General features: G+C 60.9%; 47 protein-coding genes and 2 pseudogenes (1 of these 49 running past the window's edge). 19 read left to right on the forward strand and 30 right to left on the reverse strand.

The features are described 5' to 3' along the window. Window positions 1–99, forward strand: a pseudogene (locus FHT92_RS29335) (DDE-type integrase/transposase/recombinase); the annotation flags it as partial. Window positions 100–217: 118 nt separating this feature from the next. Here the strand turns inward: FHT92_RS29335 and FHT92_RS29740 are convergent. Continuing rightward, window positions 218–435, reverse strand: a pseudogene (locus FHT92_RS29740) (HipA domain-containing protein); the annotation flags it as partial. Between the two features lie 442 nt (window positions 436–877). Between FHT92_RS29740 and FHT92_RS17220 the strand changes: the two are divergent. The 6 genes from FHT92_RS17220 (at window position 878) to FHT92_RS17245 (ending at window position 7,663) form a co-directional block, all read left to right on the forward strand. Then, window positions 878–1,120, forward strand: coding sequence for a Blp family class II bacteriocin (locus tag FHT92_RS17220; protein WP_183827513.1), 243 nt, complete (start codon window positions 878–880; stop codon window positions 1,118–1,120). A 103-nt stretch (window positions 1,121–1,223) separates the two neighbouring features. After that, complete coding sequence (locus tag FHT92_RS17225; protein WP_183827516.1) at window positions 1,224–3,056, forward strand: alpha/beta hydrolase family protein; 1,833 nt, start codon at window positions 1,224–1,226, stop codon at window positions 3,054–3,056. Between the two features lie 146 nt (window positions 3,057–3,202). After that, window positions 3,203–3,823 (forward strand): hypothetical protein, encoded by a 621-nt coding sequence (locus FHT92_RS17230; RefSeq protein ID WP_183827518.1) that lies wholly within the window; start codon window positions 3,203–3,205, stop codon window positions 3,821–3,823. Between the two features lie 12 nt (window positions 3,824–3,835). After that, window positions 3,836–4,024, forward strand: coding sequence for a hypothetical protein (locus FHT92_RS17235; RefSeq protein WP_183827521.1), 189 nt, complete (start codon window positions 3,836–3,838; stop codon window positions 4,022–4,024). A 180-nt stretch (window positions 4,025–4,204) separates the two neighbouring features. After that, entirely contained in the window at window positions 4,205–5,428 is a 1,224-nt protein-coding gene (locus FHT92_RS17240) for an HlyD family efflux transporter periplasmic adaptor subunit (protein ID WP_246735502.1), read from the forward strand. A 9-nt stretch (window positions 5,429–5,437) separates the two neighbouring features. Continuing rightward, window positions 5,438–7,663: a peptidase domain-containing ABC transporter gene (locus FHT92_RS17245; protein ID WP_183827524.1), complete on the forward strand. Its 2,226-nt coding sequence runs from the start codon at window positions 5,438–5,440 to the stop codon at window positions 7,661–7,663. A gap of 864 nt (window positions 7,664–8,527) precedes the next feature. Here FHT92_RS17245 and FHT92_RS17250 read toward each other — a convergent pair. The 5 genes from FHT92_RS17250 to FHT92_RS17275 form a co-directional block, all read right to left on the reverse strand. Continuing rightward, window positions 8,528–10,126: an MFS transporter gene (locus tag FHT92_RS17250; protein WP_183827527.1), complete on the reverse strand. Its 1,599-nt coding sequence runs from the start codon at window positions 10,124–10,126 to the stop codon at window positions 8,528–8,530. Beyond that, complete coding sequence (locus tag FHT92_RS17255) at window positions 10,123–10,560, reverse strand: DoxX family protein (RefSeq protein WP_183827530.1); 438 nt, start codon at window positions 10,558–10,560, stop codon at window positions 10,123–10,125. The genes FHT92_RS17250 and FHT92_RS17255 overlap by 4 nt, the downstream gene beginning before the upstream one ends. Window positions 10,561–10,765: 205 nt before the next feature. Further along, entirely contained in the window at window positions 10,766–13,036 is a 2,271-nt protein-coding gene (locus FHT92_RS17260) for a DUF1427 family protein (RefSeq protein WP_246735503.1), read from the reverse strand. A gap of 58 nt (window positions 13,037–13,094) precedes the next feature. After that, on the reverse strand, window positions 13,095–13,784 hold the full coding sequence (locus FHT92_RS17270) for a hydrolase (protein WP_183827536.1): 690 nt from the start codon (window positions 13,782–13,784) through the stop codon (window positions 13,095–13,097). 276 nt (window positions 13,785–14,060) lie between these two features. Further along, window positions 14,061–14,996 carry a VOC family protein gene (locus tag FHT92_RS17275; RefSeq protein ID WP_183827539.1) on the reverse strand — a complete coding sequence of 312 codons (936 nt, stop codon included), beginning with the start codon at window positions 14,994–14,996 and terminating at the stop codon, window positions 14,061–14,063. 117 nt (window positions 14,997–15,113) lie between these two features. On the opposite strand from FHT92_RS17275, the gene FHT92_RS17280 reads away from it, so the two are divergent. After that, window positions 15,114–16,013, forward strand: a complete 900-nt coding sequence (locus FHT92_RS17280) for a LysR family transcriptional regulator (RefSeq protein ID WP_183827542.1) — start codon at window positions 15,114–15,116, stop codon at window positions 16,011–16,013. Here FHT92_RS17280 and FHT92_RS17285 read toward each other — a convergent pair. The 12 genes from FHT92_RS17285 to FHT92_RS17340 all read right to left on the reverse strand — a co-directional run bounded on the left by FHT92_RS17285 (window position 16,000) and on the right by FHT92_RS17340 (window position 29,148). Next, a complete protein-coding gene (locus FHT92_RS17285) occupies window positions 16,000–16,731 on the reverse strand; it encodes a gamma-glutamylcyclotransferase (protein ID WP_183828471.1) in 732 nt (243 codons plus the stop codon). The two genes, FHT92_RS17280 and FHT92_RS17285, sit on opposite strands and share 14 nt — an antisense overlap. 71 nt (window positions 16,732–16,802) lie before the next feature. Continuing rightward, window positions 16,803–17,261 (reverse strand): Rid family hydrolase, encoded by a 459-nt coding sequence (locus FHT92_RS17290; RefSeq protein WP_183742062.1) that lies wholly within the window; start codon window positions 17,259–17,261, stop codon window positions 16,803–16,805. A 97-nt stretch (window positions 17,262–17,358) separates the two neighbouring features. Further along, window positions 17,359–18,195, reverse strand: a complete 837-nt coding sequence (locus FHT92_RS17295; protein WP_246735504.1) for an alpha/beta fold hydrolase — start codon at window positions 18,193–18,195, stop codon at window positions 17,359–17,361. A 904-nt stretch (window positions 18,196–19,099) separates the two neighbouring features. After that, the gene (glpK, locus tag FHT92_RS17300; RefSeq protein WP_183827548.1) at window positions 19,100–20,596 is read right to left on the reverse strand and encodes a glycerol kinase GlpK; all 1,497 of its coding nucleotides are present in this window, start codon (window positions 20,594–20,596) and stop codon (window positions 19,100–19,102) included. A gap of 114 nt (window positions 20,597–20,710) precedes the next feature. Continuing rightward, on the reverse strand, window positions 20,711–22,441 hold the full coding sequence (locus FHT92_RS17305; protein ID WP_183742054.1) for an ABC transporter substrate-binding protein: 1,731 nt from the start codon (window positions 22,439–22,441) through the stop codon (window positions 20,711–20,713). Between the two features lie 80 nt (window positions 22,442–22,521). Next, window positions 22,522–22,803 (reverse strand): DUF2160 domain-containing protein, encoded by a 282-nt coding sequence (locus FHT92_RS17310; RefSeq protein ID WP_183742052.1) that lies wholly within the window; start codon window positions 22,801–22,803, stop codon window positions 22,522–22,524. A 12-nt stretch (window positions 22,804–22,815) separates the two neighbouring features. After that, complete coding sequence (locus FHT92_RS17315; RefSeq protein ID WP_183742050.1) at window positions 22,816–23,643, reverse strand: carbohydrate ABC transporter permease; 828 nt, start codon at window positions 23,641–23,643, stop codon at window positions 22,816–22,818. 14 nt (window positions 23,644–23,657) lie between these two features. Then, the gene (locus FHT92_RS17320; protein ID WP_183742048.1) at window positions 23,658–24,524 is read right to left on the reverse strand and encodes a carbohydrate ABC transporter permease; all 867 of its coding nucleotides are present in this window, start codon (window positions 24,522–24,524) and stop codon (window positions 23,658–23,660) included. A gap of 5 nt (window positions 24,525–24,529) precedes the next feature. Next, the gene (locus tag FHT92_RS17325; RefSeq protein WP_183827551.1) at window positions 24,530–25,600 is read right to left on the reverse strand and encodes an ABC transporter ATP-binding protein; all 1,071 of its coding nucleotides are present in this window, start codon (window positions 25,598–25,600) and stop codon (window positions 24,530–24,532) included. Window positions 25,601–25,609: 9 nt separating this feature from the next. Beyond that, window positions 25,610–26,689: an ABC transporter ATP-binding protein gene (locus FHT92_RS17330; protein WP_183827554.1), complete on the reverse strand. Its 1,080-nt coding sequence runs from the start codon at window positions 26,687–26,689 to the stop codon at window positions 25,610–25,612. A gap of 41 nt (window positions 26,690–26,730) precedes the next feature. Beyond that, on the reverse strand, window positions 26,731–28,260 hold the full coding sequence (gene glpD, locus FHT92_RS17335) for a glycerol-3-phosphate dehydrogenase (protein ID WP_183827557.1): 1,530 nt from the start codon (window positions 28,258–28,260) through the stop codon (window positions 26,731–26,733). Between the two features lie 114 nt (window positions 28,261–28,374). Beyond that, entirely contained in the window at window positions 28,375–29,148 is a 774-nt protein-coding gene (locus FHT92_RS17340) for a DeoR/GlpR family DNA-binding transcription regulator (protein WP_183827560.1), read from the reverse strand. Window positions 29,149–29,360: 212 nt separating this feature from the next. Between FHT92_RS17340 and ftsZ the strand changes: the two genes are divergently transcribed. Further along, the gene (gene ftsZ, locus FHT92_RS17345; RefSeq protein WP_183827562.1) at window positions 29,361–30,386 is read left to right on the forward strand and encodes a cell division protein FtsZ; all 1,026 of its coding nucleotides are present in this window, start codon (window positions 29,361–29,363) and stop codon (window positions 30,384–30,386) included. A gap of 51 nt (window positions 30,387–30,437) precedes the next feature. Here ftsZ and FHT92_RS17350 read toward each other — a convergent pair whose 3' ends face one another. Beyond that, entirely contained in the window at window positions 30,438–31,661 is a 1,224-nt protein-coding gene (locus FHT92_RS17350; protein WP_183828473.1) for an NAD(P)/FAD-dependent oxidoreductase, read from the reverse strand. Between the two features lie 104 nt (window positions 31,662–31,765). On the opposite strand from FHT92_RS17350, the gene FHT92_RS17355 reads away from it, so the two are divergent. Beyond that, entirely contained in the window at window positions 31,766–33,307 is a 1,542-nt protein-coding gene (locus FHT92_RS17355; protein ID WP_183828476.1) for a cation:proton antiporter, read from the forward strand. A 62-nt stretch (window positions 33,308–33,369) separates the two neighbouring features. Here FHT92_RS17355 and FHT92_RS17360 read toward each other — a convergent pair whose 3' ends face one another. The 3 genes from FHT92_RS17360 to FHT92_RS17370 all read right to left on the reverse strand — a co-directional run bounded on the left by FHT92_RS17360 (window position 33,370) and on the right by FHT92_RS17370 (window position 37,040). Then, a complete protein-coding gene (locus tag FHT92_RS17360; protein ID WP_183827564.1) occupies window positions 33,370–35,367 on the reverse strand; it encodes a primary-amine oxidase in 1,998 nt (665 codons plus the stop codon). Window positions 35,368–35,436: 69 nt separating this feature from the next. Further along, the gene (locus FHT92_RS17365) at window positions 35,437–35,604 is read right to left on the reverse strand and encodes a hypothetical protein (protein ID WP_183827566.1); all 168 of its coding nucleotides are present in this window, start codon (window positions 35,602–35,604) and stop codon (window positions 35,437–35,439) included. Beyond that, a complete protein-coding gene (locus FHT92_RS17370) occupies window positions 35,601–37,040 on the reverse strand; it encodes an APC family permease (protein WP_183827568.1) in 1,440 nt (479 codons plus the stop codon). Before FHT92_RS17370 ends, FHT92_RS17365 begins: the two co-directional genes overlap by 4 nt. 118 nt (window positions 37,041–37,158) lie before the next feature. Here FHT92_RS17370 and FHT92_RS17375 point away from each other — a divergent pair, with 118 nt between their 5' ends. Further along, on the forward strand, window positions 37,159–38,199 hold the full coding sequence (locus FHT92_RS17375) for an AraC family transcriptional regulator (protein ID WP_183827571.1): 1,041 nt from the start codon (window positions 37,159–37,161) through the stop codon (window positions 38,197–38,199). Window positions 38,200–38,238: 39 nt separating this feature from the next. On the opposite strand, the gene FHT92_RS17380 is transcribed toward FHT92_RS17375, so the two are convergent. Next, on the reverse strand, window positions 38,239–39,045 hold the full coding sequence (locus tag FHT92_RS17380) for a transporter substrate-binding domain-containing protein (RefSeq protein ID WP_183827574.1): 807 nt from the start codon (window positions 39,043–39,045) through the stop codon (window positions 38,239–38,241). Between the two features lie 249 nt (window positions 39,046–39,294). Between FHT92_RS17380 and FHT92_RS17385 the strand changes: the two genes are divergently transcribed. Further along, window positions 39,295–41,532: an EAL domain-containing protein gene (locus FHT92_RS17385; protein WP_312858772.1), complete on the forward strand. Its 2,238-nt coding sequence runs from the start codon at window positions 39,295–39,297 to the stop codon at window positions 41,530–41,532. A gap of 13 nt (window positions 41,533–41,545) precedes the next feature. On the opposite strand, the gene fhuB is transcribed toward FHT92_RS17385, so the two are convergent. From fhuB to FHT92_RS17400, 3 genes are read right to left on the reverse strand one after another with little or no spacing between them, the layout of a single operon-like run. After that, window positions 41,546–43,504 carry a Fe(3+)-hydroxamate ABC transporter permease FhuB gene (gene fhuB, locus FHT92_RS17390; RefSeq protein WP_183827581.1) on the reverse strand — a complete coding sequence of 653 codons (1,959 nt, stop codon included), beginning with the start codon at window positions 43,502–43,504 and terminating at the stop codon, window positions 41,546–41,548. Next, on the reverse strand, window positions 43,504–44,430 hold the full coding sequence (locus tag FHT92_RS17395; RefSeq protein ID WP_183827584.1) for an iron-siderophore ABC transporter substrate-binding protein: 927 nt from the start codon (window positions 44,428–44,430) through the stop codon (window positions 43,504–43,506). Before FHT92_RS17395 ends, fhuB begins: the two co-directional genes overlap by 1 nt. Further along, window positions 44,424–46,553 (reverse strand): TonB-dependent siderophore receptor, encoded by a 2,130-nt coding sequence (locus tag FHT92_RS17400; RefSeq protein WP_183827587.1) that lies wholly within the window; start codon window positions 46,551–46,553, stop codon window positions 44,424–44,426. The genes FHT92_RS17395 and FHT92_RS17400 overlap by 7 nt, the downstream gene beginning before the upstream one ends. A gap of 145 nt (window positions 46,554–46,698) precedes the next feature. On the opposite strand from FHT92_RS17400, the gene FHT92_RS17405 reads away from it, so the two are divergent. From FHT92_RS17405 to FHT92_RS17430, 6 genes are all read left to right on the forward strand, one after another. After that, window positions 46,699–47,751: a LysR family transcriptional regulator gene (locus tag FHT92_RS17405; protein WP_312858773.1), complete on the forward strand. Its 1,053-nt coding sequence runs from the start codon at window positions 46,699–46,701 to the stop codon at window positions 47,749–47,751. 238 nt (window positions 47,752–47,989) lie between these two features. Next, a complete protein-coding gene (locus tag FHT92_RS17410) occupies window positions 47,990–48,826 on the forward strand; it encodes a metallophosphoesterase (RefSeq protein WP_183827590.1) in 837 nt (278 codons plus the stop codon). Continuing rightward, complete coding sequence (locus FHT92_RS17415) at window positions 48,823–49,986, forward strand: ABC transporter ATP-binding protein (RefSeq protein ID WP_183827593.1); 1,164 nt, start codon at window positions 48,823–48,825, stop codon at window positions 49,984–49,986. The genes FHT92_RS17410 and FHT92_RS17415 overlap by 4 nt, the downstream gene beginning before the upstream one ends. Next, window positions 49,979–50,905, forward strand: coding sequence for a carbohydrate ABC transporter permease (locus FHT92_RS17420; RefSeq protein WP_183827596.1), 927 nt, complete (start codon window positions 49,979–49,981; stop codon window positions 50,903–50,905). The genes FHT92_RS17415 and FHT92_RS17420 overlap by 8 nt, the downstream gene beginning before the upstream one ends. Next, window positions 50,902–51,741 carry a carbohydrate ABC transporter permease gene (locus tag FHT92_RS17425; protein ID WP_183827599.1) on the forward strand — a complete coding sequence of 280 codons (840 nt, stop codon included), beginning with the start codon at window positions 50,902–50,904 and terminating at the stop codon, window positions 51,739–51,741. Before FHT92_RS17420 ends, FHT92_RS17425 begins: the two co-directional genes overlap by 4 nt. Window positions 51,742–51,766: 25 nt before the next feature. Further along, window positions 51,767–53,032 (forward strand): ABC transporter substrate-binding protein, encoded by a 1,266-nt coding sequence (locus tag FHT92_RS17430; protein ID WP_183827601.1) that lies wholly within the window; start codon window positions 51,767–51,769, stop codon window positions 53,030–53,032. On the opposite strand, the gene FHT92_RS17435 is transcribed toward FHT92_RS17430, so the two are convergent. Continuing rightward, a complete protein-coding gene (locus tag FHT92_RS17435) occupies window positions 53,029–54,093 on the reverse strand; it encodes a substrate-binding domain-containing protein (RefSeq protein WP_183827604.1) in 1,065 nt (354 codons plus the stop codon). The genes FHT92_RS17430 and FHT92_RS17435 overlap by 4 nt on opposite strands. A 76-nt stretch (window positions 54,094–54,169) precedes the next feature. Continuing rightward, complete coding sequence (locus FHT92_RS17440; RefSeq protein WP_183828479.1) at window positions 54,170–55,087, reverse strand: sterol desaturase family protein; 918 nt, start codon at window positions 55,085–55,087, stop codon at window positions 54,170–54,172. Between the two features lie 346 nt (window positions 55,088–55,433). Here FHT92_RS17440 and FHT92_RS17445 point away from each other — a divergent pair, with 346 nt between their 5' ends. Beyond that, window positions 55,434–55,739 (forward strand): hypothetical protein, encoded by a 306-nt coding sequence (locus FHT92_RS17445; RefSeq protein WP_183827607.1) that lies wholly within the window; start codon window positions 55,434–55,436, stop codon window positions 55,737–55,739. Window positions 55,740–55,884: 145 nt separating this feature from the next. Here FHT92_RS17445 and FHT92_RS17450 read toward each other — a convergent pair whose 3' ends face one another. Both FHT92_RS17450 and FHT92_RS17455 read right to left on the reverse strand, forming a co-directional pair. Next, the gene (locus FHT92_RS17450; RefSeq protein WP_183827610.1) at window positions 55,885–57,255 is read right to left on the reverse strand and encodes an aspartate aminotransferase family protein; all 1,371 of its coding nucleotides are present in this window, start codon (window positions 57,253–57,255) and stop codon (window positions 55,885–55,887) included. 18 nt (window positions 57,256–57,273) lie between these two features. After that, a protein-coding gene (locus FHT92_RS17455) for an NAD-dependent succinate-semialdehyde dehydrogenase (protein WP_183827613.1) crosses the window boundary here: on the reverse strand, window positions 57,274–57,671 show its 3' end. 1,087 nt of this gene lie beyond the right edge of the window; only the last 398 of its 1,485 coding nucleotides appear in the window; its start codon lies beyond the right edge, outside the window; it ends in the stop codon at window positions 57,274–57,276.

Genomic DNA, 57,671 nt, shown 5'->3' on the forward strand with positions numbered 1-57,671 from the left:
AAGCACTGGCTCCGACGCGCCGTCGATTAGGACGGTTTCGTCCTGGACGTTCTGGTGCAAAGCCGCCGCAACGCCAAAGCGGCAAAGCGTCTGATTCGACTGGCGATCTGACTCGTCCTCTTTTCACGGGCTTGTTTACGGCCGAATGATCGACGCCCTTATTGCGGCTCGACAGGCCGCAAATTCAATGCAGGCCCAGTTAGGTCAGCGGATCGCACATTAGCGTGTTGAAGACTAGACGCCGGATGAATTCTGCCACGTCGGCCGGGCTGGTTTCGATCCCTAGCACGCGGCCGATCATCCGGTATTTCCCTTATCGCATTTATGGACCGGAAAGACGCCGAAGACTTGCGCAAAATCCTTGATATGCAGCGGTCCTTCGGAAGTGCGGTCAAAACGCTTGATGGCCAGCGCCTGCCTATTCAACTCGCCCATACTGTCTACTGTCGCGTGGAGAGACTGAGCTAGATCTCAGACTTGGGCGAACGAGCTTTTCGTGCGGCAGCGCGGGATCGGTGATCAGCCCAATCGAGGGCGAGCGGTCGCGCCGCCATCTGCATTGGCTGAAAGTCGCGGCTGATGGCCGGGTATCAACCAGCACCTCGCATTTGGCGCCGACGGGTCCACGTCGGAACCTCGAAGGTCAGCCCCTGGCCGATCATCGAGATCCGCTTGCTCCGACCGGTTACGCGCCCCGAGCTTGCGTGCGAGCATGTCTGGCCTAGTCACCGCCCTCGACACGCCGCTGCTGCACAACCCAAGGAGCCGCCACAATTGCGCATTCCAGCGGTTGACGTTCCAAGTGCCCCTCTCTACCTTTGCTCGTGCACAAAAGTGCTTTCGACTACCTTGCTGAAACAAACGAATGGTGAGTTAAGTGAAGGGAATCAAAGAGCTCTCGCATAGCGAAATCGAACATGTTTCCGGTGGCGCATCGGTTACCGGATCGGTCAGAGGCTACATTGACGGGGCTGCGGCGCTGGCTGGCGGCGGAGCCATGGGCTATGCCGCGGCAATCGGTGCCGGCGTCGGTCTGTCTGCCTTTGGCGTCGGCGCACTTGCTGTCGGCGCCGTCGGCCTTGGCGCTTACGGACTTTACCGGATCGCAAGAGCGGCTTGACCTTGCGGCAGGATCTGCTCGAGTTCTTCGCCTGCGGGCGGAGAACCATCTGAGACCGCCTAAACCTGAACGCGGACATTCCAGCTCATGGGAAATCGCCCCCTTGCTTTCAGCTAGCCGGTTCTACGCTGATCCTCACGCAACCTGGGGCTATGAGCCCAGCTTTGACGGCACGCTCGTGGCGTGGTGGGGAACGAAGCGCGGACGTCCGACCGTTTTCGTTGGCCGCACTGACAATAAGGCGCCCAAACCGTTTGTCAGTTTCGCCGGCTCGGTCGTGCATTTTTCCTGGCGATGCTACGAAAACCGCCTTCTGCTGACAGAAGGGGACCGTTTGCTTGAAGTCGACCCCATCAACCCGGACAAGCGCCTCGACGTCACGCCGCAAGGTCTGCAAAGCTGGCAAATCATAGCGGAGCCAAGCCATGCCGACGGTCGGCAGGCGGTCATCTCATATGATCGCACTCCAGCCTTTGCCGATCTTTTCGAAACCCACGCCGACGGTACGGGACGACGCCTGCTCGAGGAGAATTCCGGGCGCACCGAAAGCTGGCTTGTCGACGCAGATCAGCAGCCCTGCCTGCGGGTCGAGCGAGGCGATGACGGCATTCGACGCTACGTCGTAAGGCTCGCGGGCGATCGCTGGAATGAGCTTGCCGCACTGCGTCCCGACGAGACGTTGATCGTCTGGCGCGTGGACGCCAGCGCGACAAGGTATGAGGCCCTCTCGAACCGTGGCCGCGACAAGCTTTCCCTCGTCTGCTTCGATCCCAGCGCACACACGGAAACGACGATCGTCGGAAGTGAGGAGGTCGACGTTGTCGATGCGATCCGTTTTAATCCGGCGGAACCGACCGACCTTGTCGTCCTGCGTAACGGATTTCCGCAGCTGATACCGCTGAGCGAACGGGGTGCGGCTTTGGCCGAGCTGCTGGGCAACGCTGGCCGCCACGTTGATTTCGACATCACTGGTGCGTCCCGCGATGGCAATGTCATCGCCGCCTCGGTCTCCTTTGACGCCCAGCCGCCGCGGCCGATCCTCTACGATCTGAGGAGCAAGTCCGTGGTGAGGCTCGGGAAGACGCCACAGGCGCTTCCTGCTGCGACGACGGCACCTATCGAGATCCCGGCGCGTGACGGCGAAAAGCTGCCCGGTATCCTTACCCTGCCCGCCCGATCCGCGGGTCACATGCCCGCCGTCGTTATCGCTCATGGTGGCCCGGCAAAACACGATCGCTGGGGTTTTGACCGCGACCGGGCTTTTCTGGCGAGCCGTGGCTATGCCGTGCTCTCCGTCAATTATCGCGGCTCGACCGGCTTTGGAAAACGCTTCCAGGCGCTTGGCTTCCAGCAGTTCGGCCGCACCATTCAGGATGATATTGCCGATGCCGCGCACTTTTTGATCGAAGAGGGCATTGCCGCGCCGGGCCGCCTCGCCATTCAGGGCGAGAGCTTCGGCGGCACGATCGCAGCCCTAGCCATGTGCCGTGACCCGAACCTTTTCGCTGCCGCGATCCTCGACTACCCTGTTCTCGACCTGCCCTTCCAGATGTGGAACAATCCTGCCGCCTGGGCGCTATTCACCGACCAAGTGGAGCAATATTTCGGCAATCCTGCCAATAGCTCGGATGCTGCCGCTCTTAGGGAATTCTCCCCGACAAACCAAGTCGCGCGCGCACATGGGGCGTTCCTCCTGACTGCCGGCATAGCCGATCCAATCGTCGGCGTTGAGCAGACCATCCGATACGAGGCGGCGCTGAAAAAAGCCGGCCGACCAGTGACCTCGCTTTACTTCGCCGGCGAAGGACACGGCTATACGAACTGGCGTTCAAGACTCAAGCGCGCTCGCGCGATCGAGCTCTTTCTCGCCCGCTTCATCGGCGGAGAGGCGAAAAAATTCGATTGGCGGACGGCTCTCGCAAACTATTGGAAATAGGAAAAAAATGCAGGCGCATGCGGCTCCATACACGCTCTGCGCGTCAATTTCGCACTCCTAAAGGGTTGATGCTCGCACTGATTGCCCTAAACTAAAGTGCGTTCGCTGGAACCGGCGGGCTTCTGTTCACCTCGGAGGCACCTACTATGGCTGACGTTCAGAGTGTTAGCGCAGATTCGAACGACTACTACATTCTTCCCCTCGAAGATTTCGAGATTGATGCGGTCAACGGTGCGGGCTCATGGATGGGCCACGTCGACCGCGGCATGATTGGCGGCGCCTACGCCGCAGGCGGCACCTATGCCACGACGGGAAGCATCAGCAAGGCGGGAATTGCAGGCGGCGTCGGATTCGCCGCGGTCGCCACGCAAAGCGTCTACAATGGTGGTTTATCGGGTAGCGGCAATTCAAGCGGCCGCGTCATCTGCACGCATTTTTATCGGCGGGGCAGGCTTACACGCGAACTCTGGCGCGCGGATCTGGAGTTCACCTTCGCGAATTTGTCACCGACAACCATTCGCGGCTATCACTACTGGGCAATCCCCTATGTACGGCTGATGCGACGCAGGCCGCTCGCCGAACGAATCATGTATCCGTTGGCAAAAGCACGCGCCGAGGAGATCGCTTTTCAGGCAGGGCGCCGCAACAAAGGCTCCGTTGCCGGGAAGATCGTTCGCCTAGTCGGCGAGCCGATCTGCTATGTGATCGGCACCATGGTCGGACAGAAGGATTGGGCACCCCTCTGGGCCGAATCCCGCAAGGGCTGAAGGAGAGTTGCAATGACGCCACTCCTGCGCACCATCATCGGTGAGATCGGATTGTCTGCCGTGATTGCGGCGGCCTCCGTGATTGGTCTTCCCAAGCTCGTGGATCCCACGGCCGCTGCCAACTACCCCTTGGCAATCGCCATTTTCGTCCTGTGCTCGCTGAGCTTTGCGGGCTACGAATTCTTCACGCGGCAGACCTGATAGGTTCTGCACCGTATGAGGCCGGATAGCCGGCCTCAATTTTCGCTCCCTGGTTGACGATTTTCGCCGCCTGCCTAGCTCTCTGGGTAGTCCCGGCAGGAGGAACGTCGACAGGATGGCCAGCAGAACCCGCCCTCGGATCGGCCTACACCCGATCGCCACAACCTCGTCAAGCCGCGCATGACGCTCTTTCGCAGAGAAGCGCTTGAACAGCAGTCTCAAAGGCTCGCCGGCCCAGTCTCGATGGCCGTGCCGATGGGGTGGCATCTGACCGGCTATCTGATGGCGGCGGTACTTGTTGCTGTTCTAATTTTCCTGTCTACAGCAAGCTATTCTCGCATCGTCTCGGCCAACGGCGTGATCATGCCAGACAAGGGTATCGCAGCGGTCATCCCGCCGCGCTCGGGTGTCATCATGCAGATGATGGTTGGCGACGGTGATCAGGTGAGCGCGGGAGACGAATTGATTGCAGTCCGCTCGGAAGACTATCTCGTCAGTGGAGAATCCGCCTCTCAAAAAGTCGCCGAGATGCTGGAGCGTCAGAACGCCAGCATCGACGCGCAGCTTGCTGAGGTTAAGAACGACGAGGTCGCCCAGACAGAACAATTTTCAGCCCAGATCTCGGGTTTCGAGACGCAGATCATCAAGCTCGAAGGTCAAATCGCCCTGCAGCAGGATCTGATCAAATCGATAGAGAGCGATGTCGCGCGCATTCGCGGCCTGGTCAGCAAAGGCATCGTGCCGCAGCGCGACGTGTTGCTGCGTGAAGACTCCCTCACCGAACGGCGCCAGCAGATGGCGGTGATCGAAAGTACGCTTGCCGAGCGCCGTTCGGACCTTTCCGATGCCCAGCGCATGCTTGATCAAGTCAAGGCGAGGGCCAATGAAAAGACCGCGGCCCTTGAAGCCCAGCGCGAGGATGTCAATCGTGGCATGGCGACCAATGAACAATCGCGTGCCTATATTATCCGCGCTCCTGTCTCGGGAACGATTTCGGGGCTGACGGCGAAGATCGGCGAAGCCGTCAATCCGCAGCAGCCACTGATGAGCATCGTGCCGGAGCGGGCCGTGCTACACGCACAGCTTGACGTGCCCAATGCCGCCATTGGCTTCGTCCAGATCGGCCAGGACGTTCGCCTTGCGATCGACGCCTTTCCCTATCAGAGCTTCGGCACGGTCGGCGGCCGTGTCAGTAGCCTGTCGAAGAGCCCGGTCTCGCGTGGCGCCGATCGCGCCAACCTCAACTACCTCGTCAGGGTTGATCTCGATCGGCAGGATATAGTCGCCTATGGAAAGGAGCAGGCGCTGTTCCCCGGCATGACACTATCGGCTCGCATCGCCACTGCCCGTCAGTCTTTGCTTGAATGGCTCTTCGAGCCGCTTTATGCGCTGCAACGACGCTAGAGGACGCCTGTGAATAGCACCGCTCTTCAATCCGGATTTCTCTCCAGCGCCCGCGTGCGGCTGATCCGCCAAACCGAAGTTAGCGAATGCGGACTTGCCTGCCTTGCCATGATCGCTGGTTTTTACGGTCGAAGCATCGATCTTGCGACGATGCGGCGCCGCTTCACGCCGTCACTGCGCGGCGCGCCGCTTTCGAGCCTCATCAAGATCGCTGATCAGATCGGGCTGACACCACGCGCCGTCAAGCTTCCGCTGGAGCAGATCCCGAACCTTGCTCTTCCCGCGGTGCTGCATTGGGACATGAACCACTACGTCATAGCCGAGCGGGTTACCGGTGACCGGATTTTGATCCACGATCCGGCTGGGCGAACCGAATGGCTGCGGACGTCAGAGGTATCCGGCCATTTTACCGGGGTAGCACTGGAGCTTCGCCCGAACGAGACCTTCGAAAGAATGACCGAGCGCGAGACCCTGCGCTGGTCACAGCTTTGGAGCCATATCACCGGTCTTGCCAGCTCCTTCGTGCAAGTCCTGGTTCTAAGCCTGGTGCTGCAGGTGTATATACTCGCACTGCCCTATTACCTGCAGATCTCCATAGACACTGCACTTCCGGCCCTCGACCGTGATCTTCTGAGCGTATTAGCCATGGGTTTTGGCCTGTTCACGCTCTTCAACGCGGCAGCCACCTTCCTGCGCTCTTTCGTCATCCTGGCGGCGGGCTCGTCGCTCGGCTTCGGCATCGCCGCTAATATCGCGCGCAAGCTTTTCCGCCTGCCGCTCGATTGGTTCCAGAAGCGTGAGGTCGGCGATGTTCTCTCGCGCTTCCAGTCTGTGGCACCCATCCAAAAGATGCTGAGCGAAGGCATCGCCGCCACGCTTGTCGATGGCGTGCTGGCCTTGACGACGCTGGTCATCATGTTCTTCTACAGCGTCAAGCTGGCGCTCGTCGCCGTCACGGCCTTCTTCCTGTATTTCGTCGTGCGGTTCGTTTCTTTCTCACTGGAGCGGCGGGCTCAGGAAGGCAGCATCATCGCTCACAGCAAGGAACAGACGGCGCTGATCGAAACAATCCGCGGGATTCAGACCTTCCGCCTCTATAATCGGGAAAGTATGCGCCACAGCATGTGGCAGACGCTTTTGACCGATGCAGTCAATGCCAATATCCGCGTCTCGCGCGTCGGCATCTGGCAGAGCACGGCCAATGCGCTGATTTTTGGGCTCGAGAATATTGTGACGGTCTGGCTGGCTGTCGGCTTCGTCATGCAGGGCGGCTTCAGCGTCGGTATGGTCTTCGCCTACATGGCGTACAAGAGTCAGTTCCTGGAAAAGACCGGCAACCTCGTCGATCAGGCAACCGCTTTCTTCATGCTGCGCCTGCATCTCGAACGCCTTTCGGATATTGCGCTGGAACCCGACGACCGCAGCTTCGGCACAAGCGAAAACACCGTGACGGAACTGAAAGGCGCAATCGCCCTTAAGGGCGTCTCGTACCGCTATTCACAGACGGATCCCCTCGTCCTCTCTGGGGTCAACCTGACAGTTTCAGCCGGCGAACACATTGCCATTACCGGCCCATCGGGCTCGGGCAAGACGACACTGTTGAAACTGATGATCGGGCTCCTTGAGCCGAACGCCGGCGAGTTGATGATCGACGGCCTGCCGCTCAGCCAATTCGGCCACAAATCCTTTCACAATCAGATCGCTGCCGTTCTTCAGGACGACAATCTGTTTGCCGGATCGATCGCCGACAATATCGCGCTCTTCGACGAACGCCCAGACCAGGCCGCGATCGTCGCCGCGGCACAAGCTGCGGCCATCCATGACGAGATCATGGCCACACCGATGCAATATGAAACGCTGGTCGGAGACATGGGGTCGAGCTTGTCAGGCGGACAAAAGCAGCGCGTCCTGCTTGCGCGTGCGCTTTACCGTAAACCGAAGATGCTCTTTCTTGATGAAGGCACTTCGCACATGGACGTCGCCAACGAGGCCCGCGTCAACGCCTCTGTAAAGGCACTTGGAATTACCCGCATCGTTGTCGCTCACCGGCTGGAAACGATCGTCTCGGCCGACCGGGTGTTCTATCTCGACGACAATGGTCTCGCACCGGTCGAACGGAAACACCTGTTGCAGCCTTCGATGTCAGTGGAAGGTAGGAGCGGTAACGGCGGAGGCGCGAATGCCCATACCCCGTCGCACGCAATGGGCGTTTCGGCAAAGTGGCCGGCCGACTGACGACAGCCGGCAACAAACACTGACCGCACCTGCGCGGGGTCTGCACCTCCAACGTCCTGCGTGAAGTTAAGACGTACGATGTGAACGATATAAGCATTTGCCCATGTCTCTTCGCAGATTTTTGGAACTTTGGAAGATCGTCCGGTTGGCACGCCCCTGGAATGGGTGCAATGTGCTTCGGATCTGTAGCCTGGCTCGGCGGTAAACGACCATGCCGACCTCTCGAAACCGAGGTGCCGTCGACCGACAAGGCTAATATCTTCGAACACCAATCTAGCGAATTGGGCTTTGTGCATGTCTATAACCGCAGTAATTTCTTTTCATGACGGAGTTGCAGCCGAGCAGACCATGGCCAGCAAGTTAGCTACCTGATCTGGTCGGTTTGGCGACTGATAATGGTCGTCGCCTTCGCCTTGAGATCCCACCAGGGGTGAGTAGCGGCCTGCACGGTGGCAGAGTGAGGTCGCTAAAACTCTCTGGAGGCCAACCATGCCGATGACAGCAGATCAATCTCGAGCGCAGACCACTACTCTCGTCGATCTTGGCGCAATCTTCGTCTTGTTGGAATTAAGCAAGTCAACATAGCTGGTGACCGCTCTGTTACCAGGCAGCAAGAAAATGTCCCGCTACACCATCAGCGGAGGCGATATCGCCGGTTTGTTTGCATGCTTTGCAGCACTTCGCCAGAAGGTCAAACGGCGAAAGAACACATAGCCGACGGGAATTGATCGTTCTCTTTGTTAATGCTGCTAACGCGATGTCGCCTCTGCGTAGATGGGCCTTAGATCCCGCAATGCATTATCGTTTCGAGCCCGTCGCCCAAGCAACAGGCGGCCGAAGCCGCCCTGCGCCTTTATGAATTCGTTAGGCCGCACCTGGCCGATCGATCGTCAGGAAGTGGCGGACGACAGGCTTGTCCGCTCCGGCATGATAGGCGAGAACCTTGCCTTGGAGATCGGCGTCGGCGTTCGACACCCGCTTGTGCTGGCGGAGATGCTCGGCCCAGGATTCCACCATGAACCACTCGACGATCTTCTCCGGGTCGGCCGAGTCCTCGGTGACGCCCCAGCCATAGGCGCCGTCGCGACGACGCTCCTGAGAGAGCTGGTCGAGGGCGTGCAGGAATTCGCTGCGGTGATGCTTCTCGACCTTGTATTCGATCAGGATCAGAACCGGGCCGCGGTCATGGGCGACGGGTTCGGCCACAAGAGGCTCCGGCCAGTGGTTCGAAGGCACCAGGTCGGCTTCGCCTGCCGGTAGTTTCACGCGGTACATGACGAAGCCCGCGACAAGCAGACCTGCCGCGCCAATGAGCAGTGTGGACTGGATGCCGGCAGCCTCGCCGACGGCGCCCCAGCCGAGGCTGCCGGCCGTCATGGCGCCGTTGAAGACTGTCAGGTAGACGGCGAGACCGCGACCCCGCACCCAGTTGGGCAGAACGGACTGGGCAGTGCCGTTCAGAGTAGTGAGGGCAGTGATCCACGCGGCACCGAGAAATAGGAGCACGACGACCGCGACGATCTTTGGCGGCGCAAGCGCAAGAACGCCCATGACCCAAGCGGTTACGACAGCGGCGCCGAGAAGCAGGCCGTCGGAGTTCAGGCGTTCTCGCAGCTTCGGCATCACCAAGGCCCCGCCGATCGCGCCAACGCCGACTGCGCCAAGCAGGATGCCGTAGAAGCTGGCGTCACCTCCCAGCAGTTGCCGCGCTACGAGTGGCAAGAGCGCCCAGACTGCGCTGGCAAAGGCGAAGAAGATCGTGGCGCGCAGAAGGACGACGTGTAGCGGTCTACTGGAGCGGGTGTATCGAAGTCCTGCACGGAATGCGCCGAAGAAGTTTTCCTGAAGCGCGTCACTTGCGTTCTTGGCGCGCGGCCACCAGAGAAGGGCGGCGATGACCACGATATAGCTGGCGACGTCCGCACCATAGGTTAGCCCGGCTCCGAAGGCAGCAAGAAGCAGCCCTCCGGCCGCAGGGCCGATGGAGCGGGCGATGTTGATGCCGAGCGAGTTGAGCGCGACCGCGCTTTTGACGTCCTCGCGCTTCACCAGCTCCGGCACAATAGCCTGCCAGGTCGGTCCCATCAGCGCGGCCCCGATGCCGCCGAGGAAGGTCAGGCCGACCAAGGCGCTGACCGAGAGCATACCTGTCTGGGACAGAACCATCAGCGATATGCTCACCGATGCCAGCAGAACCTGGACGGCGATCAGGAACTTACGGCGGTCAAGGATATCGGTGAGGACGCCTGCGGGAATGGCGAGCAGGAAGATCGGCAAAGTCCCTGCCGCCTGAACCAGAGCAACTGCGGCTGGCGACGCCGAGAGATCCGTCATCAGCCAGGAGCTTGCGACGTCGCGCATGAAGCTTCCGGTATTGCCCAGAACGGTTGCGGCCCATAGAACCGCGAAGACGGGCTGTGCAAGAGGTGCGAAGGTGCCCCCGGACGACTTGGCGGTGCTCATTTGCCTGCTCCCTTCGTGAGGTCGTATGCGGCGACGAAAACGAACGCGCCTGCGAGACCGAGATGTTCGAAGAAGGCGTTAGTCGTCATCATGCGCTCCATGCCAGGCGACATCTCCCAGAAGCGCAGCGCGACGAAGGTGGCGAGGACGGTAAAGCCAGCAAGCGCAAGAGCCCCCGCCCAGCGCAGGAAGCCCGAGAGGACCATCATGGAGCCCGTCAGTTCGAAGACGATGACGGCCACCGCAAAGAAGGCTGCGGGGTGCAGACCAAAATGATCCATCTCCGCGAGCGCACCGTCGAAGTCGGCGATCTTGGTGAGAGGCCCCTGAATATAGGCGGCGCAGAGCGCGAGGAGGGCCGCCCTCCGCAGGGCAGGTGCCGATGCGATGTCGGTGAGAAGCCCGCGTGTTTTCGGATGTGAGTTGATGGTCATCGTTGCTCCTGCAGTCTTAGCCGTCGGTTCGAGCGGCATTTGGTGTTCGTCTGATGGAGCGATATTGTCAGAACCACCCGCTCTAACAATTGCATCAATCGTTTCCATTTAATTGCAGCAATCGCAATTATCTGCAGATGGCGGAAACGGAAATGGGCAGCCGTTGCAGCGGCTGCCCGTTCGGTTTACTCATTATGAGATCGCGTCAGACTGCCCAGCAGGAGCATCCAAGAGCGCCGAAGAAGCCCTTGAGGTCCGCGATAGGAAGCTTCGACGTCCAGGCACCGGCATGGTCGTGACCATGCACGCCGCAGTCGCTGGCGCAGCCACATGTGGAGATCGCCGTACGTCGCAACGATCGCGCTCCGGCACCTTCCGGCTCGCCCCAGGCGGCGTATCCCCCGAACTTGCGCACCGGCGACCAGTCGGGCATCGCAGGCGGGATATCGTTTTCGTCGAGGGCCTTGAACTCGCCCGCGCCGTAGACGATCTTGCCGCCCACCATGGTCAGTTCGGAGACGAGGAAGGAGATCTCGTCCTCGGCGCAGGAGAAGAAGTCCTTGTCCGGCACGACGAGGTCGGCAAACTGGCCCTTCTCGATGCGGCCCTTCTTGCCCTCCTCGTTGGAGAACCATGTAACCTTTTCCGTCCACATGCGAAGCGCCGTCTCGCGATCAAGGCAGTTGACGCGGGGATAGAGCTGCATGCCGCCGACTGTCTTTCCGGTCACCATCCAGGAGAGCGATACCCATGGATTGTAGGAGGCGACGCGGGTGGCGTCGGTGCCCGCCGAGACATGCACGCCCTTATCAAGCATCTTTCTGATCGGTGGCGTCGCCTCTGCCACGCCATGGCCGTAGCGCTCGACGAAATATTCGCCCTGATAGGCCATGCGATGCTGGGTCGCGATCCCGCCTCCAAGGGCTGCGATCCGGTCGATGGACCGGTCGGAGATCGTCTCCGCATGGTCGAAGAACCAGTTCAAACCTTCGAGCGGGATGTCCTCGTTGACCTTCTCGAAGACGTCGAGCGAGCGTGAGATGGTTTCGTCGTACGTGGCGTGCATGCGCCAGGGCCAGCGATTTTCCGCAAGGACTCGAACAACCTCCTCAAGTTCGCCTTCCATCTCCGGCGCCATCTCCGGACGCGGCTGCCGGAAATCCTCGAAATCTGCCGCCGAGAAGACCAGCATTTCGCCAGCGCCGTTGTGGCGGAAATAGTCGTTACCCTGCTTGTATTTCACAGACTGCGTCCAGTTTAGGAAGTCCTGCTTCTCTTCTTTGGGCTTCTGGGTGAAGAGGTTGTAGGCCAGACGCACCGTCATCTGGTTCTCATCGGACAGCTTTTGGATGACCTCGTAGTCGTCCGGGTAGTTCTGGTAACCACCGCCCGCGTCGATCACGCCCGTCACGCCGAGGCGGTTGAGTTCGCGCATGAAGTGGCGTGTCGAGTTGACCTGATAGTCAAGGGGCAGCTTCGGCCCCTTTGCGAGCGTCGAGTACAAGATGCCCGCGTTCGGCTTGGCGAGCAGCAAGCCGGTTGGATTGCCGTTGGCGTCACGTGTGATCTCGCCGCCGGGAGGGTTGGGCGTATCGCGCGTGTAGCCGACCGCCCGCAGCGCCGCCCCATTGAGGAGCGCGCGGTCGTAGAGGTGAAGGAGGAAGACGGGCGTGTCGGGTGCGACCGCATTGATCTCCTCGATCGTCGGCAGGCGCTTCTCGACGAACTGGTGTTCGGTGAAGCCGCCGACGACACGGACCCATTGCGGTGCCGGGGTGATCGCCACCTGGCGCTTGAGCATGTCCATCGCGTCGGCCAGCGAGCGGACACCATCCCAGCGCAGTTCCATGTTGTAGTTCAACCCGCCGCGCACGACGTGGGTGTGGTTGTCGATCAAGCCCGGCAGAACGCGCTTGCCTTTAAGGTCGACAGTCTTCGTATTCGATCCGGCGAGCGCCATGATCTCGGCATCGGTGCCGACTTCCAGAAACAAGCCGTCCTTGATGGCGATCGCGGTAGCGTTCGGATTGGTGCGGTCGAGCGTGGTGACGCGCCCGTTGTGGAGGATCAGGTCGGGATGCATGGTGTCTACTCCGGTCTGCTTGGGATCGGCGGCTTTTGCCGGGGAGAAGAGGTTTGAGAACGCCAGACTAGACGCTCCGCCCAGAAAGGATCGGCGCGTCGTCATCAGCTCCGCTCCTCTACATTCGTCGCTGCCCGTTGGGCAACGTCGACCTGCTCGTTGCCCTTGGGGAGGTGACCGAACATATGCGGCTTGATCTGGTTGATCCACGAGACCGCCGCGGGTTTCCTGCGCCAGCAGCGTCTTGGCGAAGGGGATGAACTGCTCGCCGACCAGAATGCCGAGCAGGCCGACGAGCGCGATGACGGGTGGCGCAGGCGAGCGAACGTTCAGAAGGCTGTAGACGATTCCAACGAGCAGACCCGCGCCGAGCGACATGAGATACATTTTCATTAGACACCTTTCCGATTCGAAGCCGCTCCGGCGGGTTGCCGGAGCGGCGGGGAGAACATTACTTCGCCGGGTTCGGGCCGATGCGCTTGCCATGTTTGACGCGTTCTTCCGCGCCATGAACCATCGTATAGGCATAGTCGATGCCCATGCCGTAGGCGCCGGAATGCTCCTTCACCAGCGTGGTGACTGCGTCGTAGGTCTCCTTGCGTGCCCAGTCGCGCTGCCATTCGAGCAGGACCTGCTGCCAGGTGACCGGGATCACGCCTGCCTGCACCATGCGGTCCATGGCGCGGTTATGGGCTTCCACAGAAGTGCCGCCGGAGGCGTCGGCAACCATGTAGATCTCGTAGTCCGGGACGTCGTTGAGAGCGGAAAGCGCGAACGTGGTGTTGCAGACTTCCGTCCAGAGACCGGAGACGACGATCTTCCTGCGGCCGGCGGCGGCGTTCTTAGCCAGCGCGTCGCGGACGTTCTGATCGTCCCAAGAATTCATCGACGTCCGTTCGAGGATGTCGTTCTCAGGGTAGACCGCAAGCAGTTCGGGATAAGTGTTGCCGGAGAAGGACAGCGTCTCGACCGTGGTGATAGTGGTCGGGATATCGAAGATCTTTGCTGCCTTGGCGAGGCCGACGACGTTGTTCTTCAGCGTCTGCCGGTCGATCGACTGGACGCCGAACGCCATCTGCGGCTGCTGGTCGATGAAGATGAGCTGGCTGTTTGCCGGGGTCAGGACTTCGAGCTTGGACATGGTTCTCTTCCTCTTGGTTGCGGCCCGCGAACGGCGCCAAAATCGATAGCGGCGGTCGGGAGCTTCCGGGCCCGCTTGCCCGTTTCGCTCGCCGTCTTGGCTGCTGAAATCGAACCTATCGCCACATGCGCCGACGATGAATTGCAATAAATATGTCGAATGAATTGCGGAAAACGAAATAGTCCGGCTGCCGGGCGCGGCCTCCCCGCATGGCAAGAAGGGCCGCAACCCTTTCGGATCGCGGCCCTTCTTCTGCGGCTAGGGCTGGAGGTGCGGCTACGCAGCCAGCGGGACAAGATTGGACTCGATCTCAGCGCGGAATTCCTCATACCGGCTCGGCAGCTTGAGTGCCTCTCCGAGATGGGCGGTGTCCTCGTCGCGATCGAAGCCCGGCTCGTTGGTGGCGATCTCAAACAGCACACCGCCCGGCGTGCGGAAGTAGATGGCCCAGAAGTAGTCCCGGTCGATCACGGGCGTGACCTGGTAGCCAGTATCCATCAACGCCTTACGGACTTCGAGCTGCTTCTCGCGGTTGTCGACCGCAAAGGCAATATGGTGGACCGAACCCGCACCCTGCCGGGCGAAGGGCGTCTTCGGCAGGAGCTGCAGATCGATCGTGTCGGCGCCGTTTCCGTTCGGAATGACGAAGCGCGTCACGTCGCCCTCCTTCTCCGCGCGCTGATAGCCCATGAAGCCGAGCAGTTCCTCGGTCGCGGCCGTATCATGCAGACTGAAGCGGGCTCCTGCAAAACCGCGGATCGCCGCGTCGTCCGGGATGCCGCTGCCCAGCCAGGGAGACGAGCGGTGATCGTCGGCCGACTCGATAAGCGCGAGGCTGTCGCCGTCAGGCCCCATGAACCGAAGCCGGCCCGCCCCGAAGACTGCGCCCTTTTCAAGTCCATCGACGCCTTGCGCAGAAAGGCGGTCGTGCCAGAACTTGAGCGATCCCTTCGGCACGGAAAACTGCGTCTCGCCCACCTCGCCGACGCCTGGACGGCCGAGCATCATGTTCTGAAAGGGGAAGTACGTCATCACCGTCCCCGCTGATCCTGTCTCGTCGCCGTAGTAGAGATGATAAACGCTCGGATCGTCGAAGTTTACCGTCTGCTTGACGCGGCGCAGGCCGAGCGTCTCGGTAAAGAAGCGATTATTCTGCCGCGCGTCCGACGCCATCGACGTCACGTGGTGCAGTCCCTTGATGTCCTTGATCATGTCGATGCCTTTCAGTCAGCACGGATGTTTGTTGTGTGAATCGAATGTAGGTCCGTTGATCGCCCGGCATAATTGCAATACTTATTTCGACAGAATTGCTGAAAGTGAAACAATCACATGAACGACTACAAGGCGCTTCGAACATTCCTGCTCGCTGCCGAGAAGCGGAACTTCGCCCAGGTTGCCCGCGAACTCGACATGACGCCTGCGGCCGTCACCCGAGCCATTGCCGCTCTTGAGGCGGAGCTCGGCGTCCAGCTCTTCGTGCGCACCACGCGGCAGGTGTCCCTGACGACGGACGGTGCGATCTTCGCGGCCCAGATTCAGCCCGCGGTGAAAACACTGGAGGATGCCCGGCGCGAGGTAATGAATGCTCATAAAGCGGAAGAAGGGCGCCTCAGGATTAGCGCGCCGACCTGGTTCGGCAAAGTCGTTCTGCCGCCTATCCTCTCCGGCTTCAAGGAGAAGTATCCGAAGATGTGCTTCGAGATTTCGCTCTCGGACGGTCTGGTGAATATCGTCGACGACGACTACGACCTGGCTATCCGTATCTCGTCACAGCCTTCCGACAAGTTCACCATCTGGAGAAAAATCCGTGTCGTTCCACGCATCCTCGTCGCGGCGCCCGGCAGCCGCTTCGTCGATATGTCGCACCCTCATGAGCTGACGCCTGACGACTGCCTGGCCTATAGCGGAGAAAGCAGGCGCGAGAACTGGGTATTGTCGGACGGCGGGTCGAGCATTGCGATCTCGGCCGGACGTGCCTTCAGCGCCAACAGCGGCGAGGTTCTCGCGGACATGGCTGCCGACGGGGCCGGCGTCGCCCTCCTTCCGGGCTTCAATATCGCTGACCACATCCGTAGCGGACGCCTTGTTCACGTCTTGCGTGGATGGGCGCCGCCGGATCTATGGCTGACCCTCTACTATCCGCCTTACCAGGCTCTTCCGCCGCGTATCGCCTCCTTCTCCAAATTCTTCGAGGAACAGGTGGCGGCGCACATGGTCATGCTGGATTGATGGCTGGCGGTAGAGCTTCAAGCCTCGCCGCGACGAGCTTTTGCAACTGCCAAAGGCTGCGGTCGAAGATCTGGCGTTCCGCCAAATCAACAACCGTGCGATGCAGATATTCCGCACAGGACCCAGCCGGTCCGCATGCCTGCGCAATCAGTGCGGCGGCCTCATTGAGGGGCACCTTGTCGGTAAGTGGCGACTGCTTCGGGCTTGCCCAGAACGTCAATGCGCGACGGATTCCTGTCCGTGTCTTGACCGTGACCCAACGCACCATATCGCAGACTTCGACATACCGGATTTCGCGCGCCAGAAGCTTTCGAAGATCCTCCTTCTTCGTCGCGCACGGTAGCTTGAGAATCAAACCGGAGCAGCTTCCTCCTGGCTGAAGCGCCAGCATCAGACCCGGCGCATCCGAGGTGGCGCGGAGCCGCTCAATCCTGAGCGAGAAAGCACGATGCCATCCAAAAGCGACGGCATTTTCTATGCCCGCCACTTCAAATCCAGGGTTCCACATCAGTGAGCCATAGGCGAATACCCATATTTCCTCTTCGCCAGCTTCCTTCTCTACTCGGCCGACAAGTTGGTCGAGTTGCTCGGGCGAGATGGGCGTCCAGTTTGGCTCCGGGCCTTCTTCTTCGACAACTCGAAGGGTCCTGGAAACCAGGTCAGAAGTGAGATGCAAGTTAGCTGGCGATCTCATTGTCGTGGAGGATGTTCTCGGCATTGGGAAAACCATTCTGATAGCAACGCCGCCGAAACGTTTTCGCACCGGCGGCTTTTTGAGTGGCTTCTGTCTTATGGGGCGGCCGGCACGTCGACGACGGCGCGGAACGTGATCTCGACGATCTGTTCGGGAAAGGCTAGCGCGCTAACCCCGATCAGATTGCTTGCGACCGGCGGCGTGTCTGTGCCGTACATCTCCTTGCGAATTTTGGATCCGGCTGCGAATGCGCTCGGAACATCGAGGACGAAAAGCGTCTCTTCGACAACGTCATCGAGAGTGGCGCCGAATTCGGCGAGTAGCTTCTTGGCGTTGACGTATGTCTGACGGATCTGCCCTTCCATCTGCGTGAAGTCAACGGGCCGGCCTCCAGCATCGAGAACGGCTGGTGCGACGAGCTTGCCGTCTGCGTCGTGGCTCAACTGTCCGGATACGTAGATCGTGTCCTTGACCCGGACAGCCTGAGCGTAGCCAAAAGCCTGCTCCCAGGCGACGCCGTGGTTTGCGATTTTCTTTATAGGGGTGGTGGTCATGATCAGTCTCCAATCGTAAGGGAGCGCGATCTGCGCGCGTGAGATTAGATTTTGAAAGAGGGTGGATACGGGAGAACCGCACCCTTCGACACGCCGATTAGGACTGGACGAATGCCAGGAGATCTGCGTTCAGCACATCTGCATTGACGGTCAGCATGCCGTGCGAAAAGCCCGGATAGGTCTTCAGCGTGCCCTTCTTCAGCAACTTGATGGACTTTCGAGCCGAGTCCGCGATCGGAACGATCTGGTCGTCCTCACCGTGCAACACGAGGGTCGGCACGCCGATCGCCTTCAAGTCGTCGGTCTGGTCGGTCTCCGAGAAGGCCTTGATGCCATCGTAATGCGCCTTTGCACCGCCCATCATGCCTTGACGCCACCAGTTCTGGATCACGCCTTCATGCACAGTCGCGCCATCGCGGTTGAAGCCGTAGAAGGGTCCTGCCGGAACATCGCGGAAGAACTGCGCGCGGTTGGCCGCAAGTGAGGAGCGGAAGCCATCGAAAACTTCCATCGGCAGACCTTCCGGGTTTGCTTCGGTCTTGACCATGATCGGCGGAACGGCAGAAACGAGTACTGCCTTGGCAACGCGACCGGAAGGTTCGCCATGCTTGGCGACGTAGCGGGCAACTTCGCCGCCGCCGGTGGAGTGGCCGATATGGACGGCATTCTTCAGGTCCAGCGCTTCGACGACTGCGAAGGCGTCGGAAGCATAATGATCCATATCGTGACCTTCCGAGACCTGAGCAGAGCGACCGTGACCGCGACGGTCATGTGCTACGACGCGGTAGCCCTTGGAGAGGAAGAACAGCATCTGCGCATCCCAGTCGTCGGACGAGAGCGGCCAGCCGTGGTGGAAAACGATTGGATGGGCATCCTTCGGGCCCCAATCCTTGTAGAAGATTTCGACGTCGTCCTTGGTGGTAACGGTTGCCATTGTCTTGTTTCCTTCGATTCGGTTGTTGGCGGGCGCAGCATTGGCAGCGAAGCTGAATGCGGGTGACATAGTCATCGCGGCGGCTGCGCCTGCGGTCAGCAAAGCGTCCCGCGTGTCATGGAAAAAGTGGTTTCGGTCATTTCGCGTCCTGCGATGTTGTGAGTGACAACTTCAGGCGACGCTGTGTGCGTCTGACAGGCTGATATTGCCGTCAGATGCGGCCACTCACAATTGCGGGAATAATCTCGAATTTATTGCAACATTTGAAATAATCGGAGCAGTGAAACCCGACACTTCAAGGCGTCAGCGGAGCTGCAACCAGAATCTGCCGGAGATGTCTGAGGCCTCTCCGCCAAGTACCCGTCTTTCGCGTTGAAAGAATGCGAACCGTCGGCGTCCTCATTTCTGAATTGACGCTCGTGCCTTGGCTTTAGAACAAGCTCTGTCGGCAGATCGACGCATCGTTGAGCTCCCGCAGTCTGAACATCAGGATCACGAAATCGAATGAGGAAGGCAGGAAACCAACCGCTTCATAGAAGGCCCTGCGTCATCGAAAATCGCATGCACCCGACCGCCACGAGTTCCAAGTATCTCGGCGGCACAGATCAAGCGCAGACCAGCGTCGCGCGCTAACGCCCTGCCGATATCACGCCCCTGATAGGATTGGTCAACGGCACAACGCGTCCAAGCGCGGCGGCTGATATCGGATCAGGCACGTTGCGCCGGAACAGCTGTGTTTTCGGCAGCTATACCGCGCCAGAAGCGGGCGCGAAGGCATAGGTGCATTTCTCCGACCGGCAGACGCAGAACCGGCTCGACGCTTGGGACGGACATATCGATAGCGCCATGAGCAGGACGGCCTGACACCGCCCGGCTCTTTCTCTGCGGTGGTGGTCCGCCCCGGTCAGGTCACCGTACTGAGCGTTCGCGCAATCGCATTGCGCCAGCCGACGATCCTCGCCTGCCTGTCGATATCAGTCATATCAGGCTCAAAGCTACGGTCGCTCGCCCAGGCGCGGGCAAAATCATCCTGGCCCGGCCAGACACCGGCCTTCGATCCGGCAAGCCAGGCAGCACCCAGCGCCGTCGTCTCTAGTGTCGCTGCCCGGTCGACGGGGCTGGAGAGGATGTTGGCGAGGTGCTGCATGGTCCATTCGGAAGCCGACATGCCGCCATCGACGCGCAGCACGGTTTCGATTGGATGATCGCCCCAATCGCTGCGCATCGCCACCAGCAGATCAAGGGTCTGATAGGCGACCGATTCCAGGACGGCACGCGCCAGTTCCGCCGGGCCGCTGTTGCGTGTCAGACCGAAGATCGCGCCCCGTGCCTCCGGATCCCAATAGGGAGCGCCGAGCCCGGTAAAGGCGGGAACGACATAGACCCTTTGCTGCGGATCGGCTCTATCAGCGAGCGCGCCGGTTTCCGATGCTTTGTCGATGATGCCGAGCCCGTCGCGCAGCCACTGCACAGCAGCACCGGCAATGAAGATCGATCCTTCCAGAGCGTAGGTGGTCTTACCGTTCAAACGGTAGGCGATGGTGGAAAGCAGCCGATTCTTTGAGTGCACGCGGTCTTCACCGGTATTCAGAAGGGCAAAACAGCCTGTGCCGTAGGTCGATTTCACCATGCCCGGTTCGAAACAGGCATTGCCGATCGTCGCGGCCTGCTGGTCGCCCGCGACTCCGAGGATCGGGATATCTGCGCCGAAGATGTCAGGATCGACCGTGCCAAAATCGTCGGCACTGTCCTTGACCTCGGGCAGTAGCACCCGCGGGATGCGCAGGATCTCGAGGAGCTCGTCGTCCCATCGGTTCTCGGCGATATTATAGAGCAGAGTTCGCGAGGCATTGGTCGCATCGGTGACGTGCATGCGCCCGCCGGTCAGCTTATAGATGATCCAGCTGTCGATCGTACCGAAACAGACCTCCCCGGCTTCGGCACGGCCACGCAGTCCCTCGACATTGTCAAGCAGCCAGCGCAGCTTCGTGCCGGAAAAATAGGGATCGAGCAGCAGGCCGGTCTTGGCGGTGAAGAGCTTTTCGTAGCCATCGACTTTCAGGCGGTCGCACATCTCGGCCGTGCGCCTGTCCTGCCAGACGATCGCCTTGTGAAGCGGGCGGCCGGTGGCCCTTTCCCAGACGACCGTCGTCTCCCGCTGGTTGGTGATGCCGATGGCGGCAATCGCAGACGGTGCCAAACCGCTTTTTGACACAGCGTCCCGCGCCGTCGAAAGCACTGTGTCCCAGATTTCGTCCGCATCGTGCTCCACCCAGCCAGTCTGCGGGAAATGCTGGGTAATTTCGGTCTGGGCCGATGACGCGATCCGCATCCGAGGGTCGAAAATGATGGCTCGTGAGGATGTCGTGCCCTGGTCGATGGCAAGGATATGGCCGCTCATGACATCTGTTTCCTGCGCAGCAGCCATCGTTCCGCCGGAACGGCAGCTCTGTCCCCGTTTATCAATATGGAAATGGAAGACGGCCGGGCGGCGGGCGCCCGGCCGATTTAAGGCTTATTTCTTGGCGTCGGCCCAGCTCTTGACGAGCTCGTCATAGTTGACGGTGATGGCCTTTTCCTTCTCGTTCTCGATCTTCAGCTGCGGCGCGAGGTTACCCTTCTTCACTGCATCTGCGTTCCAATAAGCGAGGTCATGCTCTTCGGCGAGTTTCGGGCCGATATCGCCCTGAACCTTGGCGCGTTCCAGGCGCTGGAGCACCTTCTCCTGTTCGCCGCAAAGCGAATCCATGGCTTCCTGCGCGGTCTTCGCGCCGGAAGACGCATCACCGATTGCCTGCCACCAGAGCTGTGCAAGCTTCGGATAGTCCGGAACGTTCGTACCGGTTGGCGTCCATTGGACGCGAGCCGGAGAGCGGTAGAACTCAATCAGACCGCCGAGCTTGGGAGCGCGCTCCGTGAAGCTCTTGTCGCGAATGGTGGATTCGCGGATGAACGTCAAACCAACGTGGCTCTTCTTCACATCTACCGTCTTCGACGTGACGAACTGCGCATAGAGCCATGCCGCCTTGGCGCGATCGACCGGCGTCGACTTCATCAGCGTCCAGGAACCGGCGTCCTGATAGCCGAGCTTCATGCCGTCCTTCCAGTAGACGCCATGCGGGGATGGCGCAAACCGCCATTTCGGCGTGCCATCCTCGTTGACCACCGGCAGACCTTTTTTGACGAAGTCGGCGGTGAAGGCCGTGTAAGTGAAGATCTGCTGTGCGACCTCACCCTGGGATGGGACGGGGCCGGCCTCGGAGAAGGTCATGCCCTGTGCCGCCGCCGGCGCGTAAGCCTTCAGCCAATCCAGGTACTTCTGGATCGAATAAACCGCTGCCGGACCGTTGGTATCGCCGCCCCGCGCGACGCACGAGCCGACCGGCCGCGAGTTCTCGTCGACCTTGATGCCCCATTCGTCGACCGGCTTGCCGTTCGGAATGCCCTTGTCGCCATTGCCTGCCATGGAGAGCCAGGCGTCGGTGAAGCGCCATCCGAGCGATGGGTCCTTCTTGCCGTAGTCCATGTGGCCATAGACCTTCTTGCCATCGACCTCGCGGCCGGTGAAGAATTCGGCAATATCCTCATAGGCCGACCAGTTGACCGGCACGCCGAGATCGTAGCCGTATTTCGCCTTGAAGTCCGCCTTGTTCTTCTCGTCGTTGAACCAGTCGTAGCGGAACCAGTAGAGGTTCGCGAACTGCTGGTCGGGCAGCTGATAGAGCTTGCCGTCAGGCGCCGTGGTGAAGGACTTGCCGATGAAGTCGTCGACGTCGAGGCCGGGATTGGTGACATCCTTGCCTTCATTGGCCATCCAGTCGGTCAAGCTACGTGCCTGCTGGTAACGCCAATGCGTACCAATCAGATCCGAGTCGTTGATGTAAGCGTCGTAGATGTTCTCTCCCGACTGCATCTGCGTCTGCAGCTTTTCAACGACGTCGCCTTCGCCGATCAAGTCGTGGGTGACCTTGATGCCGGTGATCGCGGTGAAGGCAGGAGCCAGTACCTTCGATTCATATTCATGCGTCGTCAAGGTTTCGGAAACGACCTTGATGTCCATGCCGGCGAATGGCTTCGCGGCATCGACGAACCACTGCATTTCCTTTTCCTGGTCGGCGCGGGAAAGCGTCGAGAGATCGCCGACTTCCTTGTCGAGAAACGTCTTGGCCTCGTCCATGCCGGCATAGGCCGATGCTGTCATCGCCAGCAGCAAGCCTGCTGTCGTCGTCAATAAGTGCCGTCGCATAATATCCTCCCAGGGTTTGCGATTGCAGTTTTCACGTCTCAGGCGGCCAGTAACCCCCGGCCATCTGTATCACCTTGGCATCACACGTAGCGGAACACACCGATGGCGTAGATCACTGAGATGCCAAGAGCCCACCAGAGGCCGGGTCCCACGAGACCCAGCCATGCAAGATGAATGAATGCTGCGCCGAGCAGCGAAATGAAGAGCCGGTCGCCGCGCGTCGTCTCGAAACGCAGCAGCCCGATGCGCGGCGAACCGCCCGGCGAAAAATACTCCCAGACGCTCATGGCAATGAGCAGTGCCAGGATCGTCAGAAAGAACAGCGCCGTCGGCAGCGTCCAGGCCATCCACGAAAAGGTCATCTCCGGTCCTCCTCAGACGCGGCCCAGGGCAAAGCCCTTGGCGATGTAGTTGCGCACGAAATAGATGACGAGCGCGCCGGGAATGATGGTCAGCACCCCGGCCGCAGCCAGCACGCCCCAGTCCATGCCGGCCGCAGATACCGTGCGCGTCATGATCGCAGAGATCGGCTTTGCGGCTGTCGTCGTCAGCGTGCGGGCAAGCAGGAGCTCCACCCAGGAAAACATGAAGCAGAAGAAGGCGGCCACACCAACGCCACTGGCAATCAGCGGCATGAAGATCTTCACGAAAAAGCGCGGGAAGGAATAGCCGTCGATATAGGCCGTCTCGTCGATCTCCTTCGGCACGCCGGACATGAAGCCTTCGAGAATCCAGACGGCCAGCGGCACGTTGAACAGGCAATGCGCCAGGGCAACGGCGATATGCGTGTCGATCAGACCGAAGGCGGAATAGAGCTGGAAGAAGGGCAGCGCGAAGACGGCCGGCGGCGCCATGCGGTTGGTGAGCAGCCAGAAGAACAGGTGCTTGTCCCCAAGGAAGCGGTAGCGCGAGAAGGCGTAGGCCGCCGGCAGCGCAGCCAGCACGGAAATAACCGTGTTCATCGCCACGTAAATGATGGAATTGATATAGCCGTTATACCAGGACGGATCAGTGAAGATGATCGCATAATTCCTGAGCGTCGGGCTCTGCGGCCAGAGCGAGAAGGCGCCGGTAATCTCGGCATTCTCCTTGAAGCTCATGTTGACCAGCCAGTAAATCGGCAGCAGCAGAAAGAGAATGTAGATCGAAGTGACGACCCAGGAGAGGTTTCCGGCGGGCTTGAATTTCATTGTCGAAACCATGGATCTCTCCTTTCTCAAGCGTTGGCATCGCTGCTGGTCATGACCGTGTAGAAGATCCATGACAGCAAGAGGATGATCAGGAAGTAGATGATCGACATCGCCGCAGCAGGACCGAGATCGAACTGGCCGACGGCCATCTTGACGAGGTCGATCGACAGGAAGGTTGTCGAATTGCCAGGACCGCCGCCGGTAACGACGAAGGGCTCGGTATAGATCATGAAACTGTCCATGAAGCGCAGCAGCACGGCGATCAAAAGCACGCGCTTCATTTTCGGCAGCTGGATGTAACGGAAGACGGACCAGCGCGAGGCGCCGTCAATCTTGGCGGCCTGATAATAGGCATCGGGGATCGAGACGAGGCCGGCATAGCAGAGCAGCACGACGAGGCTCGTCCAGTGCCAGACGTCCATGACGATGATGGTGATCCAGGCGTCGAGCGGGTCGCGCACGTAGTTATAGTCGAGCCCGATCGCTTCCAGCGTATGGCCGAGCAGACCGATATCGACGCGGCCGAAGACCTGCCAGATGGTGCCGACGACATTCCACGGGATGAGCAGTGGCAGCGCCATCAGCACCAGGCAGACCGGAACGCCAATACCCTTCTTCGGCATGTTCAGCGCAATGAAGATGCCAAGCGGAATTTCGAGCGCCAGGATGATGACGGAGAAGGCCAGGTTACGCTGCAAGGCGTCCCAAAAGCGGTCGGAGGTCAGGGTCTGCACGAACCAGTCCGTACCGGCCCAAAAGAATTCGTTGTTGCCGAACGTATCCTGAACTGAATAGTTGACGACCGTCATCAGCGGGATTGCCGCGGAGAAGGCGACGAGCACCAGGACCGGCAGAACCAGAAACCAGGCCTTGTTGTTCCAGGTCTTTTCCATGGGCCTTAAGCCTCCCTGCCGACACGCCAGGAATCGGCGTAGATGCTGATGGCCGCGGGATCGAAACTGATCCGCGCGTCCTGCGGGATTTCCGCGTCCTCGGTCATGACGATCGCCAGCGGCTGGCCGGCGAAACGGGCACGGACGATCTTCTGCCGGCCGATATCCTCGACCTTGAGGATCGACACGGGCATGCCATCGCGACCCAGCCGGATGAATTCAGGGCGGATGCCGAGTTCCACCTTGGCTGCCCGTGACGTGTCGGGCGCGTAGTCGAGATCGATCGTTTCCTCGCCGATCCGGACGCTGGAGCCAGCGACCTTGGCGGGCATGACATTCATGCCGGGCGAGCCGATGAAATAGCCGACGAACGTATGGCTCGGCCGCTCGAAAAGCTCGGCAGGCGTGCCGATCTGGACGATCTCGCCATCGTACATGACAACCACCTTGTCGGCGAAGGTCAGCGCCTCGGTCTGGTCATGCGTGACATAGACCATGGTGAAGCCGAACTGCTTGTGCAATCGCTTCAATTGCGAGCGTAGCACCCATTTCATATGCGGATCGATGACCGTCAGCGGCTCATCGAACAGGATGGCGTTGACATCGTTGCGCACGAGGCCGCGGCCAAGCGAAATCTTCTGCTTCTGGTCGGCGGTCAGCCGCTGCGCCTTGCGCTTGGCCCAGCCGGTGAGGTCGATCATCTCGAGGATCTCGCGTACCCGCCGGTCGACTTCCGGCTCGGCGACGCCGCGGTTGCGCAGCGGAAAGGCGAGATTGTCGTAGACCGTCATCGTGTCGTAGATGACCGGAAACTGGAAGACCTGAGCGATGTTGCGCGCCTGCGTCGAAAGATCGGTGACATCGCGGCCATCGAAAAGGATGCGCCCGTGCGAGGGCTGCAGCAGCCCGGAAATGATGTTGAGCAACGTGGTCTTGCCGCAACCGGAGGGACCGAGCAGCGCATAGGCGCCGCCATCATTCCACTCGTGGTCGACTTCCTTCAGTGAATAATCCTTTTCAGTCCTCGGATTGGGTCCGTAGGCGTGGCGGATATGGTCGAGCGTGATACGTGCCATTGAGACCTCCTATGCCGCCTGATTGCCGGTTGCGATTGCCCGTCCCTGCGGCCCGAAGGCCATGAGATGGCGGGTGTCGAGGAAGACGGCGATCTCCGTATCCGGGTCGATATCGTGGATGCCGTGCGCCAGCATCACCCAGCGCACACCGTTGAAATCGACATGCACGAAGCTTTCGGAACCGGTGATTTCCGAAATCTGCGTGCGGGCGACAAGCTTTGGCGAAGCCGCGGTCTGGGCTTCAAGCGACAGGTGATGCGGATGAAAGGCGATCGTCACCGCACCGTCGGGTGTGCCGGCCAGATGCGGCGGCACGACGATCTCGGCGCCACCGGCATGATGGAAACTGCCGCCGACCTTCGTTACGTCGATGAAGTTCAGCGGCGGGTCGGCGAAGGTCTTGGCGGTGATGAGGTCGACAGGCCGGCGATAGACGGCGATCGTGTTGCCGAACTGCGTGACGCGGCCTTCGCTGAGCGTCGCCGTATTGCCGCCGAGCAGCAGAGCTTCTGACGGTTCCGTCGTCGCATAGACGAAGATGGCGCCGGATTGGGCGAAAATGCGCGGCAGCTCTTCGCGCAGCTCCTCTCGCAGTTTGTAGTCCAGGTTGGCGAGCGGCTCATCGAGCAGCACGAGGCTGGCATTCTTGACGAGCGCGCGGGCAAGCGCGGTGCGCTGCTGCTGACCGCCGGACAGATTGAGCGGCGTCCGGTCGAGATAGGGTGTCAACTTCAAAAGCTCGGCCGCCTTGCGCACCTCGGTGTCGATCGTCTTGGCATCGCGCCCGGCAATGCGCATCGGCGAGGCGATGTTTTCGTAGACGCTGAGGGCGGGATAATTGATGAACTGCTGGTAGACCATCGCGACATTGCGCTTCTGCACCGGCATACCAGTGACGTCGGCGCCGTCAAAATGGACGGAACCGCTGGTCGGCCGATCGAGACCGGCCATCAGCCGCATCAATGATGTCTTGCCGGAGAGCGTCGGTCCGAGCAGGACATTCAGCGATCCCCGTTCAAATGTCAGATCCGTCGGGTGAATGTGATATTCACCGCCGACCATCTTTGCGGCATTGCGCAATTCAAGCATTCCGGCTCCCGTGCCTCCTCAAGACGGGACCACATGCCATCCTACCCGGCAAGCTGAGCGGGCAAGGCGGCGATGTACTCCTCCAATATGTGCATTTGTTGCGTCGTCATGTGCAGTCCGGCCTTCGTTCTCCGCCACAGCACATCCTCCGCGGAAACGGCCCATTCATTGTCGATCAGATAGCGAACTTCAGCCTCGTAGAGATCGGATCCGAACAGTCTGCCGAGGTCTTCGATCTTCTGGGCCTTGCCGAGAAGTGTGGTTGCCTTCGTGCCATAGCGACGGACAAGCCGGCGGGCATGGGCTTCGCTCAGGAACGGATAGCGAGCCTTGAGCTTGCTGACTTCGCCCTCATAGCCCTGTACCGGAAAGTCGCCGCCCGGCAGATGGCTGCCCGCCGTCCACGGCTTTCCCTTGATGCCGATCGCCTCGCCAATCTTCTCCATCGCATGTTCCGACAGACGCCGGTAGGTGGTGAGCTTTCCGCCGAACACGTTGAGCAACGGCGCCTCGCCCTCCTTGCCCTCGACCTTCAAGACATAGTCGCGGGTGGCTTCCTGCGCTTTCGACGCTCCATCGTCGAAGAGTGGGCGAACCGCCGAATAGGTCCAGACGATATCTTCGGGTCTGACCGGCTCCTTGAAATATTCGGACGCCGCATTGCAGAGATAGAGCGTCTCCTCCTGCGAAATCTTCACGTCCTTCGGATCGGCGGTGTAGTCGCGGTCGGTGGTGCCGATCAGTGTGAAGTCATTCTCGTAGGGAATGGCGAAGATGATGCGATTGTCGGGGTTCTGGAAGAAATAGGCGCGCGGGTCCTCAAATTTCTTCTTGACGATGATGTGACTGCCCTGGACGAGGCGTACATGGCGGGCTCCGTTCTGGCCGAAGGCGGAACGGATGACATGGTCGACCCAGGGACCGGCGGCGTTGACGAGCAGGCGGGCTTGATGGCGCGTCCCTTCGCCGGTTACCGTATTGATCGTCTCGATGTTCCAGATGCCCTTGCCCTGCGCATCCTTTTCCTGCCGGGCCGAAACCACTTTGGTGCGCGGCATGATCAAAGCACCCTTGTCGGCGGCATCGCGGGCATTGAGCACCACCATGCGGGCATCATCGACCCATCCATCGGAATATTCGAAGGCCTTCGCAAAGATCGCCTTCAGCGGTTTTCCCGCGGGATCGGTGCGCATGTTCAAGACCGACGTCGGCGGCAACAGCTTGCGGCCGCCCAGATGGTCATAAAGGAACAGGCCAAGCCGGATCATCCAGGCCGGCCTTATCCCGCCCTTGTGATAAGGCAGCACGAAGCGCAGCGGCCAGATGATATGCGGGGCCATGGCCCACAGGATCTCGCGCTCCATCAGCGATTCCCGCACCAGGCGGAACTCATAATGTTCGAGATAGCGCAAGCCGCCATGGATGAGCTTGGTGGCACCCGACGAGGTGCCGGAGGCGAAATCATTCATCTCGGCAAGCGCAACCGTATAACCACGACCGACTGCATCGCGGGCGATGCCGCAGCCGTTTATCCCGCCTCCTATGACGAAAATATCGTGGACTCGGCCCATGTTCCCCCTCTGCGAGCCAGGAAAAGCACAACGGTTCTCCCGACCATTGCGAAAGTAAATACGATTAAACCGAAAATTTTGCGAATGTCAAACGAATGTTATTCGCTGCCGAAATCAGCGATTGGCTTTCGCAGTTTCGACGAGCACGACGCCGCTCTGCTGACAGATATTGCGGATGGAAGGCGAATCGCATTGGTCGGTGATGAAGGTGTGAACCTGCGAAATCTGGCCGATGCGGACGGGGGCCGTCCGTTCGAACTTGGTCGAATCCGCAACCAGAATGACGTGTCTGGCATTGGCGATGATGGCCTGCGCCACCTTCACCTCCCGGAAATCATAGTCGAGCAAAGCGCCATCCGGATCGATCGCAGAAGCCCCGATCACGGCGTAATCGACCTTGAACTGGCGGATGAAATCGACCGCAGCCTCACCGACAATACCGCCATCGGACTGGCGCACAACGCCGCCGGCAATGACGACCTCGATATTGTCGATCAACCGCAACCTGTTGGCTACATTGATGTTATTTGTGATCACCATCAATTCATGATGATCGGAAAGCGCCTCTCCGACAGCTTCCGTCGTCGTGCCGATATTGATGAAGAGCGAGCTGTTGTTGGGGATGAGATCGGCTGCCGCAACACCGATCGCCTGCTTTTCCGTCGCGGCAATCTGACGGCGTGCATCATAGCGGACATTCTCCGTCCCGCGCGGGAAGGTTGCGCCGCCGTGAATGCGTGTCAAAAGTTGCGCATCGCAAAGATCGTTGAGATCCTTGCGGATCGTCTGCGGCGTCACGGCAAACTGTGTTGCCAGATCGTCGACGAGGACCCGGCCCGACGACCTTGCAAGCGCGATGATCTTCTCCTGGCGATCCGACAGAAACATGCGCCCTCCTTCGTTTGGTTTTCATCTTTAGCGAAACTTCGGTTCGAGGCAAACCAATCGCAACGGATGCATGCGTCTCTTTGCAATATTATCGGGTGCTGAAATCCCTTTGGATATTGCAAATCTCGCCCCGTCTCTGCCTTGTTGCTTGCTTAACGTGACCTGCGATTCGCGACGGGCGGAGTACGCATGAGGGACAAAAGGAGAGTTCGATGACAGACGCCAAGAGCGGCATTACGGGACTACGGCCGCAGATTACGGTGATTGGCGTCGGCGGTGGCGGCGGAAACGCGATCAACAACATGATCGCCGAGAAACTGGCGGGGGTTGATTTCATCGCCGCAAATACCGATGCCCAGGTTCTCGCAACCTCCAAGGCATCACGCCGCATCCAGCTCGGTGCGCACGTGACGGAAGGCCTCGGCGCCGGTTCCCTGCCGGAAGTCGGCCAGGCCGCCGCCGAGGAGTCGCTCGACGAGATCATGGATCATCTGAACGGCTCGCACATGTGTTTCGTCACCGCCGGCATGGGCGGCGGCACCGGCACGGGTGCTGCACCCGTCATCGCCCAAGCGGCCCGCGCGGCCGGCATCCTGACGGTCGGAGTCGTCACCAAGCCCTTCACCTTCGAAGGCAACCGGCGCATGAAGATGGCCGAAGCCGGCATCGAGGCGCTGCGCCGGGCCGCCGATACGGTCATCGTCATCCCCAATCAGAACCTCTTCCGCATCGCCGACGCGAAAACCACCTTCGCCGATGCCTTCATGACGGCTGACCGCGTGCTTTATTCCGGTGTCGGCTGCATTACCGATCTCATCGTCAAGGAAGGCTTGATCAATCTCGATTTCGCCGATGTGAAATCCGTCATGCGCGGCATGGGCCGGGCAATGATGGGGACGGGAGAGGCCAGCGGCGAGGCGCGCGCGATGAAGGCGGCGGAAGCCGCCATCGCCAACCCACTGCTCGACGATATCTCGATGAGGGGCGCCAAGGGCGTGCTGATTTCGATTTCCGGCGGCTCGGATATGACGCTGTTTGAAGTCGACGAAGCGGCAAGCCGCATCCGTGACGAAGTGCAGGACGACGCCGAAATCGTCGTCGGCGCGATTTTCGATCGGGGCCTGGACGGCACGTTCCGGGTCTCCGTCGTCGCGACCGGCCTTGACGGCGTCGGCCAGGCCGCCTCCGCCGTCCCGGATTTCGCTCCGGGACAGGGCCAGACCCGTACGCTGCAGTAAGCCTGACGGGACTTGCGGCGCAAGGCCGATGGCCTTGCGCGCAAACGGTCCTTAGCCGGCCATCCCGATCACCTCTCCCGCCGCCCTCATTCCGCTCTCCCACGCCCCATGCGCGGTTGAGAAGTCGGATTGATGCGTCGCCTCGCCAGCAAAGAACAGCCGGTCGCCGAACGGGCGCGCCAGCACCGATCGCGCGCCGGCATGGCCCGGAAGGGCGTGGCTGTAGGAGCCGCGCACCCAATCGGCATGGCACCAGGAGGAGGCCGCCAAGGGCCGCAGGTGACGGCGGATGTCATTTCCCAGCAGCGACGACAGCTGGTCGAGCGCGAAGGTGAAGGCCTCGAGCAGACCCGCGCTTTCGATGACGAAAGCCCCCTTGCCGCCGAAGAAGCCTTCGATGACCGGGCGGCCGAGCGGGCGAATGTAATAGCTGCCGGTCTCGTCATTTCTAGGATCACCGAGCAAGTGGGTTTCGGCTTCGAGGCCATGATTGCCGTGAAGCCCGATGAACAATTTGTCGGCGAGGCCGAGCGGCAATTGGCCGGCTGCATGCAGGTGATCGTCAACCTCGGGGTCGAAGGCAATGGTGCCACGGGCAAGCACATTGGTCGAAACCGTCACGATCGCCGTACCTGCCATGACGGGGCCGCGATCGGTTTCGAGCCTGACGCCCTGACCCGTCAGCGCGACGCGACGCACCGGCGTCGACAGGCGAAGGGTTACGTCGGGAACGGCTGCACCGATCAGACTTCCGTAGCCTTCGAGAACGCGCCAGTTGGCAGCGGTTGCGGCATTGTCGTAGGCAAGGAAATCGGCGGCCGACAGCCTCTCCAGCGGGGCACCGTTCAGATAGCCGCTCAGTGATTGACAATAGGCGTTCCATTCGCCGTCGAGCTCCAGCGCGTCCGATGCCCTGTCGCTTGCCGGCGGATTGGCCCGCAGCCGTTCTTCAAGGGCCTCCCAGGCGGAGGCAGCTGCTGCACGCTCCTCGGGCGAAAAACCAAGATCGCGCCACTGGTTCTGCCATGCCGTTGGCCCGCGTTCTATCGTAAAACCGGCCTCGCGGCCGATCGCGACAAGGGGATTGCGTTCGGCCGAATGCAACCAGCCGCAGCCCATGTCGAGCGACATGCCGGAAAGGTCGACCGTCCAGGCCCGACCGCCGACGCGGTTGCTGGCTTCGAGGATGATGACCGAGCGTCCGGCATCGGTGAGGCTTCGTGCCGCAGCAATGCCTGCTGCGCCGGCACCAATAACAGCCACATCGTAGTTGATCGTCACCGCTTCGCCCCGCGCTTCGTCATCACCTTGATAGGCTTAAGCTTTACATGGGAGCCGCACCCGCTTCAATGCGCCAGAAAGCCTGCTACTATGCCGACATGACCTTCTTCGAAACCCTTGTTGCCCTTTTGGCCGTCGCCATCCTGCTCCTGCAGATCACCCGGCGCATGCACCTGCCCTATCCCGGCATCCTGGCCGCCGCCGGCGTCGGCGTGGCGATGCTGCCGGGTGCGCCGACAATTCCAATCGATCCGCCAACAGCGCTTGCTCTGTTCATAGCCCCCGTCCTCGTCGATTCCGCCTACGACTTCCCGATCGGTGCTGCGCGGCGCATGCTGCTGCCGCTGATCTTCTACGCCGTCATTGCCGTTCTGGTGACGACAGGCGTGGTGGTGTCGATCAGCATACTGACGGTCGGCCTGCCGATCGCAGTGGCCGTTACGCTCGGCGCAATCGTTGCACCACCCGATGCGGCGGCGGCCACCGCCGTGCTTTCGAACCTGCCGGTGGATCGGCGTGTGGACGCTCTGCTCAAGGGTGAAAGCCTGTTTAATGACGCAACGGCACTGTTGCTATTTGGGGCCGCGCTCACCGTGCAGGCACGCGGCGGGCTGGATGGCGCGACCGCGCTTCAGATCGGCTTTGCCGCACCCGGCGGTATTCTCTTCGGCATCGCCTTCGGCTTCTTCGTTTCGCGGCTCCGGCCGATCACCGAAAATACGGTCGGCGGCACGCTTCTGCAGTTCGTCTATGCCTTTTCGACCTGGCTGATCGCCGAGCATCTGCATCTCTCGGCGGTGCTTGCGACTGTCGCAAGCGCCATGACGATCGCCAAGCTTTCGACCGTCGAGGATTCCCCACGCATGCGAGTGCATTCCTTTGCCGTGTGGACCACAGTCGTCTTCCTGCTGAACGTCGTTGCCTTCCTGCTCATGGGCCTGCAGGCGCGCAGCATCCTCCAATCCATGTCGGCCGACGCGCTCGAACGGTCGCTGGGCTTTGCCGCCATCGTCGTGGTCGGCGTCATCCTTGCACGTCTGGCAATGGCCTTCCTGCTGCATGCCTTCGTCATTTCGCGCCACCGCCGCGGCAAGCTGCTGTCGCCTTTCAGGCATGGGGAGACTTTTCTCGTCGGCTGGTCCGGCATGCGCGGTCTCGTGACACTCGCCACCGCCTTTGCCCTGCCCGCCGACTTTCCGGAACGGGACCTCGTCGTGCTGACTGCCTTTGCCGTGGTGCTGGCAACGCTCGTTATCCAAGGAGCCACACTCGCCCCGCTGATCCATGTCCTGAAACTCGGCAGGCACGCGCAGGTTCGTGATGAGTTGGAAGCCGCAAGGCGTTCGCTTGCGGAAGCGGCGTTCAAGCGACTGGAAAAGGAAGATGGCGCCGAGGCCGAGGCGATCCGGACGATCTGCCGGGATCACTGGACTGGGCCGGCAGAAGCTGGCGAGACGTCGCCGCTCACGCGACGCCGCAAGCTGACGATCGCCGCCGTGACCGCTCAGCGACAACGGCTCGAGGAATTGCGCGACAAGGATAAGATCGGCGCGACGCAATATCTCGAACTGCAGGAAGATCTCGACTGGAAGCAGCTCTCGGTCGGCTCCGACGAGGACCGGCGCATCACCGAAAGCTAGGGGCAGACTGCAGTTGAGGGACAATCTTTGCAGTCATCCAATGCTGCATGCGATGATCCCCGTCAATGTCCGCAGCAACCACCGCCGGCCTTGTCCCCCTGATCTAAGGCAGTCGAGCCGTGATTGTCACGGCTATGCTCATTGCGGGCAGCGGGGAGGTTCATGGCGATGTTGCTGTCGAAGAAACCGTTCGGTTTCAGGGTAAAGCCTGCATATTCCACCGGCATGATCGGAAAATCCTCCGGCTTGCAGACATGCGTATGCCCGAATGAATGCCAGAGTACGATATCGGCATTTTCGATATTCCGGTTGTTCTCAACATATTTCGGAAGGCCGTCCCCACCTGCATGCACGTTCGGATAGTCGCCGGACGCATATTTCTCCTTCGCGTCGAAAGCCGTTACCCAGATGTGCTTCTTGGCAAAGCCGCCACGCTGTGCAACCGTCGACCCCTCCTGGGCGAGCATCAGGGGACTTGGCATGACCACCATTTTGTAGCCGGGCGCATTTCCCACGGAATTCTGCTCGTTGGGGTTCTGGACCTTCCAATACCGGCCGGTCTCGCCATTGGCGACGGCGGGACTGTCGAGCTCTCGTTTCAGGATTTTCGTCTTCGTATCGAAGACATTGCCATAGGGATTGTCCTCGCCCCACGGGCGTGGCTGGAACTCGTGTTCGCTGACGGTATTTCCGCCGCCGTCGATATCCATGTGCAGGCGCGCATTGAAGAAATGCTGGTGGGTGGGACCGCCGAGATTGGCGTCGACCATTCCACCCCAAGCATATTTCTGGCCGGGCGCCACAGCCGCGGTCTGGATAATGCCCGTAAGCTTTGCTTCGAGCTGGATGGTGCCGTCCTGGTATAGATACCAGTAGAAGCCGTAGTCGTAATTGCCGACCGTTGCGAAGAAGGAAATCACCAGCCGGCGCGATCGCCGGACCTCGAAGATACCGTTTCTGAACTCGTAGTGCTTCCAGAGGATGCCAAAATCCTCTTCATGCATGCAAACGGCGTTCTTCATCATCACCGGCCGGCCGAAATCATCGGCCGAGGGAATATCGAAATAATGTATCTGGCCGAGGCAATCGCAGCCGAGTTCAAGGCTGTTGGCAAGCCGCCCCAGCCCGTATTCTCCGGCGTCGAAAGCACTCTTCCAATAGTGGTTGGCGGTCGGATCGGCATAGGGCACGACCATTTCCGTCACCGAGGCACGGAAGATCACCGGACGAAGCTTGCCGCCATTTTTGATCCCGAGCTCATGCAGGACGAGACCTTCGCGCGGCGTAAAGCCGACGCGAAACGACCAGTCCTGCCATTTAACCGTCCAGCCATCGACCGAAAAGCTCGGTCCCTGCGGTTGCACGATGTTGAGCGGCTTTACATCCTGGCGGACATCGGGAAAGGACTCCTGTCCGTAGTTTCGCTTCTTCCTCGGAACCTGGATGACGGTCTCGTCATCGACGAGATCGACCACCTGCTTGCTGATCAGGTCGACAACGGCAACCACCCCTTCGATCGGATGGGCGTAGCCATTGTCGCGGATATCCTCGCGCCAATAGGAGACGGCGCGAACGATGCGGGCGCCCTTTTCGAACTCCCGACCGAAAAAACCCGAGGAAAACGGGTCGATCTGGACGAGCGGGATATCTTCTTCAGTGATACCGCGCTTCTTAACGGCGGCAATCCAGCGGGCGTCCGATTTGACCGTCGCCTCGACGGTCTCGAACTCGCATAGCATGACCGGCGGCTGCCCGTAAGGCGCTGATTCAAACGGCAACCTGTTATGCTCCACTACAGTTTTTTTCGACAGGTCGACGATCGATTCGTGCACCTCGCCGGAGCTCGAATCCAGCGACAGGACAAATGCTTGCCGGAGAAGCTGCTTTCCTTCGCGGTATATGGCCATGTCGGATTTGGTCGGCTCCTCGAGCCGAATGATCGGAAAGCGGATCGATTGCGGCAGTTGCTTTTCGTCCTTCAAAATAGCAACGGCTTCCGAGATCTCGGTCAGGCTCAACGGGTCGAGCGGATAGGCTTGCGTTTCTACAACGGCGTCCATTGTCAGTCCTTCACGTGCTTTTGGTTGATGGGCAGTGCGCTTCCGGTTGCGCACTGCAGGGCTCAGCCGTCAGAGGCCGGAGCAGATGTCCGTTTCGAGCGTGCGATCGCGGTGGATACAGAAGACAGAGCAAAATGCGTGGGCTTCAGCCGCCATCAGGATTGTGGCGATGGTCAACGCCATCAAGGTGATCAGCGACGTCAGGTCGACGAGGCTCAAGGGTTGAAGCCTCGTCATTCGAAGGCCTTGCCAAGCGAGGCATAGAGTTCAGGCTTCACGATCCTGATCCGCACCGCAAAAGCGGCCCCGATCAGGCCCGTCAGCACCACAAGCAGCGGGAAGGATTTGACGATCACGCTTTCCGATCCCGACAGGAGCGGCAGGTTGATGATGACGAGGACGATCGCGCCGAGAATGCCGGCGAGCGCCAAGACCGGTGCCACAGTTGTGGTCCACAGACTGTAGCGATGCGGCAGTCCCCGAAAAAAGCGAACGATGGCCACGCAGACGAGGGCCTGGACAGAAAGGATCCCGAGGACGGCGAGAGCCGACATCCACGAAAAGACGACCGTATAGGGATCGGCGCCGGCTACAATGAAGCCGATAAGCGCGAGGGCGGCTATGGCGCTTTGGATGGCACCCGCGATGTAGGGCGAACCATGGACCGGATGGACCTTACCCAGAGCCCTGACGACGAGCCCTTCGCGTCCAAGCGCATAGAAGTACCGATTCAGCGTGTTGTGGAAGGACAGGATACAGGCAAAGAGGCTGGTGATCAGCAGGACATTCATCACCTGCGACGACCATTGTCCGAGGACCGCGTCGGAAGCGACGAAATAGAAGCTTTCCAAGCCGCTGCCGGCAGTCGCCTGCACCTTCGAAGGGCCATAGAACTGGACGATGGCCCAGGTCGACAGCGCGTAGAAGACGGTGATCAGCAAGACGGCGGCATAGGTTGCGCGCGGGATGGTTTTTTCCGGGTTTTGCGCCTCTTCTCCGAAGATGGCAGTGGCCTCGAAACCGATGAAGGAGCCGACCACAAAGACGAGCGCGACGCCGAGACCCGGCGAAAATACGGTGGCCGGACTGAAGGAGGAGAGGCTGAAACCTTCCGGCCCGCCGCCGGTCAACACGATGCCGATATCGAGAAGCAGCAGGATTGCCACTTCAGCCAGCATGCAGATGCCGAGGATCGTGCCTGAAAAGGCAATGTTTCGCTGGCCGCATAGGTGGACGGCGATAAGCGCGGCAAAGGACCAGGCCCACCACGGAAGCGCCATGATCGATGCAACGGAGCCGCTGATGAAGACACCGAACAATCCGTAGATGGCGATCTGTACCGACGAATAGGTCAGAAGCGCCATCAGCGCACCGCCGACACCGGCCGGCTTACCGATGCCCTTTGTGATGTAGGTGTAGAAGGCGCCCGTTCCGCCGACATGCCGGCTCATCGCCGTGAAGCCGACCGAGAAGATGAGATAGAGGACACCCGCCAGGACGAAGGCACCCGGTACGCCGGGTCCGTTGCCGAAGGCGAAAGCGGCGGGCGTCGCGCCAACAACGGCGGTGAGCGGCGCAGCCGCTGCCACGACGAAGAAGACGATATGAGCAAGGCCGACGGAGTTTTTCGAGAGGCGGTCGGGAGGATTTCCCAAAATGGTGTGCATTGTCATGAGAACCCCTGTTTTTGATTTTCGTCAACACGGTAGCGGCGACCGATTGGCCTCAAAATTGCAGTTCATGCCAATGAATCGATAGTTTGCGCCATCACAGGCGGCGGGGAACAAAAACATGTCATCTGCCCAGCAAACCGGCACGCCCGTGCAAGCATTTGCTTCAATTCGTGCCTCTGTGCTGCTGCCGCTCATCGAACAAATCGACCGAAAATCCGGCAAGGCAGACGTTTTACTTGCCCTTCACGGTCTTTTGCGCAGCCAGCTTGACGATCCCTACGCCATGATCCCGATGAACCGATATGTGGCAATCTTCGAAGATGCGGCATCGATCGTCGGAGATTCGGCGATCGGGGCATTGCTTGGAACCCTGTTCAAGCCAAGCGATATCGGGCCGATCGGCGTGCTGTTTTCGATATCGAGCACGATCCGTGCCGGTTTCGAACGATTGGCGAAATATGTGAATACCGTCCAGGGCGGTACCAATTCCGGTGTCTTTCAGGAAGACGGCAATCTGGTCTGGAGCTACCGCCTCGACGATCCGAGGCTCTGGCCGAGGCAGCAAGACAGCGAGTTCACGCTGGCTGCATCCTGCCAGCTCGTCCGCGCCTGTTTCGCCCGCGGATGGAGACCCGTCGAAGTCCATTTTGAACATCGGGCACCTCGCGATCCGGCGACCTTGCAACGGATTTTCCGAGCGCCGTTGAAATTCGGCGAGTCTGCCAATCGCATCGTGGTTTCGGGGCAAGACGCAGTCCGCGTCTACCGGCAGGAGCAGCCCGACCTGGCGGCGGTCCTCGAGCGCCATATCGCGGATCTGAGCGGCAAGCTATTGCAGTCGGGTTCGACCGTCGATCATGTGCGATCATTGATCGGGATCTATCTGGGACACAAACCCATCACGCTCGTCGGGCTTTCGCAGGAACTCGGTTTTTCGCCGCGAACCTTGCAACGGCGGCTTTCCGAGCAGGGGACGTCGTTGCGGAGCCTGATGCGGGAATATCGCCAAAGCATCCTTGCGCTGCAGAAACAGAATGGCGTCAGACTGAAAGAGCTTGCGCAAATCCTGGGCTATGCCGACGAAACGGTGCTGTGGCGCGCCCGCAAACACTGGGAATGTACGCCTGAGGCGGCAAACGATGCTGCGGCGGATCCATAAGGCCAGCCGCAGCGATCGAGACAACTCTGCCCGGCGCTCTCAACGGATACTGAACGGGAAATATTTCGCGTTGATCGTATCGTAGGTGTCGTTAGCCTGGATCTCCTCGAGCGCGGCATTGAGCTTGTCCAGCAACGGCTGATCGGTCGGGCGCACGGCGATCCCGGCTCCGTCGCCGAAATATTCGGTGTTCTTGATATCCTCGCCCTTGAATTCGCAACAGCTGCCCGCCTTGGTGTTTGCGAGCCAGTCGTAGACCGCCAGCTTGTCTTCCAGGATGATATCAACCTTGCCGTCGGCAAGGCCCTTGTAAAGATCCGGAGAGGCTTGAAACACGGTCGTCGCTACACCGCTGTAGAATTTCTTGGCGTAGGACTCCTGGGAGGTCGCTGCCGTCACGCCGAGGCGCAGTTTCTTCAGATCATCGGGTGACGTACCGGCAATCTCGTCGTTCTTGCGCGCGATGAAGACTGTCGGGCTGTCATAATATTTCTGGGTGAAGGCAACCTTTTGCCGCCGCTCGGCGCTCATCGACATCGACGAGATGATTGCGTCATACTTGTTGTCCAGCAGGTTCGGAATCATCGCCGTCCATTCCTGGATGACGAATTCGCACTTCAATTTCGCCGCCTCGCAAAGGGCGTTGGCTATATCCACGTCGAACCCCTGAAGCTGATTATTGGAATCGACATAGTTGAACGGAGGAAATGCGCCCTCGACGGCTATGCGGATGCTGTCGTTTTCGCCAGCCCGGACAACAGCAGGCTCGACAATTCCGGCTGCAACAACGGCCGCGCAAGCAAATGCGAAGAACTTCGAACGAAAAACAGATCCAAATCGCAACATATCAATCACCTTGAGGTAGAGTTCGACTGCCAACCTTGCATCGGCAAGCGTTGCGCGATGAACAGCAAATCACAAAACGATTAAAAAGCTCATCATTTTGGGGCATTAAATTTGATGCTGCTTGAAAAGCTTTTTGTAAACAATCCAGGTCAGTATCAGGGCGCTCGGGGAGAAGACTGCGTGCCTGCTGTTCCGTCTTTAAGAATAGTGAATCATAGATCGGCCAGGACGTCGTCCGGGTCGATACTGGTGCTGCTTGCGATCAGCGGCCTGGCAATTCTTGGGCTGGTGTTTCTGGCAGCTATCTGGGCCGGCAAGGAAAGCGACGCAGCCGCCCTCGATCGACAGCGGCAGCTGGTCAACAGCCGCCTCCTCGATCAGGTACGGCGCGTGTCACAGGACATCCAGCTAATGGGGGCAGGTTATGCCTCGCTGCTGCTTGCGGATTCAGCAGCGGCGAGCGGCAAGAGCGAACGCATGGGCGCGACGTCGGCTGCGACCTTCGGGAAGATTGCGACAACGGTATTCGGCTACAACGCGGCATTCCTCGTCACCCCGGCAGGCGAGCTTGCGCTGCAGTCCGATCCGGAAACAAAACGCCGCTTCAAATGGGTGCGGCCACTGCTGCAGCCGATGATCCAGGATCTGGAAGCAAAGCAGCACGGAGCGCCGCAGGGCCCGAGTTCGGATCCGGAACCCAGCCGGGTGGAGCTGATGCGACTTGAGGGCCGCCCTTCGGTGGCCGGCGTCGTCTCGGTCACGGGTTCTTCGAAAGCCGATCCGCAGGACGGCAATGGCGGCAACAGGCTATACCTCGTGGCGTTCCGCTTCTTGGACGGCGTCACACTCGATACGCTGAGCCGCGAACAGGGTTTGGCCGGCGCTCGCTATGCCCGAACCGCGGATCAGGAGCAGAATGAAGTTGCCTTCCAAATCGAGGCGACGGCGACAGGCGAACCGATCGGCTTCATTATCTGGAGGCCGGATCTGCCCGGCTCACGTGTCATCGGCCGGCTTGTTCCCGTGCTCTCCGTGGCTGGCCTTGTCATCGCAGGCCTCTTCTTCGCCTTGATGGGCCGTTTGCGCGGGAGCCTCAGAGAACTCAGCGCCAGCGAGCATCATGCAAGGCATCTCTCCCTGCATGATGTTTTGACGGGCCTGCCGAACCGGGCACTGTTTGCAGCCCGTTTCGAGCAATGCCTCGCGGCCATGAAATCTCCCGGCAAGCGTTCCGTCCTTGCGCTCGTCGACCTCGACAAATTCAAGGACGTGAACGACATCCATGGGCATGCCGCCGGTGACGAGCTGCTGCGCTGCGCCGTCGACAGGATGAATGCCCTGATCGAATCACGCGACACGCTTGCAAGGCTTGGCGGCGACGAATTCGCCCTGCTTCTTCCCGATGCCAGGGAAGGCAACGATAGCCACATCCTCCTCTGCAACGCCATTATCGAGGCGCTGAGCAAGCCGTTCCAGCTTCGCGGCGGTGACGTCGTCGTCCGCATCGGATGCTCGATCGGAATTGCTCCCTTTGACGACGCGGCTGAGGCAACCAGCGAGATTTTGCGGCGCGCAGACGTCGCCCTTTATGAAGCCAAGACCAACGGGCGCGGCCGCCTGATCGAATATGACCCCTTGCTCGATCACCGGGTCGAGGCACGGGAAAACCTCAAGAACGATCTTCGCCTGGTGCTGGAGGGTCCTACGCATCTCCCCGGCCGCGAGAAGAGTGCATCTTCAGGTGATCCGGGCCATCTGGAGGTCTTCTTTCAGGGCGTGCATCGCGGCGACGCGCATGGCAGGCTCTCGGGTGCGGAAGCTCTCTTGCGGTGGCGCCATCCCACCCACGGCTTGTTGTCGCCTGACAAGTTCATTCCGATCGCTGAGGAGGCTGGGATGATCGACCAGCTCGGCCAGTGGGTGCTGCGAAATGCGGCAAAGGCTGCCGCAACCTGGCCGGCCGACATGTCGGTTGCCGTCAACGTCTCGCCCTCGCAAATCCGCCATCGCGACTTCGACCGGCACGTGCTGTCGATCCTGGCGCAAACCGGCCTGCCGCCATCGCGCCTCGAGCTGGAACTGACCGAAGCCGCGCTCTTTAATATCGACGAGACCGCGCAAGACACGCTCGGCAGGCTTCGAGCCCGAGGGATCCGGATCGCGCTCGACGATTTCGGCACCGGCTTTTCCTCACTCAGTCACCTCATCCAGTTCAACATCGACCGGATCAAGATCGACCGGTCCTTCGTACGGCTGCTCGGAACACAGGCCGAAGGCGCCGCTATCGTGTCGGCGATCCTGGGCTTGAGCCGTACGCTCGGGAAAGCGACGACGGCGGAAGGCGTCGAGACAGAGGGGCAAAGAGACTTTCTCGTCGCGGCCGGCTGCAACGATTTGCAGGGTTTCCTGTTCTCCCGTCCGATGCCCCTCTCCGACTTCTTGGCGTCGATGCACGCGACGGAAGCGGCAAGTCAGGCCATACGCTGACGGTCTGGCGCTACTACCGCCTGCCGATCGTCCAGACGAGATAGGGCGCGCCAGCGAAGGCGGCGAAGAGCCCAAGCGGCAACTCATAAGGGAAGGTCGCGGTACGGGCGCCGAGATCGGCGATCACCATCAGCACCGAGCCGATGACAGCCGATGCGAGAAGCCGGCTGCCTGGCTTTTCGAAGCCCGCACGGTGAGCGATATGCGGCGCCATCAGACCGATAAAGCTCAAGGGACCGACGAGGAGCGAGGCAGCCGCCGTGGCGATGCCCGCCATCAGCACCATCATCGTGCGAGCACCGATCAAGGGCAGGCCAAGTGCCATCGCAGTCGGCGCGCCGAGCGGCAGAATCACCAGCCAGCGCGTGAAGATCAGGCCGATTGCGAGGATGACGATGGCGAGGCCGGCAAGAAACACGGCCGTTCCAGGGGTTGCCGCCGCCGCCGAGCCACCGAGCCAGGCAAGGATCTGCCAGGCGCGCTGGTCGCCGACGGCAAGAAGCGCGCTCAGGATCGCCGAGCTGAAAGCGCTGACGGAAATGCCTGCTAGCAACAGGCGTTCGGGCGGCAAATGCCGGCGGGTAGCAAACAGGGCGACGATGATGAGCACAAAAACGGCACCGCCGCCGGCGCCGAGGAAGAGCGCGGGCGCGCCGGCATCCGCAGAGACGCTGAGGGCAACGGCATAACCGACGCCGGCACCGCCGCTGACGCCCAGCACCTCGGGACTTGCCATCGGATTGCCGGTCAGGCGCTGCAGCATGGCGCCTGCCATTGCGAGCAGGCCGCCGGCAGCAGCCGATGCCACCAACCGCGGCCAGCGGGCGGGAAAGAGTTCCCAGAAGAGATCGCCGCTCAGCAGCGTCCATCCGTCAGGCAGGCGGGCAACGCAGAGGGCCGCCCAGGTAAGCGGCGGCAGCAGGCAGAGAATGAGGACAAGCCGCGACAGCGGCGCGCGGGAAACGAAAACGCTATCGGGCGCCTGCGGCGGCTCGACGGCGCGCACCTGCGGCAACAGCCAGAGCAAGAGCGGGCCACCAATCAGCGCCGTCACCGACCCCGTCGGAAAGGTTTCGCCGGCCGAAGAGGCGACGAGCTGGACGACGCCATCGCACAGCCAGAGCAATAGCCCGCCGGCGACAGGCGACAAAAGCAGGATGCTGCGCGTCGTGCGGATGCCGAGTAGGCGGACCATCGCCGGAGCGGCAAGACCGACGAAGCTGACGAGGCCGACGGCAGCCGCTACACCGGCACTGAGCGCCACGGCAAGGCTTGCAACGGCGATGCGCGTGCCGGCGAGTGCCACGCCGAGCGAGCGTGCGCTGCTGTCGCCGAGCCCGAGCAGGGTCAGCGGACGCAGGAGCAGAAGGGTGACGGCAAGGCCGAGCAGCAGCTCCAGGCCGAGCGTTACCGCTGTCGACCAGTCCTGCTGGCTGAGTGAGCCGCCATTCCAGGTCACCAGCGACATCAGATATTCGCCCTGCGAGAGCGTCATCGCCGCCGACAGCGCGCTGCAGGTAATGCCGACCAGCAGGCCGGAAACGGCCATGGTGATGGGCTCGAAGGCACGCCGCCAACCGAGCAGGAAGACGAGAGCCATCGCCACGGCGGCCCCGGCCAGCGCGACGAAGGCGCGGTAGCCATCTAGCACCTCGGGAAAGAACAACGTGGCTGCGACGATCGCAAGCTGCGCGCCGGAGGAAACCCCAAGCGTGGAGGGATCGGCAATCGGGTTGCGAAGCAGCCTCTGCAACAGGGCGCCTGCAAGCCCGAGAGCTGCGCCCGCCAGAATCGCGACCGCCCCGCGCGGCAGGATGGCATAGGCGAAAATGATCTGCTGCGTCGTCATCTGTGCAGCGTCGAAGGGCAAGGACGGCCAGTCTGCAAAAGGCAGATGGATGAGAGCCGCCCGCAGAAAGAGGATGACGGCGGCGGCAAAGGCGAGAAATGCGGCGGCGGGTGCGGCTCTCATCACGGCCTTTCTCCTGACGACAGCATCGCCGCCTTGAAAAGCCGCGTGAAACGGGCGGCAGCCGCGATGCCACCATAGGGATTGATATTGCCAAGCATCAGCACACGCCCGTCCCGCACCGGCCGCAGCGATTGCCAGATCATGCTGTTCTTCAAGCCGCTGCGGGCTTCAACAGGGATATCGGAGATGATGACGATGCGCGCCTCAGGCTCGGCGGCGAGGTTTTCGATCGGCACCGGCGCTGCGAAGGTGTAGCGGGAGCGGTCCGTCCAGGCATTCGGCAGGCCAAGCCGGGACAGGATATCGCCGAACATGCTGTCGGCGCCGAAGACGCGGACATGCCGCGCATCGCCGATATTGACGAGATAGGTCGGGCGCCCGGCAAATCTCTGCAGGCTGAGGCGTGCCTCCTCCACAAGGGCTGCCTGCCCAGCCACGACTTCGCGTCCGCGCGCTTCGAGGTCAAGCTCCTTTGCGAGCGCCGAGACGGCATCGATCGCCTTCTGATAGGGCGGCTCGCCCCTGTTGTAGAAGGGCAGCGACAGGGTGGGGGCGATCGCCCGAAAGCTCGCTTCGAACCTGACGTAGAAGGGCGAAATCAGGATGAGGTCCGGGCGCAAGAGACGCAGGAGTTCGAGGTTCGGCGATCCGCGCAGGCCGAGATCGGCGACGCTCTCGTCCAGCACCGGCTCGACCGCATCCTTGCGGAACTGCACGAGCTCGGTCGCAGCCACTGGCATGACACCGAGAGCCACCAGCGTTTCCAGCATGGCCCAGTCGATTGCCGCGATGCGCTTTGGCAGCAATTGGGGCGTTTGCGCAAAGGCTTTGCCGGGAATAGCGAAAGCCGCCAGCAAGGCCAGCACCTGCCGACGGCCGATCGGATGGGGGTTCCATCGGTTTCCGGTTCGAATGTCTCTCACCATTGAAAGGTCAGCTTGCCCATCACCGTTCTGCCATCGCCATAGGTGCAGCCGAAGGCGCTGCAGCTTGCAACATAATCCCTGTCGGCAAGGTTCTTGACGTTCAGCGAGACGGTCATATTGTCCTTCTTGTAATGCACTGCTGCATCGAAGAGGGTCACGGCGTCAAGATCGAGCGTGTTCTTGGTATCGCCGTAGCGCTGGCCGACATAGCGTATTCCGCCGCCGAGACCGAAGCCTTCGAGCGCCGTATCCTCGGGGAAGGTGTAGTCGAGCCAGAGGCTGGCGGCATGCTCAGGCACATTGTCCGGGCGTTTGCCATCATCGACACCACCGACGATTTCGGCCTGCATGTAGGTGTAGGCGGCACGCAGGTCGAGCCCGTCGGTGAGGCTCGTGACAGCTTCCAGTTCTATGCCCTTTACGTCGACTTCGCCGATCTGTACGGGCACCCCGCCTATCGTCGTCAGTACATTCTTCTGTTTCAGGTCGTAAGCAGCGACGGTGAAATAGCCGTTCCAGCCCTGCGGTTGGTATTTGATGCCGACTTCCACCTGCTCGCCCGTCGTCGGCTGCAGAGGACCACCGGTCGCAGGCACCGGTACCGGCTCGAAGGAGGTGGCATAGCTGATGTAAGGCGCGATGCCATTGTCGAAGACATAGCTGAGGCCGGCGCGGCCCGTCAGCTTCTGGTCATCCTTGTCGAGTGAGCGCGACACACCCGTCAGCCGGTTCGTCGAGGTTCCCGCGGTGCTTGCCCAGTCCTGGCGAAGGGCTGCCGTTGCGCGCCAATTCTCATAGGCGAGTTCGTCCTGCACATAGAGACCAACCTGCGTCAGAGTGGAATCGACATGGGTGCTGAGCGTCGGGGCGATCAGCTTGACGGAGCCATAGACCGGGCCGAAGGCATCGAGCGGGGTGGCGCGCCAGAACTGCGTGCCGACATTGTTGTCGTAATAGCGGTAGTCCAAGCCAAACAGCATCTTGTGCTGGACGTCCCCGGTATCGAATTCCGCAAGCAGGTTGTTGTCGACGTTGAAGGTGTTGAGCAGCTCGTCCTGGAAGGTGGCATTGCGGTTGATCGTCCGACCTCCGGTAAGCCCCTGCGTCGACATGCCAAGCGCCTGATAGTTCCAGTCGAAATTCTGGTAGCGGAAGTTCTGGCGAAAGGTCCAGGTATCGTTCAGGCGATGTTCCAGCTCATAACCGAGATTGGTCAGCGTCCGGTCCGATTTGTCGAAGCTTTTGTCGCCGACGAAGAAGTCCCGTGACAGGCGATTGGCGTCCGATGCGTTGAGCGTGAGTTGCGGCGGCAGGCTGGACGGCGTGCTCGGATTATCGTGCTGAATGCTCGTCAGGATCGTCAGCTTGGTGTCTTCATCAGGCTGCCAGGTCAGCGCCGGGGCGATGAAATAGCGGTCGTTGTCGAGTTCATCGACCTGTGCAGATGCCGTCCTTGCCAGTCCCGTCAGTCGATAGGCGAAATCGGAATTACCGGGAATGATATCGCCAAAATCGAAATAGGTGCCATAGGTGTCGTAGCTGCCGGCCTGTACCCCGATTTCGCGGAAACGTTCGAAAATCGGCCGTTTGCTGATGAGATTGATCATGCCGCCGGGATTGCCCTGGCCATACATGACAGAAGCCGGACCACGCAGCACTTCGATACGTTCGAGCTGGTAGGGGTCGACGGCTGGGGCACCCGCCGTGCGCATCATGCGCAACCCGTTGAGGAACTGCGCCTGGCGGCTGTCGAAACCGCGGATGCGCGGCGAATCGAAGCGCGGGTCGGCGCCATAGGGCTCGCCGACGACGCCCGGTACGTAATCAAGCGCCTGGCCGACGGTCTCGGCATTCTGCGACTTCAGCTGATCGGCCGTTAAGACAGAGATCGATTGCTGGGTTTCGATGAGCGGCGTACCGGTCTTGGTGGCGGTCGCACTCGTCCTGGCGACAAAACCCTTTACCGGCTCCGTCGGGTCCTCGTCCTTGGAACCGCTGATGACGATCGGGGCGAGCGTCGTCGGACTGGCCTCCTGTGCGAGCGCCGGCAAGAGCGGCGTCAGAAGGGCGCTTGCGAGCGCCGTGGTCGAAGCGCATTTGCGAGCGCGAAGAAAAACAGTCATCGGGATTCGTCATATGGCTTAAAACTGGATTTATGTAATCAAGTTATTTTCGAACGTCCAATAAGCGGGGCTCGAATTCTCCATTAGCGTAGATTATAAAACTCATCTGATGTCATAGATTTGAATTCTTTCAAGGAGAGAAAGATTGGCGCAGACCAATCCCGGCTTCGAACTCCGGCACCTGCGATACTTCGTGACCCTGGTCGAGGAGCGGAATTTCGAACGTGCCGCCGTCAGGCTCGGCATCGCCCAGCCGGGTCTCAGCCAGCAGATCAGAAGCCTCGAAAAGATTGTCGGCACACTGCTGCTCGACCGAAGCCGCCGCGGCGTGCAGCTCACGCATTCGGGCGAGACCCTGTTTCAAGAAGCCCGAAAAGTCCTGGCCCAGACCGAGGCGACGGTCGCTGCCATGAACCGCTCGGCACGCGGCGAAAGCGGGCGCATTTCGATCGGTTATGTGGCATCGGCCGCCTATTCCGGTGCCGTCGTCGGTTCTATCAGGGATTTCAAGCGCGATTATCCCTATGTCGAGGTCGAATTGCAGGAGATGGAACTGCGCCAGCAGCTACAGCGCATCGCCGACGGTCTGCTCGATTTTGGCTATATCCGCGCGCCTGCGCCGATTCCACCAGGTGTTTCCGTGCAGATCGTGCTGCGCGAACCGCTGGTCGCCATGGTTCCCGCCGAGCATGAGTTCGCCGACGGACCTATCGATACGCTTGCACGATTGGCGAGGGACACGTTCATCACACCGCGGCAACCGCCGGAAATCGGCTTTCACCGCAACACGCTGCAGGCCTGTCGGGAGGCCGGCTTCGAACCTTCCGTCAGGGCTATCGCACACGACTTCACCGAGATCGCCGCCCTCGTCGGCATCGGCACCGGCATCGCGCTGGTACCGCAATCGATGAGCCGAGTGGAACTGCCCGATATCCATTACCGGCCACTTCGCGACGTAACGGCGACGTCTGATGTGGCGATCGCCTATCGCAAGGGCGAGGGTTCGCCTGCCACAAAGGCTTTCATTGTCCAGCACCGGAAAAAAATCAGCCGGCCGGCGTCGGGCGAGATAGTCAAAGCGCCGGTGCCTGGCGAACCATCGGACACGACCCTGTCTGCATTGCGCCGTTCGCCGCTTGTCGGGTCCGAACTTGATCTGTCGAGACTGCACGAGGAAGGACGCAAAGTCGATCTGTGACGCAGCCAAGAGGAATTGGCCACGGCCAACTTCTTCTTCTCATGCAATCGACCGACCTTTCGCAGCCGCCCGGATGCAGGGCATGGCCACGCGATCGGCTTCCATGACAATTGCACGACACAATTGGAACAAGGGTGGAAACGCTTGTAACCCGCCTGACATTGGCGGGCTCTAAAGAGGCGGCAAGAGCATTTGCCTGCCGCCAGAAAGGTGCCGCGGGCTATCGGAGAGCGCCGGCATGAAAATCGTCCAGATCACCGACACGCATTTCAGCCCGTCGATACCGCATTTCAACGGAAACTGGCAGCCGCTTGTGGACTGGATCAACGCCAGCGGCGCCGATCTCGTCATCCATACAGGCGACCTCGCCGTCGATGGCGCCGACAAGGACGAAGATCTGACCTTCTGCATGGAACTGATGCGGCAGGTGAAGATCCCGATGCTGATCGTTCCCGGCAATCATGATGTCGGCCATTTGCCGGGTTCGCTGCAGCCGGTCGATGCGACAAGACTTGCCCGCTGGCGCAGCCTTGTGGGCCCCGATTACTGGCTCGAGGATGCCGGCAACTGGCGCCTGATCGGCCTCGACAGCCTGTTGATGGGCATGGAAAACGACGAGCAGGAAACGCAGTTCGAATGGCTGGAAAGAGCGCTTGCAACACGCGCCGGACGGCGCGTGGCAATGTTTGCCCATAAGCCGCTCTTCGTCGACACAGCTGATGAGGGCGACACCGGCTACTGGAGCATCCGCCCTGCACACCGCCAGAGGCTTTACGACCTCATCGCCGCCCATGATGTGGCCCTTTATGCAAGCGGCCATCTGCACTGGGCCTGGAAGGGCCGGTTCAACGATACGTCGCTGGTCTGGGGTCCAGCGGCCTCCTTCATCATCGGCACGATGGAGCGCGAGATGCCGGGCGAGAAGCTTGTTGGAGCGGTGCTTCACGATCTCGGCGATGATGTCACGAGCGAGATTGTCGCTGTCCCCGGCATGAGGGCGTATGTGCTCGACGATGTCGTCGCCGAAGTCTATCCGCGCGAGGCCCACAAGGTGCAGAAGGAGCCGGCGCAATGAGCGCGCTTTCCCTTTCGGCCATCAGGAAATCCTATGGCGACAATGCCATCCTGAAAAACATCAGCCTCGACGTCGAGCCCGGCGAATTCATCGCACTCGTCGGCCCCTCGGGCTGCGGCAAGAGCACGCTTCTGCGTATCCTTGCCGGTCTCGACCATGCCGATAGCGGCGAGATCGTCATCGGCGGGCGGGAAATGTCCGACGTGGCGGCGGCCGACCGTAACATCGCCATGGTCTTCCAATCCTACGCTCTCTACCCGCACCTGACGGCCGGCCAGAACATCGCCGTGCCGCTTGCCATGCGCCGCTTAAGCCGCGCTCAGCGCCTGCCCTTCCTCGGCCCGGTCATACCCGGCTACCGCGCCATTCGCTCCGGCATTTCCAAGGACGTGCAGGAGACAGCCAAGGCTCTGAAGATCGATCATCTTTTGGAACGCAAGCCTGGCCAGATGTCCGGCGGCCAGCGGCAGCGCGTGGCGCTCGCCCGCGCCATGGTGCGCCATCCGAGCGTCTTCCTCATGGACGAGCCGCTGTCCAACCTCGACGCCAATCTGCGCGTCCATGCGCGCGGCGAGATCGTGGAACTGCATCGCCGCGCCGGCGTGCCGACCGTCTATGTCACCCACGACCAGGCCGAGGCGCTCTCGATGGCCGACCGGGTCGCCGTGATGATCGGCGGCGAGCTACTGCAGCTGGCGGCACCCCAGGTCATCTATGACGATCCCGCCCATATCGAAGTCGCCCGCTTCGTCGGCCAGCCGCGCATCAATCTCCTGCCGGCGCGCGCCGAGCACGGAACAGTCGCCTTCGGCGATATCAGAATGGCGCTCGCAGAACCGGATCTTTCAGGTCCTGACGTGACGATCGGCATCCGGCCGGAATTCGTCCGGCTTGCCGCCGACGGTCAGACCTCGCTTTCCGCCCGCATCGAGCGCCTGGAATTCCTCGGGTCAGAGGTGATCCTGTTCTGCCGCCTCAACGCGATCGGCGAGACGGTGCTTGTCAAGGTTGCACCTGCCGATGCGGCCGGCGTTTCTGCCGGCATGGCGATCGCCCTCTCCTTTCCGCCCGACAAGGCGATGGTCTTTGCCGCCGATGGCCGCCGGCTACGCACATCGGCCCTTCCCGCCGATGCCGCCAGGGAGAAGGCTCATGGCTAGTATCGCTGCCGGCGACATCCGCCCGGTCGCATCGGCCGTAAAGCATGAACGGCTCGAGGCCCAGACCGCATGGCTGCTGGCTGCGCCGGCGATCATCCTGATCGTGCTGTTCGTGCTCCTGCCGATCATCGCCGTGCTCGTCCTCGGCTTCACCGATTTCGAGCTTGGCGCCGGCAAGTTCCGCTTCGTCGGCTTCGAAAACTACGCCGAGCTCTTCACCGACCGCACCTTTCGCAAGTCGCTGTGGAACACGACGATCTATACCGCGATCGTCGCTCCCGTTTCGATCCTGCTCGGCCTCGGCGTCGCCATGCTGATCGAGAGCGAGGGCTGGGGAAAGAGCTTCTTCCGCACCGCCTCTTTCCTGCCCGTCGTCTCGCTCATCGTCGCCATGGCGACCGTCTGGCAATATCTCTTCCACCCCACCATCGGCCCGCTCAATGCATTGCTCGACGTAGTCGGCCTGCCGAAGCCGAACTGGCTCGGCTCCTCGGCAACCGCGCTCTACAGCCTCTCGATCATCGGCGTCTGGCAGACGGTCGGCTTCAACATGGTCCTCTTCCTCGCCGGCCTGACGGCGATCCCGCGCGAGCTTTATGCCGCCGCCGAGATCGACAGCGCCAAGTTCCCGCTCGACCGTTTCATGCTCGTCACCTGGCCGATGCTCGGGCCGACGGCGCTCTTCGTCACCACGATCAGCGTCATCAATGCGGTCAAGACTTTCGAGACGGTGAAGACGTTGACCGATGGCGGCCCCAACCACGCTTCCGAAGTGCTGCTCTTCACCATCTACCAGGAGGGCTTCGTCTACATGAAGGTCGGCTACGCCTCGGCGATGACGGTCGTCTTCCTCGCCATTCTCGTCGTCATGATGTTCCTGCAATACTGCTTCCTCGACCGGCGGGTGCACTATTCATGAAGACGCGCTCCCGTTTCACCCTCGGCCGGCTGATCCGCCTGGCTCTTTTGATCCTCGGCGCGATCGTCTTCCTCGCGCCCTACATCTTCATGATCTCGGCGGCCGGCAAATCGCAGGACGATATCTTCACGGCAGCACTCTCGCTGATCCCGACACATTTCTTTTACGAGCAGAATTTTACCAAGGCGCTCGACAAGGTGGCGATGGGCACGCTGCTGTGGAACGGCTTCGTGGTTTGCGCGCTGATCTTCGTCTTCCAGGTACTGGTCGCCATCCCCTGCGCCTATGCCATGGCGAAGCTGAAATTCCGTGCCGCGCGCCTGATGATGGTGCTGGTGCTGCTCGGCCTTCTGGTACCGATCCATGCAACGGCCCTGCCGCTCTACGTCGCCTTCGACAGCCTGTCGCTGCTCAACGGCTATACGGCGCTGGTGGCCCCCTTCACCATCTCGGTCTTTGCGATCTTCCTGTTCCTGCAGTTCTTCCGCGCCATGCCGGATGACCTGATCCATGCCGCTCGTCTTGACGGCATGTCCGAACTCGGCATCGTCTCGCGCGTCATCGTGCCGAATGCCTGGCCGGCGGTGACGGCCTTCGCGATCTTTTCGGTCGTCGCCCATTGGAACGACCTCTTCTGGCCGCTGATCGTCATCTCGAAGCCCGGCTACGCCACGCCGCCGCTCGGCCTGATGAACTTCCGCGCCGCGGAAGCCGGCGACGATTACGGCGCGCTGATGGCGGCCACGATCATCATCACCATCCCCCTCGTTGCGGCTTTCCTGCTCGCGCAAAAACGCTTCGTCGAGGGTATCACCATGACCGGTCTCAAAGGCTGACCGGCTGAACCCAGGAGAACGAGCGATGAAGCATTTCACCCAGTTCCTCGCAGCAGCGGCTCTGTCCGTGGCGGCAGCCCTGCCGGCCCACGCTGAAACGACGCTGACGATCCACTACCCGATGCCGGGTTTCTTCAAGGACGTGATGGACACGATCTCGAAGAAGTTCATGGAAGAAAACCCCGATATCAAGATCCAGTTCGCCGCTCCCTCGGCAACCTATGAAGACGGCATCCAGCTGATCCTGCGCCAAGCCGGCACGTCTGAAATGCCCGACGTCACCTTCATCGGCCTCAACCGCCTGCGCATGCTGAACGAGCGCAATGTCGCCGTCGACATGACGCCGCTGGTCCAGAAGGAAGGCAACATGGCCGAGCAGGGCTTCTCGGACACGATCCTGAAGCTCGCCCAGGTCAAGGGCAAGCAGGTCGGCCTCGCCTTCGCCACCTCCAACCCGATCATGTATTACAATGCCGATCTCGTGAAGGCGGCCGGCGGCAATCCCGACAGCCCGCCGAAGACCTGGGACGAAGTGATCGCGCTCGCCGGCAAGATCAAGGCGCTCGGCAACGGCGTCGATGGCATGGACTTCCGCTGGCAGGGTGACGACTGGATGTTTTCGGCCCTCCTCTTCGGCGCCGGCGGCAAGATGCTGAGCGACGACGAGCAGAAGGTCACCTTCAACGGTCCCGAGGGCCAGAAGGCTGTCGACCTGATCAGCCGCTTCGTCAAGGAAGGCGGCATGCCTGTTTTCACCAAGGCAGCGGGCGAACAGGCCTTTGCAGCCGGCAAGGTCGGCTTCGAATTCCAGACAACAGGCGCGCTCGTCAACACGATCAAGAATGTCGGCGCCAAGTTCGACCTGCGCACCGCCCAGATCCCGCTCATCGATCCGGAGAAGGGTCACCTGCCGACCGGCGGCAACGCCGTCGTCATCCTCGCCAAGGATCCGGCCAAGCAGGACGCTGCCTGGAAGTTCGCCAAGTTCGCCGCCGGCCCCTATGGCGCTTCCGTCGTCGTTCCCGGCACCGGTTATGTTCCAAACAACGAACTTGCCGCCAAGTCTGCCGAATATCTCGGCGACTTCTACAAGAAGAACCCGCTCTTCCAGGCCGGTCTCAGCCAGATGCCGCGCATGATCCCATGGTATGCCTTCCCCGGCACCAACGGCGTCAAAGTCACCCAGACGATCGTCGACAACCTGTCGCGCATTGTCGATGGCTCGGCCGAGCCGAAGGAAGCGCTCGACGACGCAGCCGCCGACGTCGAGAGCATGCTGCCGCGCAGCTAATTCCTGGAATGATACGCGGGCTCAAGCGGCCCGCGGTTTCGATCGGAACCGCCGCGTCCAATAGGTGTGGCGGTTTCCTCATTCAGGAGGTTGCGCACCGTGCCACCGAGGCGGAGGGTATGCGACAGTTCCAGATGCCGCAGCGGCGCATCGTTTTCGACGATATCGAGCAGCAGCGATGCCGCCGTCGCGCCCATGCTGAGATCGGGCATTTCGATCGAGGTCAGCGTCGGGTTGATGAGCTTGCCGATCGCGATACCGTCAAAGCCGGCAACGGAGATATCGTCCGGCATACGCAAGCCTTCGCGATTGATCGCACCGATGACGCCAAGCGCAATCAGGTCATTGGAGCCGATAATGGCGGTCGGGGAAAATGTCCGCAAGGCCTGGCCGAGATCCATCTGGTCATAGCCGTTGACGAACGGGACCTCTACGGCCTCGAACGGGGGTACGCCCGCTGCCTCCATCGTCTGCAGATAGCCGCGGTAACGCAAAAGCGCGCGGTCCGAAGCCCTGAAGCTACCCGATACATAGAGGATGCGCCGGTGGCCCATGGACAAGAGATGCTCGGTCAGCCGGCAACCGGCCGCATAATTGTTGACGGTCACGGCTGCCGGATATCGGGCCGTCGGAGAGCTGCCGAGCAGCACGGTCGGCGGCAGGTCCTGCGCCAGTGCCGGGCTTGTCTCACCATTGCAGACCGTCAGGATCAGCCCGGTCGGCCGCTCACCGAGAAGCCCTGCCACCGCATTGGCTTCCTGGTCAGGATCGTAGTTCGACTGCGCGATGAGAACGCTGTGGCCGGCGACCAGCATGCGGTTCTGGATGCCTGAGAGGGACGAAGCGAACACCGGATTGGTCACACTCGGCACCAGCACGCCGATAACAGGCCGGCGGCCATTGCGGGCAGAGGGGGCGGCTGCGCGATAGCCGACATCGGCTGCAGCGCGGCGCACGCGAAGCGCTGCCGCCTGACTGACCGGGCCGCTGAGGTTCAGCACGCGGCTTGCCGTCGCCATCGAACATCCTGCCCTAAGCGCAACCTGTTTCAACGTCGTCATCGCCATCCTGTCCGTTCCCGTCGAGGTTTGCAGGCTCTTACGGGCGGATTGTCATGAAATGATGACGGGCCGGGTCTCAACCCCGGTTGGGTTTAAGACCAAGGATCTGGCGCACACCATCCTTGGTGAAGGGCTGCGTCAGTTGGCGGACGAAGCCGGGAGCGATCTGGCCCTTGATGCCGATGTCGGTCGAGGAGGGGCGGTCGGGATTGAAATAGGTGCCGAACAGCTGGTCGAACAGCACGACATTCTCGCCGTAATTCGTATTGCCCTCGCGCAGATCCTTCGAATGGTGCCATCGGTGAAGCCGGGGCGTCGAGAAGACGAGGTCGAAAAGGCCCGTCCGCATGTCGACGTTGCAGTGCGTCAGGATGCCGATGAAGGCGGTGACCGCACCAAGCCACCAGAAGACCTGCAGCGGAGCACCGAGCAGGTAGAGCGGGATCTGGCTCAACGCGATCTTGAACAGGGAATCGATGACGTGGAAACGGCCGGTATTGATGACCCAGAGGCGGGTGACGCTGTGATGCAGGGCATGGAAGCGCCAGAAGAACAGCCGTTCATGGGCGATGCGGTGCGCCCAGTAGAGGCCGAACTCGGCGATGATGACGGCAAGCGTTGCCTGGAGGATCATCGGCCAGGATGACGGCCAGAGACCGAACTGCATGGCGGCAAGCGGCTGCAGTAGTCCGGCGGCAAGCATCGGAAAGATCGCTGCCGAAAGTGCCGCCAACTGTACCAGCCCCTTGGTCAGAACCGTGTGGGCGATATCGTTGGCCGTCTCGCCATCCGCCTCGAGCCAGCGCTGCTCGTAGGGAATGATGCGCTCGAGGAGGAAGAGCAGGATAACCGCGGCCGCATAGACGGCCGAAAAAGCGACCAACGGCTGTTCATTGGCGAAAGCGAAATAAGCGCCCGTCAGGCCGGAGAAAAACACCAGAGGCCAGGACAGATAGGCAAGAGCACCTTTTACGGCTGCGGCGGCTTTCGACATCGATGTCATGTTCCCTCAAGAGCTCCGGTTTCGAGCCAATCGCCCAATTCCTGCCCGGATCGTCCGCGGCTGTCGCTGCATGGATCGATCCGGAACGCCGTCGGCCCGGCATTTGCGCCAGTCATGCCATCGATCAGGACGATCGGCAATCGCTTGCGTCACCTGCCTCGCGGAACGATGTGGTCAAGCTGTGGACGGAGGATTGCCAGCGGCATTGCGTGGCGCTGTCGATTTTCTGCACGTGGGCGCGACAACCCCGGCAGAGGACGGTTCTGCAAAGTTTGAGTTGACCGCTTTCGATGGTGAGGCGACAGTTGCAACCTGACGGCAAGGCAGGAGGAAAACGATGGACGAGCAAGACGGCTGGCGCAACATGGCGAGCGCGCCGAAAGACGGTAGTCGGATTCTGGTCACGATCCGCGCGTCCGAACAAGGGCCGGCAGAAGTCGATCTCGCGTACTGGTCGAATGGCGACCAGTACGCTTCAGAAGGCTGGCGCGCCTCTGATTCCTCGCCCGGACACATCATCGAATATGCCGAGCCGGAATTGAAGTGCTGGATGCCGATGCCGTCAGCCAATCTCGCTCGCACTTCGATGCCCGCTCCCTGGGAAGGCGACGACGCCCAACAGCTTGACGGATCAGGCATCTGAGAACTCGTGGCCCCTGCTGCGGCGATTCGATACGCAGCAGGGAGCAAAATACAGTCGAGGAAGTGTTCCTTGCGCGCGAGGGCCTTGATCAGTGAGGAGCGCGCGACGATGGCTTATTCACTGCCGGCCGTCGCAGGGGCTCTTTCTAGCCCAAAACCGCGCTGACCGCTTTCACGGTGGCCGCAACGATCGCATCCGCCTCCTTCTCGCTGAGGCAAAGCGGCGGCGCGAAGCCGAGGATATCGCCCTGCGGCATCGCGCGGCCGATGACACTCTGCTTGAGGAGGGCGGCAGCGATCTGCGGGCCGATCTTTTTCGACGGGTCGAAGAAACGGCGATTGTCGCGCTCCTCGACGAATTCGATGGCGCAAAGCATGCCCTCGCCGCGGACCTCGCCGACATGGGCGTGGCTGGCGACGGCCTCTGCCATGGCCTTGCGGAAATAGCCGCCGACCTTGCCGGCATTGGTGACGAGATCGAGCTTGTCGATGAGTTCAAGGTTGGCAACGCCCGCTGCCGCGCAGATCGGATGGGCGGAATAGGTCCATCCGTGGCCGATCGGACCGTTCTCGTCCGTCCCTCTTTCGAGCACTTTCCAGACCTTGTCCGAGACGATCGAACCTGAAAGCGGGGCATAGGCCGAGGTCAGGCCTTTGGCGATGGTGATGATGTCGGCTTCGAGCCCGTAGTGACTAGAACCGAACATGCTGCCGAGCCGTCCGAACGCAGTGACGACCTCGTCTATGATCAAAAGGATGTCGTGCTTGCGGAGCACCTTCTGTATCGCCTCCCAGTAACCGGCCGGCGGCGGAACGATGCCGCCGGTGCCGAGCACGGGTTCGCCGATGAAGGCCGCAATGGTGTCGGCCCCTTCGCGCTCGATCAACGCCTCCAGCTCCGCCGCGCAATGGGCCGAAAACTGTGCCTCGCTCATGGCCATATCAGGCCTGCGATAGTAATAGGGTGCCTCGGTGTGAATGACCTGCGACAGCGGCAGGTCGAACTTCTTGTGAAAGAGTTCAAGACCGGTGAGAGAGCCAGTCATTAGTCCGGAGCCGTGATAGCCGCGCCAGCGCGAGATGATTTTTTTCTTTTCTGCCCGGCCGAGGATATTGTTGTAATACCAGACCAGCTTGATGTTGGTTTCGTTGGCGTCGGAACCGCCGAGCCCGAAATAGACCTTCGACATGTTCTTCGGCGCGCGCTCGACGATCATTCTTGCGAGCGTGATCGAGGCCTCCGTGCCGTGACCGACATAGGCGTGATAATAGGCGAGTTCCTTTGCCTGGGCGGCGACGGCATCCGCGATCTCGCTGCGTCCGTAGCCGACATTGACGCAATAGAGCCCGGCAAAGGCATCGAGCAGCCGATTGCCGTCGCGATCTTCGATGTAAACGCCCGAACCGCCGGTCACGATACGGTTGGGACTCTCGCCGCGGGCATGTTGGGCAAGATGCGTCGAAGGATGGAAAAAGTTCTCGCGGTCCCACTTGTCGAGCTGATCATTGGTGAGCATCAATTCGTTCCTTTGCTGTTATGCCCAGTCGCGGCAGACATATTTCATGTCCATGAAAGCGTGCATTCCATGCAGAGCGCCTTCGCGGCCGATTCCAGACTGTTTCATTCCGCCGAAGGGGATAGGGGCGCCCGTGACTTTCGTCCGGTTCACGGCGACCATCCCATATTGCAGCGCCCGGCTTGCCCTATAGATCCGTCGCGGATCGCTGGTGTGCAGGTAGGCGACCAGGCCATATTCGGTATCGTTGGCGCGCTGCAGCGCCTCTTCCTCGGTGTCGAAGGGCGCAACGGCTGCCACCGGGCCGAATGTCTCCTCCCACATGATCGATGCGCCGGGCGGCACGTCGGCAAGCACCGTTGGCTCAAAGAAGAGCGGTCCCTTGTCATGCCGCCTGCCACCGGTCAGCAGGCGTG

The organism is Rhizobium sp. BK377, from assembly GCF_014193935.1.
Taxonomy (GTDB): Bacteria; Pseudomonadota; Alphaproteobacteria; order Rhizobiales; family Rhizobiaceae; genus Rhizobium.

Coding starts and splice junctions, on each gene's coding strand:
- FHT92_RS17280 (WP_183827542.1), top strand. CDS start 15,114: ATGAACGACTACAAGGCGCTTCGAACATTCCTGCTCGCTGCCGAGAAG.
- FHT92_RS17235 (WP_183827521.1), top strand. CDS start 3,836: ATGACGCCACTCCTGCGCACCATCATCGGTGAGATCGGATTGTCTGCC.
- FHT92_RS17340 (WP_183827560.1), bottom strand. CDS start 29,148: ATGTTTCTGTCGGATCGCCAGGAGAAGATCATCGCGCTTGCAAGGTCG.
- FHT92_RS17325 (WP_183827551.1), bottom strand. CDS start 25,600: ATGGCACGTATCACGCTCGACCATATCCGCCACGCCTACGGACCCAAT.
- FHT92_RS17420 (WP_183827596.1), top strand. CDS start 49,979: ATGGCTAGTATCGCTGCCGGCGACATCCGCCCGGTCGCATCGGCCGTA.
- FHT92_RS17310 (WP_183742052.1), bottom strand. CDS start 22,803: ATGACCTTTTCGTGGATGGCCTGGACGCTGCCGACGGCGCTGTTCTTT.
- FHT92_RS17295 (WP_246735504.1), bottom strand. CDS start 18,195: ATGGCAACCGTTACCACCAAGGACGACGTCGAAATCTTCTACAAGGAT.
- FHT92_RS17230 (WP_183827518.1), top strand. CDS start 3,203: ATGGCTGACGTTCAGAGTGTTAGCGCAGATTCGAACGACTACTACATT.
- FHT92_RS17450 (WP_183827610.1), bottom strand. CDS start 57,255: ATGCTCACCAATGATCAGCTCGACAAGTGGGACCGCGAGAACTTTTTC.
- FHT92_RS17430 (WP_183827601.1), top strand. CDS start 51,767: ATGAAGCATTTCACCCAGTTCCTCGCAGCAGCGGCTCTGTCCGTGGCG.
- FHT92_RS17270 (WP_183827536.1), bottom strand. CDS start 13,784: ATGTCCAAGCTCGAAGTCCTGACCCCGGCAAACAGCCAGCTCATCTTC.
- FHT92_RS17240 (WP_246735502.1), top strand. CDS start 4,205: ATGACGCTCTTTCGCAGAGAAGCGCTTGAACAGCAGTCTCAAAGGCTC.
- glpD (WP_183827557.1), bottom strand. CDS start 28,260: ATGGGCCGAGTCCACGATATTTTCGTCATAGGAGGCGGGATAAACGGC.
- FHT92_RS17320 (WP_183742048.1), bottom strand. CDS start 24,524: ATGGAAAAGACCTGGAACAACAAGGCCTGGTTTCTGGTTCTGCCGGTC.
- FHT92_RS17435 (WP_183827604.1), bottom strand. CDS start 54,093: ATGACGACGTTGAAACAGGTTGCGCTTAGGGCAGGATGTTCGATGGCG.
- FHT92_RS17330 (WP_183827554.1), bottom strand. CDS start 26,689: ATGCTTGAATTGCGCAATGCCGCAAAGATGGTCGGCGGTGAATATCAC.
- FHT92_RS17355 (WP_183828476.1), top strand. CDS start 31,766: ATGACCTTCTTCGAAACCCTTGTTGCCCTTTTGGCCGTCGCCATCCTG.
- FHT92_RS17380 (WP_183827574.1), bottom strand. CDS start 39,045: ATGTTGCGATTTGGATCTGTTTTTCGTTCGAAGTTCTTCGCATTTGCT.
- FHT92_RS17305 (WP_183742054.1), bottom strand. CDS start 22,441: ATGCGACGGCACTTATTGACGACGACAGCAGGCTTGCTGCTGGCGATG.
- FHT92_RS17260 (WP_246735503.1), bottom strand. CDS start 13,036: ATGAAAATGTATCTCATGTCGCTCGGCGCGGGTCTGCTCGTTGGAATC.
- FHT92_RS17375 (WP_183827571.1), top strand. CDS start 37,159: ATGTCATCTGCCCAGCAAACCGGCACGCCCGTGCAAGCATTTGCTTCA.
- glpK (WP_183827548.1), bottom strand. CDS start 20,596: ATGAGCGGCCATATCCTTGCCATCGACCAGGGCACGACATCCTCACGA.
- FHT92_RS17285 (WP_183828471.1), bottom strand. CDS start 16,731: ATGCCGAGAACATCCTCCACGACAATGAGATCGCCAGCTAACTTGCAT.
- FHT92_RS17290 (WP_183742062.1), bottom strand. CDS start 17,261: ATGACCACCACCCCTATAAAGAAAATCGCAAACCACGGCGTCGCCTGG.
- FHT92_RS17395 (WP_183827584.1), bottom strand. CDS start 44,430: ATGGTGAGAGACATTCGAACCGGAAACCGATGGAACCCCCATCCGATC.
- FHT92_RS17400 (WP_183827587.1), bottom strand. CDS start 46,553: ATGACTGTTTTTCTTCGCGCTCGCAAATGCGCTTCGACCACGGCGCTC.
- FHT92_RS17425 (WP_183827599.1), top strand. CDS start 50,902: ATGAAGACGCGCTCCCGTTTCACCCTCGGCCGGCTGATCCGCCTGGCT.
- FHT92_RS17445 (WP_183827607.1), top strand. CDS start 55,434: ATGGACGAGCAAGACGGCTGGCGCAACATGGCGAGCGCGCCGAAAGAC.
- FHT92_RS17370 (WP_183827568.1), bottom strand. CDS start 37,040: ATGACAATGCACACCATTTTGGGAAATCCTCCCGACCGCCTCTCGAAA.
- FHT92_RS17360 (WP_183827564.1), bottom strand. CDS start 35,367: ATGGACGCCGTTGTAGAAACGCAAGCCTATCCGCTCGACCCGTTGAGC.
- FHT92_RS17415 (WP_183827593.1), top strand. CDS start 48,823: ATGAGCGCGCTTTCCCTTTCGGCCATCAGGAAATCCTATGGCGACAAT.
- fhuB (WP_183827581.1), bottom strand. CDS start 43,504: ATGAGAGCCGCACCCGCCGCCGCATTTCTCGCCTTTGCCGCCGCCGTC.
- FHT92_RS17315 (WP_183742050.1), bottom strand. CDS start 23,643: ATGGTTTCGACAATGAAATTCAAGCCCGCCGGAAACCTCTCCTGGGTC.
- FHT92_RS17365 (WP_183827566.1), bottom strand. CDS start 35,604: ATGACGAGGCTTCAACCCTTGAGCCTCGTCGACCTGACGTCGCTGATC.
- FHT92_RS17275 (WP_183827539.1), bottom strand. CDS start 14,996: ATGATCAAGGACATCAAGGGACTGCACCACGTGACGTCGATGGCGTCG.
- FHT92_RS17250 (WP_183827527.1), bottom strand. CDS start 10,126: ATGAGCACCGCCAAGTCGTCCGGGGGCACCTTCGCACCTCTTGCACAG.
- FHT92_RS17410 (WP_183827590.1), top strand. CDS start 47,990: ATGAAAATCGTCCAGATCACCGACACGCATTTCAGCCCGTCGATACCG.
- ftsZ (WP_183827562.1), top strand. CDS start 29,361: ATGACAGACGCCAAGAGCGGCATTACGGGACTACGGCCGCAGATTACG.
- FHT92_RS17440 (WP_183828479.1), bottom strand. CDS start 55,087: ATGTCGAAAGCCGCCGCAGCCGTAAAAGGTGCTCTTGCCTATCTGTCC.
- FHT92_RS17255 (WP_183827530.1), bottom strand. CDS start 10,560: ATGACCATCAACTCACATCCGAAAACACGCGGGCTTCTCACCGACATC.